This is a genomic window from Sphingobacterium allocomposti, from assembly GCF_008124885.1.
GTDB lineage: Bacteria > Bacteroidota > Bacteroidia > Sphingobacteriales > Sphingobacteriaceae > Sphingobacterium > Sphingobacterium allocomposti.
Genome location: NZ_VNHX01000007.1, coordinates 1 through 56,985 on the forward strand (window position 1 = coordinate 1; position 56,985 = coordinate 56,985).

A 56,985-nucleotide genomic window follows, 5' to 3' on the forward strand; every position below is an offset into this window, starting at 1 on the left:
CCGAAATTAAGGAGATTTTTTGGCCCAGTGACTTCCGAAATAATTGGGTATTATAGCCGAATTGAATGGCCCGTTGACCTCCGTTATAGACAGCTCGGAAGGGAGGAAGAACAAAGTACTCCGCCTTCGATTGTCGAAGGATTAGGGGATGTGAGAAACTAGATGTTAGTAGTGAGATGTGAGTATTGAGTAGTGGAGACGCAAAATCTTGCGTCTCCACTGCTATCAGCCATTAGCCATTCACTTCCAACTCCACTTCACGACTTTACAAATTAACGACTTTACAGCTAATAGCCATCGGCCATCGGCTATTAGCCTCTCACTTCACGACTTTACAAATCAACGACTTTACATCTTTACGAATCAACGGCTTTGCGGCAGATATTAAAGACGATTTAAAAGCGCCGCCTCGATGCAGCTCGTAAGCGCAGCCGTCTCTGTGCGTAAGCGGCTGTTCCCCAAGGAAACCGGCTGATAACCCAATGCCAGGGCCTGTCCAATTTCGCCTTCGGAAAAGTCGCCCTCTGGCCCAACTAAGATAAGATATCTACCACGGGGCGGACAAACGTCGTTTAAATACTGCTTGTCGCCGTCAGCGCAATGTGCGATAGCCTTCGTGGTGTATGCATCGTGTCCTATGCTTTGGAGAAACTGCCCGTAAGAGACCGCAGGATTTATTTTTGGGAGATAGGCTTTTAAGGATTGCTTCATGGCCGCAATCACGACCTTGTTCAGGCGTTCTATTTTCACTTCCTTACGTTCCGAATGTGCAGTGATAATCGGCGTGATCTCCTGCACGCCAACCTCTGTCGCCTTTTCCAGAAACCATTCGATCCGATCAATATTCTTCGTCGGCGCAACAGCAATATGCAGGTAATAAGCCGGCTTCTGATAGTGTTGTTCAACCTGACGTATAGCTAATGTGGTACGCTTAGGATGCGGATCAAGGATATCTGCAGTATACCAGCCGCCGACACCGTCAACCAGATAGACTGTGTCCCCAAGGTTCAGACGAAGCACACGGATAGCGTGTTTGCTTTCCTCTTCACTTAGGATAAAGCCCGTGTGATGAGGCGCTATCGTAGGCGTAAAAAATAAATGCATGTTATTCGGTGTCGATATCGTCGTGAGGTGTTTCAACCAGCTCCAGCTTCACGAACTCAATATTTTGTTGGGTTTTCTTCATAATGGTGAAAGAATACCCTTCAACTTCCTTGGTTTCTCCCACATCGGGAATTTTCTCGAAATAATGGCTCACCAGTCCGGCAATTGTATCGTAGTCCGAACTCTCCGGCAATTCCAGCGGCAGGTAACCGTTTGCATCGTGAACGCTCGCTCCGGCGTCGACCATATATTCCGTTTCTGAAATACGTTCAACCACCGGCGTCTCCTCGTCGTATTCATCCTGAATCTCACCAACAAGTTCTTCTACGATATCCTCTAATGTTACCATTCCCGCCGTTCCCCCAAACTCATCCAGCACGATCGCTATCTGGATGCGCTTCTGCTGGAACTCCGTCATTAGGTCGTTAATCTTTTTCGTTTCCGGAATGAAATATGGTTTCCGCATGATATTCTTCAGAACCACTTCCTTTCCTTTTACTATAATCGGCAAGATGTCTTTCGTATGAACAATACCAACTATCTGATCGATATTATCATCGTATATAGGAATACGGGAATAACCTTCCTCCGTCACCGTGTTAATAAAGTCTTCTGCCGTATCCGACATCTCGATCGCAACGATTTTTGTCCGCGGAACCATGATATTCTTGACGATCCGTTCGTTGAAGTCGAACACGTTCTTAATCAGTTCGTGTTCGGCGTTGTTCAATGCTCCACTTTCCTTCCCCTTCTCGAGCAGGTACTGAAGTTCTTCCGACGAGTGGCTGGATTCGTGTCCATGCACTTCGATTCCGATCAGGCGTAACAAGAAATTGGCGAAGCCATTCAGCACCCAGATGATCGGCTTGAAGATATAGTAAAAAAACTGCAATGGAGCCGCTATCCGCATGGTTGTCGCCACAGGACGCTGTATTGCGATCGATTTAGGTGCGAGCTCTCCAAATACAATATGCAGAAAGGTTATAATGCTGAATGCAAGTACATGTCCGAGGTTTTTAGCAATCTTCCCCGTCAGTTCGATATTAAAAACACCAAAAATCTTGTGAACGATCTCTGTCATAACAGCCTCTCCTACCCAACCGAGGGCAAGAGAAGCCAATGTGATGCCTAGTTGCGTCGCCGCTAAATAGCCGTCGAGGTGTTCTGTGATATTCTTGGCAATTTTGGCCACCTTACTTCCAGATTTCGCCTGCAGTTCAATCTGAGACGCACGGACTTTTACAATTGCAAATTCCGCCGCCACGAAAAAGCCGTTGGCTAAAACCAAAAATACTGTCCAAAAAACATCAATTGCCATGTCGACTATTTATTACCGAATTCGTTCTTATACAATTCGATACTTTCCAATATGATCTCCTGCGCCCGCTCGCGGCCGAAAGTTCCGTTCACGACAACACTCTTTTTCTCCAAGGCTTTGTAGCTTTCGAAGAACTGTACAACTTCCTTCATGATATGCGGAGCGAGTTGTTCTATGTCGTTGATATGGTTGTAGGTAGGATCGTTCTTAGCGACAGCGATAATTTTATCATCTTGCTCACCGCCATCAACCATGTGCATGACACCTATAACTTTTGCTTCTACCAAGGTCATCGGTAAAATATCCACAGAACAGATCACCAAAATATCCAAGGGGTCTTTATCGTCACAATATGTTTGCGGGATAAAGCCATAATTAGCAGGATATACGACCGATGAACTTAGGACACGGTCCAATAGCAGCAGTCCTGTTTCTTTATCAAGTTCGTATTTTCCCTTTGAACCGTTAGTGATCTCAATAATCGCGTTAACCGTATTCGGCACATCGCTCCCGGGAGCTACCTGGTGCCAAGGATGTTGTTTACTCATTAATTATTATTACTGTTTGTTTTGTTTTCTTTTTTAGTTTTAAGCCATCGCTTTAATAAAGCAAAGACAATCGGTAAGAACGCTATCACGATCAGACCGACGATAATATACTCTACATAGTCGATGATAGTCGGAAACTTCACGCCCAGAAAGTATCCTGTCAACGTCAACAAACTGGCCCATAAAAAGGCCCCAATAACGTTATAAATGACAAACTTTCTGAAGTTTAGTTTGACGACTCCGGCAAATATGGGTGCAAAGGTACGAATAATAGGGACAAACCGCCCGATAATTAGCGCAGTACCGCCATATTTCTGATAGAACTCTTCAGCCATAATGACATATTTACGCTTAAACAGCAGGGAGTCCTTCCGCTTAAAGAGGACGGGGCCCGTTCGATAGCCAAACCAATAGCCCGTAAAATTACCGAGGATGCCGGCGCCCAATATACCGAGGTACATTGTTGTGATGTCGACATCTATTTTTCCGAGTGCACAAAATAGTCCTGCTAAAAACAACAGATAGTCCCCTGGCAGGAAGAATCCGAAAAAAAGGCCTGTTTCTGCGAAGACAATCAGTACAACAATATAAAATCCGCCGTGACTTAGCAAATACTCGGGATCCATCAATTGTTGAAAGGACAGCCAAAAATCTTGCATACGTTCTATTTAATCAATCGCGTTCTGGATCTAAAACCCCCTGCTTGAAAATGCGCCGGATGTAGCGGCTTGTAGACATCTTCAGTCAAAACGCTCTCTTGCTTTTGTTTGCTTCCCTTGTTATCTACTATTTCGACGAATTGGTGACCTCTGAAATTGCCTCGCGGATGGCTTCCGAAATACCTACCATCTCGTCGTCGGCCAACGTAAGCTTCGGTCTGGCGAAGTTCATGTCATCTACGTTATTCAGCGGAATAAGATGAATATGTGCATGAGCAACTTCCAATCCTACTACCGCGACTCCTACCTTGCGGCAAGGGAACACTTTTCGTATGCCTTGCGCTACTATCTTCGCAAAAACCCACATTCCCATATACTCATCGTCGTTAATATCAAAGATGTAGTCGGTTTCTTTTTTCGGTATTACTAGCACATGCCCTTTTGTCAACGGGTGTACATCTAAAAAGGCTAAATAATCGTTACTCTCAGCTACTTTGTAGGCGGCGATTTCACCAGATACTATCTTTGAAAATATTGTGGACATATTTCTGTCTTATTAAGAATAACAAACTTAGATAAAATTGCCTTTATATGCAATTATAATCGTTTGGAATATCCCCGCCTTTTGATCTCCGCCACGGTGGATAGCAGATGGCAGATGGCTTTTAGCCGTAAAGTTGTTGATTTGTGAAGATGCAAAGTGAGTGGCTAATAGCCGATGGCAGATGGCTAATAGCAAATGGCAGATAGCAAACACATAAAGTTGTAAAGTCGTTGATTCGTAAAGATGTAAAGCCGTAGACTCATAAGCAACGATTGACCCCACAGGGGTCATATCCCGATAGAAGACCGTGCATCAATAGCACGACCCCGAGGGGGTCGAATAAAAAAAGCGTGGAATCCCCCGTTATCGCAAGGAGGGACGGCGAAGCGATCTTATAGCTAATGGCAGATGGCTGATAGCAGATGGCTAATAGCTATAAGCCGTAAAGTTGTTGATTCGTAAAGATGTAAAGGCCCCAACTCCTAGGATGAACCGAAAATTACCTCATACCTAGTTTCTAATTACTCAAATCTCACTACTCAAATCTAATTTCTCACTTCTCACTAACTACTCAATACTCACTTCTCACATCTCACTTCTCACATCTAGCTTCTCACATCTAGCTTCTAACTTCTAAAAGCTGCCAGTAGCTGCAGAAGAAAAACGGCTGCCATAAATAGCAGCCGTTTTTTGTATAGCGGAGATGATGTGCGGTTATGGCAATACCGCACATAACCTCACATATCGTTATCTACTGATCTCCAGGATTTCGAACTCGAGTACGCCTGCCGGCGCTTCGATCTGGGCCGTTTCTCCTACGGACTTTCCAAGAAGTCCCTGCGCGATTGGCGATTTAACGGAAATCTTGCCGGATTTAAGATCCGCCTCCGTTTCTGACACCAGCTGATACGTCATCACAGCGTTGTTCTTTTTATTCTTGATCTTCACATATGACAACGCCAAGACCTTAGACGTGTCCAACGAAGACTCGTCTATCAGCCGTGCACTGGATAAAACCTCCTCTAATTTGGCGATCTTGGCTTCATGCAGTCCCTGAGCCTCTTTAGCCGCATCATATTCCGCGTTTTCGGACAAATCTCCCTTGTCTCTTGCCTCTGCTATCGCCTTAGCAATATTAGCTCTACCTTCCGTTTTTAGATAGTGCAACTCCTGTTTCAGCTTATCTAATCCTTCTTGCGTGTAATAAGTTACTTCTGCCATATTTTTACTTAATTTATTTTCCTCAAACAATGAGCTCTTGAAACGTAATCAAGCTTGCCAGAACCCATCTATAATTTATTTTTCTTAGCACTGACTCCTGTAGGCCAAAAAAATCAAAAAAAAGACAAGACCACACCGTCCTCCAAAGGACAACATGGTCTTGCTCGTTGAATGCTAAGATAGCAATCAACTTTGATAAAACCAAATTTCTTCTACTTATTCTTCCTCGTCGGTATCAACGAATTTATACCCCAGTCCCCGCACAGTCTGCAGATAATGAGGCTTATCGGGATTTATCTCGATCTTCTTACGTAAACGTACCACATGCATATCCAGTGTGCGTGTGTTTACATTGGAACTGTATCCCCATACCACTTCCATCAGCTCTTCGCGCGTTATCTCTTTCCCGACATTCTGAAGAAAGTACAATAAGATTCTGTTTTCGAGGATCGTCAGCTCGATCTTTTTCCCATCCCGGATCAGCGAGTGTATATTTGGATGGTGCTCGGTATGCCCGAAGGTGTACACATCGTTGTTCTTCGGCAGGAAAAACCGAACCTTGTTCTCGATCATCGCTACCAGTACGTCCATGTTAAACGGCTTGGTAATATAGTCTGTTACACCATAGCTGTAAGCATCTATTTTGTCAACGTCCTGGGACTTAGCCGTCATCATGATGATGATGTTCTCAAAGCCGCCCTTCCGGACAGCCTCACAAACTTCAATGCCTTCTTTCCCCGGAAGCATCCAGTCTAACAGGACAACGGCAGGCTTCTGCTGTAAAATTATCTCTTCTGCTTCTAAGCCATTAGACGCCTGAACTACCTTATATCCTTCTGTTAGCAAACGATGTGCGACCAGAAAACGCAAATTTTCGTCATCTTCGACTACCGCAATGGTGATATCTTTACTCATAATACTGCTTAATTCTTTTTTGGACCAAGTGGAAGAAGCAATGTAAACGTCGTGCCCTGATTAACAACACTGTCCACTTTGATTTCTCCTCCCATAAAATCAACAATCTCTTTGCAAAATGCCAATCCCAAACCGATACTGCCTTGTTGATTAAATTGGTTCTTTACTCTATAAAACTTTTTAAAAATACTATTAAATTCCTTTTTATTTATACCGATTCCCTGATCTTTAAATTTTATAACAAAGTTCTTTTTGTTTTGTTGCACCTCGATATCCAGAAACTTACGCTGTGGTTCAGAATACTTATACGCGTTATCAATTAGGTTTTGGAATACACTTAACAATAACGTCGAGTCGACAATCATATTGTTTTGGACATCGATATGGTACGAAAAGTTTAAATCGGGATATTTGAGCTTGACCGCTTCAAAAATAGGCGCACAGAATTCCTCGACCACCACCTCTTCCTTGTTGGGTTTTATCGATTTATTTTCAATCTGGGCAAAGGATAAGAGTTTATTCATCAAGCTGTTCAGCTTATCCGCCTCCTGATCCAGAATTTTTCCGTACATCCGCTGTTCATCGACGGAAAGCTTTTCGGAACTCTGAATATTGTTTCCGGCGATCTTGATGACACTGACCGGCGTTTTAAATTCGTGTGTCAGGTTGTTGATAAAATCATACTGTAGCTGAAATAACCGGCTGTTAATCGTAATGTTCCGATAGATAAGATAGGCGATGAACATCAGAATCAGATAGACAACAGACAGGCCGAAACTCGTCGGAAGAAAGCGGCGATTGATCTCTTTATTGATAAACCCTTCCGAACTGGTGTACTGCAGCTTATAATCGGATAGCGCACCGGGCAGGGCGAGCTCCGTCTGCAAGTAAAACTGCTGATCCGTTACCTGGCCGGATACGATCGGAAGGATCTCCACCTTCTCGTACAAGTTGGAAGCCACGTTCTTTATTTTTATCTTCCCCGGATTAATCAGGAACAGAAACATGTCCTGATCGTACGATACTATAACGCTGTCCGCGGACGACATCATACGTTTGTACGCCAACAGATCAGAGATGCGCGGTATATTCATGTACGAAACCTTTCCGGCCGACATGGTATAAAATACTTTATAAATGTCGTTATCCGACATCCGTGTAGAGTCGTTCACGCGGTCGAGAAAGCCTACGAACTTTAAGACCATATTGTTGAAATCTTCCACGTACGCCCTTGTTTCGTTACTCTTCTTACGCTGTGCGACCAGTCGATTCTCTGCGTCCAGGGAAAAGGAGATGACACTCTTCGGATAGATTAGCAGGTGATTGTATTTTATTCCAGACTCGATCGAATCGGAATTCGTGACGGCAAGGTCGTAAAATAATACGCTTTCTACAAAGGCATTCTTGCGGATAACGTCGTTAACGTAGGCCGCGGCCTTGACGGAATCCAGATATCCCTGGTAATAGGAAATTTCCGGAATTTTATCATTGAAAAACTCATTGAACGGCTGCACCGACTGATCGAAGATCTCTACTTTTCTGTTGTTAAACTCCGTCTCAATAAAGTTGGCGATCATTGAACGCGCAGCTAGCATGGCGACAACGAACAACACCGTCACCAGAACCACGAAGGCGATCAGCAAACCAAAATTTTTGCGGTATTTTAACTGGTTATGCGCCATTTACTATTTGAGGTAGTCTTTTAAGAAAGCTTCAACTTCTTGATAATAGTATATTATATTTTCCTCACTCCGGAACCGTCTGCCTTCATCTTCCTTATATATATACCGGATGGGCACGTTATTGTTTTTCAGCTTCTGCACAAATTGATTGGCGTCTGTCAGTGAGCTAAACCTGTCGTTCCCTCCCTGCGCAAACAGCACCGGAATTTTTACCTTATCGGCATGAAATACCGGCGATATCGCCTTGAACATTTCGTACTCACGGCTTGGATCTCCAATAATATTATAAAATAGCCTGACATATTGCTGTTGATGCGGCGGAATCTCCTTAAAATAGGTAAATAGGTTCGTGTATCCCGACATCGATATGGCACATTTGTAAAACGACGAGTTGTATGTCGCCGCGTGTAACGCCGAATATCCGCCAAAACCGCTTCCCATGATCGCCACCCTGTTCTTGTCGACGATACCTTGGTGAATAAGCCATGTCACGCCATCGATGATATCCGACTGGATTTTCCCCCCCCACTCTTTGAATCCCGCCGCCCAGAACTTTTTTCCGTATCCTGAAGATCCGCGGTAGTTAGGCTGAAAAACAAGATAGCCCCGATTGGCTAAAAATTGAACTTCAGCATCAAAGTCTACGCTTTCCCTGCGGTTCGGGCCGTCATGAACCAAGACGACGACCGGCAACGACTCCCTGCGCCGGTTGGGTGGGTATGTCAGGTAGCCATGTAGCGTCAAGCCGTCCCTGCTCTGAAAGCTGATGGGCTCCTTTGGAGAAAGCACCGCATGTGTCAGTTTAGGATTCACCTCTGTCAGCAGACGCACCTCATTGGTAGCCGCATCATAGAAATAAATACCACCAGCATGCATGTCGGTATATACCTTGACAATCCAGCGGTTTAGGCTCGTGTCGGTATCCAGAATGTCAACCGTTTGTCCTTTAAACTGGGCAGACAGCTTCTCGAAACGTTTCTGAAAGACGGGGTCGAAAAAGTGTTTTTCCACTTTATCAAGCGTGTATTGGCTAAAAACCATCTGCTGTAGGTTATCCGAGTACCCCTCTGGCTCCAGGTCGACGTGTCTGTTGCTGTACAGCAAGCGTTCCTCCCGTCCTATTGCGATGTTATATTCTACAAGAGCCAGTTTATCCCGTCCCTGATTTGATAACGCATAAATAAGATCTAACGAGTCTTTTACAAATCCGAGTGGACGGATTTGCGTCTGATAGTCGGTAATACTAACCTGTTTAAAGGGCGCCGTTTCGTCGGGCCTGTATAGAATACTTTCCTGTACGCTATCGCTTGTTACCGCTAAGCGCACTTTGCCGTCGGGCGAAGCAAACCAACTAGATACGTTTCCCGGATTCTGGGTAACAAGCTGTAGCCCCCGGCCGTCTACGTAAACTTTATATAGGTCGAAGACCGTAGAGTCCCGGTCGTTCAGCGAAGCGAGCAGATAATCCCGGTGAAGTTTCTGCGGCGATACCCAGCGCAGACGGCCCTTTTTTGGAGGAAACAAAGCCGTAGATCGTTCCGACTGCACATCGATCGAGAATATACGGAGGCTATCTCCGGGAGAATGGCTATTTGCGTAGACAATGAGTGAATCTGATGCCCAAAAGAAGTACTGCACGTTCATGTCTGATTGATAAGTCAGTTGCTTTGAGCGGTCTTTATTGTGAAGATCGAGCACAAAAATATTCTTACAATGATCGTCGACCCCTAAGTAAGCAATCTTACTCCCATCCGGAGATAGCTTGAAATTACTCTTCTCGGGTTTTACAAAAAAGTCCTCTACGGGTATTAAGCCATTGGTACTTTGTTTGCTTCCGCACGAACTCACCGCAGCAAACAGACAGACAACAAACACCCAAAGCGAAAATCTAAACATATGCCAATCCTATTCCAATTTCAAATATTGCTAATTTTTACTAATAATTGCCATCTGCAACCTTATTTTTACACCGGGCCCCAGCTTCGGCGACTATCCCTTGGCTTCGACAGAGCCTGTACTGAGCCTGCCGAAGTGCTCAGCCTGACATTGTCGAAGGATAGACAATGGAAGGAGTAGTTGGTATGGAGAAGTGAGAAGATAGATGTTAGTAGGGAGATTTGAGTAATTAGAAACTAGGTATGAGGTAATTTTCGGTTCATCCTAGGAGTTCGGGCCTTTACATCTTTACGAATCAACAACTTTACAGCTAATAGTCATCAGCCATCTGCTATCTGCCATTAGCTATTAACTTAACGACTTTACAAATCAACGACTTTACGGCTAATAGCCATCTGCTATCAGCCATCTGCCATTAGCTATAAGATCGCTTCGCCGTGCCTCCTTGGGATGACGGGGGATTCCACGCTTTTTTTATTCGACCCCGTCGGGGTCGTGCTATTGATGCACGGCTTTCTATCGGGATATGACCCCTGTGGGGTCAATCGTCGTATTGGCCTACGACTTTGCATCTTCACAAATCAACGACTTTACATCTTTACGAATCGACGACTTTACGGCTAATAGCCATCTGCTATCAGCCATCTGCCATTAGCTATAAAATCGCTTCGCCGTGCCTCCTCCTCGCAATGACGCTTTTTTTGCGTAATATTGCACCATGATTTTATATAACATTTCGCTTATCGTAGAAGACAGCAGCCGCGAAGAACTACTAGCTTGGCTGAAGACCAATCTTCAACAGACTTCCTATGATATCCGTTTTTTAAAAATGTTGGATTCTCCGCATGAAGGGACAACGTATTGCCTTCAGTTTGTTGCCCCCGACGAGCGTGTGCTGCAGTCGTTCCAGGACAACATCCTCTCGAAAATACAGGCCTACATCGTGACGAACCATCCCGAAAAGGTTTTTATTTTCGACAGCAAAATGAAATACCTGGCGTTTACAGAAGGAGAGTAATTGGATCGATGACGGTATTGTCCGCCTTCGGCACCGCGCGGACGCAATCGCATCTGAGTCTCTTGCGTTGTCACAGAAGGACGCCTCACGGCCAAGCGCCGGATACTATTTATCAAAAGGAGAAGCCGGCTTGGCATGCGACTTCCGGTACTTTTTATACCACAGAATACCGATACCGACCGCTATCAGATATGGGATGGCCAATAAGAATAAAATCCCGTCGTTAAGCCCCTTCCCCTGGGTGTTCCCATTCGTCGTACTGTTTTCAGCATTTAGGGTGCACATCGCACACTGACCCGACACATCTGAAAAGACAAAAACCAAGATAAGCAATACGCCGATCGTCAAAAATGGAATCCATTTTGTATTCATATGACAAAAGTACCTAAAATTTCGTGGAGACGCAAGATCTTGCGTCTCCACAGCCATTAGCCATCTGCCATTAGCCATTCAAAATATATTCGACCCCGTCAGGGTCGTGTCATTGGGCACACGGTTTTCTATTGAAATATGACCTCTACGAGGTCAATCTTTTGCACTTAGAGCCACGGCTTTATATCTTCACGACTTTACAAATCAACAACTTTACGGCTTATAGCCATCTGCTATCTGCCATTAGCTATTAGCCTCTCGCTTTACGACTTTACAAATCAACGACTTTACATTTTAGAATCAACCCTATCAACCATCCTATAGCAACGAGTTAAATTTCTCCCAGAAGCCGTCAACTGGAAGACTGGCTTCAAGCAGCATCTTCTCCTCCTTAATTGGGTGAATAAAAGAGAGCGCCCTCGAATGAAGGCAAATAGAACGCCGCAGGCTTCCACGCGGATAGCCGTATTTATTATCACCGACAATGGGGCAGTTCATGTAGGCCAACTGGCAACGGATCTGGTGTGTACGTCCTGTTAGTGGCGTCACCCGAAGCAGGTAGTACCCCTCGAGCTCGCCGACCACCTCGTAATCCAGCTGCGCAAAGCTTCCCCCCTTCACCTCGCGGTCATAGGCTTTGGTAACCATCTTCTTACGGTCACGCAGCAACCAGTTCTTCAACGTGTCGGCAGGCTTTGGCGGACGGTTGCGCACCACCGCAAGATAGGTTTTCGAGACTTTCCGGTCGTGAAACAGCCGGTTCATCCGATCCAATCCTTTGCTTGTCTTGGCAAAGAGAATCATCCCGCTTACGGGGCGGTCCAACCGATGTATAACCCCTAGAAACGCACCGTTAGGCTTCTGGTACTTCGTGGCCAGATATGCTTTGACCATCTCCTCCAGCGACGTGTCGCCCGTGTCGTCGACCTGAACAATATCTCCCGCCCGCTTATTGATGGCTATATAATGGTTGTCCTCATAGATGACATCCTTGTCCGTTATTTTCATCGGATTAACTTATCGTGAAGTTGTTGATTTGTTTATCTGCTTATTGTAAAGCCGCAAACTCGATGAGCGGCGAAGTCGCGCTTAACGCCTTTACCCCCTTACACTTCCACAAATTTACATCTTCAAAGAATCTTTAGCGGCTTTTTCTTGTTCTTTCTGTTGTTTCCGGAAATATCCTCTAAACAGGAAGTTACTCTGTAGAGCCTTCATATTATCATCCAACTTCTCCGTACTTTGATTAAGGTTTCGAAGAATCTGTTTGATTTCGGCCGCCGCTTCGGGGTCGTTTGTTAACACACCAATCGCATTATCTTTATCGTTTAGGCGGCTTGTCGTTTCGTTTAAATTCGTCATTAAGGCAGACGCCGTTTGCGTAACCCCTTGTAGCTGCGCTGCCGACTCCCGTAAACTGGCAAAAACTGCCGTATCGGTCGTCAGGTCATGAATCAATCCCTGGCTGCTATTTAACTTCGCCATCAGCGCTGCAAGGTTTTCGGACGCCCTATTCGCATCTGCCATCACTTCGTTTAATGAATTTACAGAACTTTTCAAGGACATTGCAATCGTCGAGTCCGTCATCAAAGCACCAACGGTACCCTTTCCTTCGACCATCTGCTTAGAAAGAATAGCGAAGTTCTTGGTGATCTCTACCAAATTCTCGTTGTTTGTCTGCAGCGTCGCAAACATGGCATCGGTGTCGGTTCCGCCGACCGATTTAATCACAACACCGTCTTTAATCGGCGATGCGTTATCTGTCCCCCCGACAAGACTAACAATCGCATTACCGATCAGACCGTCCGATCCGAGTTTGGCGACAACATCTTCCCGTATAAACTGGCTAGACTTCTCTTCAATATGCATAACCACCTTGACGTCGTTGATACTCTGAAATTTAATTTCTTTGACAATACCAACCTTCACACCCGAAAACCACACGTTGTTCCCTACCTTCAAGCCCTTCACATCGTGAAAATACGTTGTTACCACAAGGTTCTTACTGAATTTATTCTGTTGGGTGCCCAGTACTAAGATACCGGCTACCAAAATTACCAGCCCTAGTAAAACAAATAACCCAACTGTAAGCGTACGCTTCCTTTCGTTTGTACTCATATACTTTTAAACAATAAAATTATAATCATAAAATGGTTTTACCCGTTCATCGTCCGTATCAAATATTTCACTAAATGATCCCTGCCGTTCAAATTTTCCGTCCAATAACATGACCATACGGTCGCCCACCATCTTGGCGCAGGCCAGATCGTGTGTAATGATGATGGAAGATGTGTTATAACGTTCCTGCACCTCGTTGATCAAAGAATTTATATCCAGACAGGTGATGGGGTCAAGCCCTGCGGTGGGCTCGTCATACAGCATGATATCGGGTCTCAGGATCAGTGTCCGCGCTATACCGATACGCTTCCGTTGTCCTCCCGACAGTTCTGACGGCATCTGGTTAATTGCCCGTAGCAGACCGACGCCATCCAGCACTTCTTCGACCTCTTTGTCGATCTCTGCACGTGTTAAGTTCCGCTTGTTTCGCACCAGCGGAAACTCGAGGTTCTCCCGCACAGTCATACTATCGTAAAGCGCACTGTTTTGGAACGAGAAACCTATCCGCTGCCGCAACGCACGAAGCTCCCGGTCGTCCAGTCGGTTCACCGCCTCGCCCAGCACCATCAGGTCTCCCTTGTCCGGCTTAAGCAGTCCCGAAATCAGCTTAATCAGGACGGACTTCCCTGTTCCCGATCGCCCTAGCACCACCAGATTCTCACCGTTGTATAGCTTCAAATCGACGTCCCGAAGGACATGTAGATCGCCAAAGGACTTACTGACCTTATCTACATGGATGACAACATCATCGTAATTAATCTGTACTTTTCCTTTTTCCATATCCGCCTAACTGATTAGAGACAACAGTTGCACAATAAGCAATTCTTCTATAAACACGAGGAACATGGACGATACCACAGCACTGTTTGCGGCTTTACCGACGCCTTCGGTCCCTTTCGAGGAGTAATAACCTACATAAGAACTGGCAAATCCGATCGTAAAGCCGAAAACCACGGCTCTCAGGACCATTGCGAAAATATCTTTGATTTCTATTGCATTGAACACCTGCGTAAAAAACGCAAGAAAACTGAGGTCATCCTTGGCCGTGATGCTCAGATAACCGCCGAGGAGCCCTATGCCCGCAACATAAAAACACAAAACCGGAATCATGAATGTGGTAGCGACGATCCTTGTAGAGACCAGAAATTTAGTAGGGTTCGTTCCCGAGACCTCCATTGCATCAATTTGTTCGGTGACGTTCATCGAGCTCAGCTCTGCGCCGATCTGCGAACCCACCTTTCCGGAAGCGATCAGCGCGGTAACCAAAGGCGCTAAAGCGCGGACAATGGCTATGGAGATTAACGCCGGGAGCCACGAGGTGGCCCCAAACTCCTCCAGCGAGGGGCGCGACTGCTTCGTGAATACAAAACCCACAATAAACCCTGTTAAACTTATTAATGGGAAGGATTTCCAGCCGATTTCGTAACATTGACGAATAATCTCTTTGAATTCATAAGGTGGAGATACCGCTTCTCGCAAAAAGCTCATCATAAACCGATGGATTCTTGCGAACTCGATAAGTAGTTTTTCTATTTTACTTCCCATTCAAGTATGAAGTTAAAGCTGATGTCATGTTGATGTCTCTTCAAAAGATACCCGACAAAGGTACAAACTTTTATGTTTCTGTCTAAACCGGAGCATGCTAATAATTAGTAAACGAAATTATTTACCGTTTGTTTACAACTTTATGCAGGCGATTAAACCTTGAACAGCCGCATTGGTCTTACCTATAAAGAACACAAGTCTGCGCGGCGCTGCCACACAGGCTCGATGTATAGAACAGGAAGTTTCACCTAAAACAGAAGATCATGAAATCGGCGAAAACATCGACACTACTTATCGCTTTACTGGCGTTCATCTTTAGTGCAATCCCCTATAAAAATACTGCTGCACAGCCTTATGGTTCCGTGTCGTTCGACCTATTCTACGAAGAACTTTCGCCGTATGGTTATTGGGATAGAGATCCCTCTTATGGCGATATATGGTATCCCAATGTGGGCCGTGACTTCCGCCCTTATGGAACAAACGGCTACTGGACGATGACGGAGTATGGAAATACCTGGGTCTCGAACTACGACTGGGGATGGGCTCCATTCCATTACGGGCGGTGGATATATACGCCCGCCAACAGATGGGCATGGATTCCCGGATACGAGTGGGGACCTGCATGGGTGGAGTGGAGAAGCGGAGCCGACTACTATGGCTGGGCACCTATGCAGCCCAGTGTACGGGTTTCGGTTTCTGTTGGTCTTCCATTAAACTTTTGGGTGTTCATACCCGCCCGTCGCATCTATGACCGCTCCATACACAGACATTGGAGGTACGGCGACAGGGTAATTTATAATCGTACAACGATCATAAATAACACGTATATAGTCAACAACAACCGCTACTATGGCGGCCCCGGACGTCGCGACATTGAACGCCACCTGGGCAGACGTGTCGATGTACGGACCATCCGCACGGCGGACCGCCCCGGCAGATCACGTGTAGACAGCCGTTCGGTATCCATTTACCGGCCCGACCGTTCCAATAGCGGATCGGTGAGCAGGAATAACGCACGCCGTACGGAAGATGTCCGTGGCTCAAGAGGCAATAGCAATACGCCGCAGACACGACGTAATGAGCGCTATATCGGCGACAACCCGGCACGTGGTAACGGCAATAGCAATCAAGGCCGTGTAGCCCGCGGCAATACACCGGAGGTTCGCAGCAGCGAGCGTACTACAGGCCGAAACCGTTCCAATGAGCGCCCTGCGGCGCGCGAAGCGAGATCGTCCGAGACCCGCGCCAACCGGAATACCGGATCGGCCGCACAGCCGCAGGTGCAGCGGGCGGAGCGCAGCCGTGGATCCCAGCAAGTGGACCGCAGCCGCGGTACGACCGAGCGCCCGAGGACGGAAAGGAGGCAACCGACGCCTAACCGTAATGAAAGCCGCTCCAGAAATCAGGAAAGCGGACGTGCCGCGAACCAGCGGGTATATCAGGCAGCCAGCCAACGTAGCAGCACACCGGCGCAGGTCAGCAGACAACACAGTGGCCGCTCTGAAAGCAGCCGCGGAAATGTATCCCGGAACCAAAACAGAGAGCAAGGGAACCGCGAGCGAGGAGGCGGCAGAACAAGATAACATTCTATTTTTTAATTGAAACATGTGGAGCGGTTAGCGAAAGGCTAGCCGCTCCTTTTTTAAGTCTCAGGCCTTCAGGCAGTTTCTTGGACGACGAACTTATTCGGGTGTCCAGCAATCTCCGGGATTCTTGGATTCCCCTGTGCGCCGACGCCCTATCCCCATAACTTCGCCAACCCTCCCATCGTGCCCTGCGGCTACTCAAAGAATACCCTTCCATACAGATTAATACAGTCTACGGTGGTGGCTACAGATTAGCCAAAAAAACGAAATCTTGAGGTTACAACCCTAAAAAATTATAATATTTTGTGTGTACAACCCCAAAATATTATAATTGTATTATGATAGAACGAGAACTAAATAGCACTATTCAACAAGATTGGGATAACCGAAAAGCTATCGTACTTACAGTCGCTCGTCAAGTGGGTAAGACAACTTTAATAACCCAATTGGTGGAAAATAAAAATGTCCTTTATCTAAATGGCGATGACCCACAAACTCGTTTGACTTTTGATAAATGCTGATTTTAATTTTCTTAAAAATGCGGTAGCAGATCATGAAGTGATTGTCATTGACGGAGCACAGCGTATTGAAAATATCGGTATCACCGTTAAGATGCTTATTGATGCCAAATTGGGCAAACAAATCATACTCACACGTCCCAGCACGCTGGAATTAGGCGACAGTCTCAACGAACCACTTACAGGCAGAAAATGGGAACATCAAATGTTTCCGTTGAGCTGGAAAGAAATTAGGGGACATTACGGCTTCCTAAACAGGCTGGAAGAATTTTTAATTTATGGAATGTATCCCGAAGTAGTTACCGGAAGCCGTAAACAAAAAATTTTATTACAGCTTTCCGGTAGTTATCTCTATAAAGACATTTTGGAATTAGTAAATATCAAAAAGCCCGATCTATTATTGAAACTATTAAACGCTTTGGCCTTACAGGTTGGAAGCGAAGTTTCGTACAACGAGCTTTCAAAAATCCTTGGAGTAGACAGAATCACGGTGGTTAACTACATTGATTTACTTGAAAAAGCATTTGTCATCTTCCGTTTGTATCCATTTTCTACTAACCAACGGAATGAAATCACTTCAAAACCAAAGGTGTATTTTTATGACAACGGCATCCGAAATGCAATTATAGGTCAATTTAATCCACTGAAAAACAGACAGAATATAGGCTGTTTGTTTGAAAACTTTATTATTAGTGAAAAGATAAAACCTCTTTCATACGACGGTTTTTATGGAAAATTTCATTTTTGGAGAAATACACAACAGGCGGAAATAGATTTTCTGGAAATCGTTGAAAACGAAATTTCAATTTATGAAATAAAATACAGCCCACAGAAGAAGGTTATATTTACCAAATCATTTACGGAAAAATATCATCCGGTACAACAAATTACGATCAACAAAGCTAATTTTTGGGGTAATTCCTTAACTTCACCTAATTTTGTATAATTTACGTAAAAGGCTAACATGGCAACATTTACCTCCATCCTCGATAACGACTTCTACAAGTTCACCATGCAGTTTGCCGTAAGCAAACTCTTTCCGAAAGCGCAAGCCCGCTATCAGTTCATCAACCGGGGCAACCACCACTTTCCGGACGGGTTTGATAGCCTACTGAGAGCAGCCATCGGCGAAATGGCGCAACTTAAATTGACGAAAGCCGAAAAAGCATTCCTTCAAAAGAAATGCCCATATATCGAACCTACCTACCTTGACTTCCTGGAGGGCTACCGATATGATCCGGATGAGGTGCTGATACAGCAAACAGACGGAGAACTGTCGGTGAGCGTTGAAGGTTACTGGTACCGTACCATACTTTGGGAAGTACCTATTATGTCGCTGATATGTGAGCTCTACTACAAAGCAAATAAGCAGGAGAGGGTCTCCAACGCGGAGGTCTGCAAAATTGTGGAAGACAAAATGGTGAAATATGATAAGCTCAATATCACTATTGCCGACTTTGGCACACGCAGGAGGCATTCATATGAAGTCCACGACCTCGTGATACGGACCTTAAAAAACCACCCCTCCCGTACCTTCATCGGCACATCGAATGTACATTTGGCCATGAAGTACGAGACAACCCCTATCGGGACGCATGCACACGAATGGTTCATGTTTCACGCCGCGAAGTACGGGTATAAGATGGCCAATCTCCTCGGGCTGGAACACTGGTCAGACGTATATCGCGGAGATCTCGGTATAGCGCTATCCGACACTTATACGACAGACGTATTCTTCAAACAATTCGATAAGAAGCTCACGAAGCTGTTCGATGGCGTCCGGCACGATAGCGGCGACCCCATTACGTTTGCGCAGATGACAATTGATCATTATCGCAGACTGGGTATAGATCCTCGAGCAAAAACAATCATTTTCTCGGATGGCCTCGACTATGAGAAGGTGGAACATATAGCGAAATTCTGTGATGGAAAAATCGGCTATTCGTTCGGCATCGGAACGGATTTTACCAACGATGTCGGCTTGCCACGTATGAATATCGTCTTAAAGATGGTTGAAACAAAACCGGATGACGGCGACTGGACGGCTGTGATCAAGCTTTCCGACGAACCCGGCAAACACACAGGGCAGGCAGAGGAAATAGCCATCGCCAAACAAATATTAAAAATCAACGACTAGTTATGGAGCGCGACGTCTATGGAGAAGCTTTGTATGATTATCACGTGCTTCGGGAACTGAAAGATCCTTTACGGCTGCACAGCAGCTACGGCGATATCGAAGAGATGCCGGTCGACATTTTTTTTAGGGATGAAACCGATTTTCCGGAGCTGGAGCATATTGCGCTGGCCCTCTGCGACGGCCATGTACTTGATGTAGGAGCCGGCGTAGGTAGCCATGCGCTGTACCTGCAGGAGAAGGGGTTCCGCGTCGACGCCCTCGAAATATCGGCGTCCGCCTGCAGCATCATGGAACGGCGTGGCGTACACCATATTATCAGGGACGATTTTTTCGCATTGCAGACCGCCGGTTATGACACGTTGCTCTTCCTAATGAATGGAATCGGTCTGGCCGGAACTACCGCCGGGCTACGGCAGCTGCTCCGACATAGCAAAAACCTGCTTTCCGACAGAGGACAACTCCTTTTTGATTCTTCCGACATCTCCTATCTGTATGAAGAATACCGCATTCCTCTCCCCGACCATTATTTTGGAGAAATCCGGTTTCAATATGAATACAAGGGAAACTTCGGAAAACCTTTTCAATGGTTATACATCGATCAGCAGGAGCTGATCAAGATCGCCAACGAAGAGGGCTGGGTTGTACAGATCCTTTTTGAGGATGACAACGACCAGTACTTAGTCAGAATGGAGCCCCGGAAGGCCTAAGCAAGCATGTACACACGTGTGTACATGGCAGCGGGACGCTGCGACGATCATGTACAAGACAAGTCATCGTGTAACGTCTTGCCGAACGGAACGATGAGGCAATCGCTGTGATTTCGGTTGCAACACCATTCTTCGTATGAAGCGGTTCACTAAGGAGCTTACACTAAAAAGGAGTCTGGATTCCTATTTATAGGCCGATCCGCACAGACCGCTTCGCTAACTCTAGAGGAAGGATGCATTACCAGGTTAAGCAGCTGTGGTAAAGTTGCTGTTACCTAGCAAAAAAATTAAAAACGAAGCCCCGTAAAGTTTGCAGCTTTACGGGGCATTATATAATAACAGCTTTATGATAACAGCTTGTTAATTAATCGATCCATTCAAATCCTGTATAAGGCACTAAAACAGCCGGAATGCGGATGCCGCGCTCGCTCTGGTTGTTCTCCAGAATCGACGCCACAATCCTTGGAAGTGCCAGCGCTGAACCGTTTAGCGTGTGTGCCAGCTGCATTTTACCGCTCTCATTTTTGAACCGCACTTTCAGTCGATTAGCTTGGTAGGTCTCAAAGTTGGATACCGACGACACTTCCAGCCAGCGTTGCTGTGCTGCACTATACACCTCCATATCGTACGTCAGTGCGGATGTAAAACTCATGTCGCCTCCGCACAGGCGTAACACGCGGTAGGGCAGTTCTAACTTTTGCAGCAATTTCTGAATGTAGGCACTCATCTCCTCCAATACCTCATACGACTTATCGGGATGGACTATCTGTACCGTTTCGACCTTGTCGAACTGGTGTAGCCTATTAAGACCGCGCACATGTGCGCCGTAGGAACCGGCCTCCCGGCGAAAGCATGGGGTATACGCGCAATGTTTGATCGGGAATTGCTCTTCTTTGACGATGGTGTCGCGATACAAGTTGGTGACGGGCACTTCTGCTGTCGGGATCAGGTATAGGTCGTCCCCGCCGACGTGATACATCTGTCCCTCTTTATCAGGCAGCTGACCTGTTGCAAAAGCCGACGCTTCGTTCACAAGTATGGGCACCTGTACTTCGCTATAACCCGCTTCGACGGCTTCATCCAGAAAGAAGTTAATCAACGCACGCTGTAAACGCGCACCCTTCCCTTTGTAGACCGGAAACCCTGCCCCTGTTACCTTCACTCCCAGTTCTAAATCGACAATATCATATTTATTCAGCAGCTCCCAGTGCGACAGCGCTCCTTCCGCTAACGTAGGGACTGCGCCGTGCTCTAATACAACTTCGTTATCGTCCGCTGAGCTGCCTACCGGAACCGACGAATGTGGCAGGTTGGGTAACTGCACAATTTTATCCTGCAAAGTCCGCTCAATCTCCGCCAACTTTTCTGTCAGCTCTTTCACCTGCTCTTTATATCCGGCGGATTTAGATTTCACCATGTCAGCTTCATCTTTCTTTCCTTGACGCATCAAATCGCCAATCTGTTTGGCAGCGGCATTGGCCTCTGCAGCAATAGCGTCCGACTCGTTCTGAATTTTACGGCGCGACTCATCCAGGTGAATCACCTCATCCACCAGCGCCACGTCTTTAAAATTCTTAACTGCCAACCGCTCGATTACTGCATCCCTGTTCTCACGGATATAATTTATCTGTAACATATATGAACGAATAATTAGAAGGACAAAGATAAGAAGTGTAATCGATATAGCCCATTTTAATAAACAATACAATACTATGACAATTTTAATATAATATTGCCACTTAATTGTTTAAAACATTGACATTTTAATATATATTTGGGATATCATTAGAAAATTAACAATTACTTGATGTATACATGATCGTGAGTTTATATACCATACCTACATTCGTAATGTAAAATTAAAAATAGAATCATATGCTAAAGGATTTAGAAATTTTGGAACAGGACATCTACACCGACCTCATTGAGTTTGCGTACGATGGTGATGATTTTGTTAGTTTTGAAGACTAACGGTTGGGCGTGCTTCGTTAGGTTACAAGCGCAGACATAGACCACACCTGGGCTAACGTACCTAAAGTAGCTCTCCCAACATAATCATTTTCCAGACAACCTCCGCCTCTCCTCCGCCCCTACTACATCTCAGCCTTTCCTAATTTTGTCTTCAACGCATCGGTAGTACTCACGACTATTTCTTACCTTTGATTATGCTTTACTTGGTACCAACCCCTATCGGCAACCTGGAGGATATGACGCTCCGGGCAATACGCATCCTCAAAGAAGCGGATGTGATCCTCGCTGAGGATACGCGGACAAGTGCTCCCTTATTGAAACACTTTGGTATTGAAAAGCGAGTCTTAGCACATCATCAGCATAACGAACACAAGGCCGTGGCCGAAATCATCAGGTTTCTAAAGGAAGGACAGCAGGTTGCCCTGATCTCCGACGCTGGGACCCCGGCTATATCCGATCCCGGATTTCTCCTGGTCAGGGAGGTAATAAAGGCGGGGCTTGAAGTTCAGTGTCTCCCCGGACCGACAGCCTTTGTCCCGGCGCTGGTCAATTCGGGACTTCCGAACGACCGCTTTTGCTTTGAAGGCTTTCTCCCCGTAAAAAAAGGCCGGCAAACCCGGCTGAAGCAACTTGCTTCAGAGACGCGCACGATGGTCTTCTATGAATCGCCCCACCGTATACAAAAGACGTTGGACGACTTTATCCTATACTTCGGTGAAGACAGGGAAGCTTCGATATCGCGGGAACTAAGTAAAATGTACGAGGAAACGGTAAGAGGAACCCTGACAACATTAAAATTACATTTCGAAAACCATCCGGTAAAAGGAGAATTCGTATTTTGTGTTGCAGGAAAATCATAAGCCGGCATTGGCGATCCGCTACTGGTTTCGGACAACGGATCACGACAACGAACAAGAAAAAACGAAATAATGAGTATTGATAAATTTCTTCAAGATGGACAGGACGCCAAAGTGGTGGAAAAGATCCATGATAAGATTGTTGACATGTTGACCGGAGGCGAATTTATACAGTACATCTCCGTCCAAAAAAAGCCAGCAGTGACGCTGTTGCCCGACAGTATAACGGTTAGCAACAAACGTATATTTTTATGTGAATTTACAAAGCTCGGTTTCGCGACAAACTTCGAGATATTCTCCTGGAGCGACATTAAAGACATTGCTTTCAAGGAAGAGATTTTTGGCTGTAAGGTAACCGTGATTCCGGCTGCGGGGGAAAACCTGACTATCGATTACATTCCGAAGGTACAGGCGCGGAAGCTCTACCAGCTGATTAAACAGGCGTTGGAGCAGCCTCCTACACCGTTGGCCAAGACCTCCGGCGCGCAGCCTTCCGAAACAGCAACACGCCCCGCGACGGTTGAACATGTTGCCGCCGCTCCGGAGCGCCCCCGAACCATTCCTCCTACCGGGCCGATGCCCGCCGTACCTACAACACCAGAGAAAGAGTACAGCCCGTCCGTTCCCGCTCCGGCTGACACGCAGGCCGCTGCTAATAGGGACGCCGAGGAGGACGAACTCACCCAAAAACTACGTAAACTGAAAACACTCTACGACCGACAGCTTATTACACAGGCTGAATATGAAAACAAAAAGTCCGAATTATTATCCCAACTCTAAATATTAGGTGAAACAGAACTACGCTTTAGCGCTTGGCAGCGCCTTTCTATTATGGTTAGCCTGGCCACCGGTTCCGTACAGCAGCCCTCTCCTTTTTGTCGGCTTTGTACCGCTTCTGGTTGCTATCGAAAATATTATCCGGGGCACCTATACCCGTAAAGGCCGGAAGATATTCTGGATCAGTTTCTTCACTGGCTTTCTTTGGAATACGGCTTCTATTTATTGGGTGTATAACTCCATGAATGCGTATCTTTCGGGATATGTGGCCCTCCTGATTTCGCTGATACCTTTTGGTCTGGCCCCGCTGTTGATGGCGGCAGTCTTCCGGCTATACTACCAAATGAGAAAGAAAACAAACCTCATATTCAGCTTCGGAGGCCTCCTGTCGTTCTGGGTAGGTTATGAATTTCTTCATCAGTGGTGGGATCTCGCTTTTCCGTGGATGACGTTGGGCAATGGGTTCGCCAACTTCCATCAGCTGGTACAATGGTATTCTTATACGGGCGTGTTTGGCGGAACGATGTGGGTGTGGACGATCAACCTTCTTTTATTCGTACTGATCTGGCAAAAAAAGGAGAAGATCAACGTTTACAGCAATACCGGAATAGGCCTTACGGCGCTGTCCTTGCTCGTTATTCCGATAAGCGTTTCGCTACTTCTGTATAGCAACTATGAAGAACACAAGAACCCTTCCCAGATTGTTGTGGTACAGCCCAATATAGATCCATATGTAAAATTTGGGTCTATGCCGCCAGAAGCACAACTGGAAAGTTTAATCCAGCTTTCGGAAAAAGTTGCCAAACCAAACACTGAATTTTTCATATGGCCGGAAACTGCGATTTCGGCGGAAAGGGGCATAGACGAAAACGAATTCAGAAGTTACCCTGCTTATGAACGTATCCTACAGTTTTTAGAAAATTATAAAAACGGCAACGTATTGTCCGGAATTGAAAGCTATCAGCTGTACAGCGACCCTAAAACACCGACGGCCCGCGAGGTCTCCGCAGGCGTATTCTGGGATCCATTTAATGCTGCCGTGCTGGTTGACCGCTCCAGCAAGCTGCAATTTTACCATAAGTCCAAGCTTGTTCCCGGCGTAGAGCAACTTCCGTTCGGCCGGGCACTCTCATTTATGAAGCCCCTCTTCGCTCATTTCGGCGGCTCTACAGGTGGATACGGGAGCCAGCCAGAGCCTTCCGTTTTTTACGCACAGAGCGGCATTGGCGCTGCGCCGGTTATTTGCTATGAGTCTATCTGGGGAAATTATGTAGCGGAATACATCAAACAGGGCGCACAGTTTATCGCCGTTGTCACGAATGACGGCTGGTGGGGCGACACATCGGGCAAAGACCAACATCTGCAGTATGCGAAACTCCGCGCTATCGAGAACAGGCGTTGGGTTGCCCGCTCGGCCAACACGGGTATTTCCGCTTTCATCAATCAGCGCGGAGACATCGTCCAACAGACAGCATGGTGGGAGCCGACGGCAATAACGCAGGAAATCAATCTAAACGAAGACCTCACTTTTTACACACGATATGGGGATATTATATTATACCTTTCCCTATTGGGGGGCGTAGTTTCGGTGTATTTAATGGTAGGCCGGAAGAAGACGCGGAAACAGGATCTAATATCTCACATCTAATATCTCACATCTAATATCTCACATCTAATATCTATTTTTGCAGCATGCAAGTATATTTCGATAACGCCGCGACCACACCGCTGGATCCTGAAGTGATTAATGTAATGACGGAAACCATGCATGAGCACTTCGGCAACCCGTCGTCCATCCATGCGCATGGACGACAGGTGAAAACGATCGTCGAAAAGGCAAGAAAGACTGTCGCAGGATTATTAAAAGCGTCTCCTTCGGAGATTTTTTTCACTTCCGGAGGGACAGAGGCAGACAACATGGCTATTGTCCGGTCGGTTATCGACCTGGGAATAACCTACGCCGTTACCTCTCCTTTGGAGCACCACGCCGTGCTGCACACGCTGGAGGCGCAGGAAAAACAAGGCCACATCAAACTCTCATTCGTCCGTATAGACGAAAAAGGAAATATTGACCTGGATCATCTCCGCGAGCTCCTTGCGCAGGGGCCACGTGCATTCGTTTCCTTAATGCACGCCAACAACGAGATCGGCAACCTGACGGACATAAAACGGGTTTCGGAAATTTGCCAGGAATACGACGCCGTATTCCATTCGGATACTGTGCAGACCATGGGCCATTATATTCACGATCTTTCGGAACTAAAGATAGACTTCATTACAGGGGCTGCACATAAATTCCACGGGCCGAAGGGTGTCGGCTTTTTATATGTTAATAGCCGGAACAAAATACAGCCATTGATTTATGGAGGAGCTCAGGAACGCAATATGCGGGGAGGTACAGAGAATGTTTACGGCATTGTCGGACTAGCCAAAGCATTGGAACTGTGCTACCGGGAGATGGACACCCATCAGCAACATATACAAGGACTTAAAGACTATATGCGGACAGCGTTACAAGACGCCATTCCCGACGTACAGTTTAACGGAAACATAGAAGCGGCCAACTCGCTCTATACGGTACTAAACGTATCCCTGCCCTGTACGGAGATTGCTGATATGTTGCTATTCAGCCTTGACATTGCAGGCGTGTCAGCTTCCGGCGGAAGCGCGTGCAGTTCCGGTTCGGAAATAGGCAGTCACGTCTTGCGCGCGATTGGAAACGGGTCGCAGCGTCCTTCAGTGCGGTTTTCGTTCAGCAAGTACAACACCAAAGAAGAGGTAGACTTCGTTGTAAGAACGCTGAAAGAACTTTGCGACAATCATAAGTAGCGACGGGTTTAGGTTTTAAGACAGCGACGGAAGCTCCCCTGCCATGGAGCCGTCGCACTTTTTAGCATTCGCAGAGCGCTGCGGGCACGTAATAGCTGCGTGTTGTACCAGCTCCTCGCAGTGGTACCGCCCTCAACGGCTTTTCACAGCCTGAGTAATCTTTTTCCCGGTTCGGAAGAACCGTCTCTTGACGGTTTATTCGGAAATATGCAGTATGTAACGCTGGGCCAGGTCTCCGGTAATTTCGTTTCCTGATAGATCGAGCTGCCTCAGCCGACTGGATTCCACTTTGTACTTATAGTCGAGGCCGTCCAATGAAAGCTCTCCATCTTCTAATGCCCAGGTTCCTGTTTTTGAGAATGCTTCAGGACTCTTTCCGACGTACACATACTCTAACGTATAAGTCCGGTTGCTACCCAATGTCAGCACCGTGGCGATCGCGTCACAATCCGTGCACGGCAGGTTTCCCCGGTACGTGCCCAACAGCCGCGCCTCGGTGACCGCTCCAAACTTGTTGCTTTCGATACTCGCGTTTGTACGTGTGTTTATACAGCCAATTACGAGAAAAAGCCCCACGAACAGTCCGGATATGTATACAACGAAACGCATCTTTTACGATTTTGTAACTTATCATCAAAAAAGATACCACAAACCGCCGAACGCTGCCAAACCGGTATTTTACCCATCCCAATCCTCGTCGTCATCTCCCCGCAAAAGGTTATATGCGCCTAGTAACTCGCTATACGCATGCCGGTTACGCAGCTTTTGGGCAACTTCCATACCTTGCCGATAAATCGCCGAGGCCTGCTCTTTATCGCCTCCGCCCTCTACGAATTTAGCGTAGTGATAATACGTGCCGACGTAGTCCGGGTGTTCCGCCACCAACTGTTGGAATCCGGCCAGCGCCTTAGCAGCGTCCCCGGCCTTTTTATATTCCATCGTCAAAGCGAATTTCAAGAATGGGTCGCCCGGACTCTCTTCCAAAAACTTTAAAAGATCCTGAATCCTGTTTGTCATTGTAATACCTTTTTGTACGCGCAAAACTACAAAATGCTGGACAGAGTAAGGCAGCCGACCAACAATCTAGCGCCACATCCTGCGCTGACGGCCAAAAGCGAACGGACGAATACTATGCTAGCATAGAAAATGACAATAGCCTGACCTTTAGAAAAATCCACGTTCGCCCTATGGTTTTGCTAAAAATTTACAGCGAAACCACCGATGCTCTAACGATTCCACCAGAAACAGCTGGATATTTTAAAAAAATATCAAAAAATATAAACAACAAAATAACATCCGCTCTCCGCTAGCCATCTTGCATTTTCGTCGGAAAAACAATAGGTTTGTGTGAAAGGCTTGGCAGAAGTGCAACCGGAAAAATGTGCCAGCTGTAGCCGAACGTAGTATACTGGAATAGTAAAACTAAAAAGTTCCGTTCCGATGAAATACTGCTGTTTCTGAAAGCAAACACACATGAATAACACGAACACATATGAAAATACTTGTATGTATAAGTAATGTCCCCGATACGACATCGAAAATAACGTTTACCGATAATAATACGGCATTCAACGCGGCCGGCGTCCAATACATCATTAACCCCTACGACGAAATAGCACTATCGAAAGCCGTGGAGCTCGCCGAGGGCGGAAAAGGGACAGTGACGGTCATTCATGTCGGCGAAGCCTCGTCGGAGCCGACGATCCGCAAAGCGTTGGCTATCGGCGCCGACGAGGCCGTTCGGGTAGACGCTGTTCCGAGAGACGCTTGGTTCGTAGCCAACCAGATTGCCCAATACGTCAAATCGCAGCAGTTTGATATGATCTTAACGGGACGGGAATCTATCGATTACAACGGATCAAAAGTACAGGGCTATCTGGCCGAACTGCTCCGGTTACCGTCGGTTTCCATCGCTAAAAAGATCACCGTCGAAGGGGATACTGCAGTAATCGAGCGCGAAATTGAGGGAGGAAAAGAGGTTGTCAGTGCTACGCTGCCGGTGGTCGTCGGTACTGCGGAAGGCGTTGCCGAACCTAAGATTCCAAATATGCGCGGGATTATGGCCGCAAGAACAAAACCGTTAACTGTTATCCAACCTGTAGAAGTGGACAGCCTATCGCGGATATCCGCTTATGAAACGCCTACTCCCCGCGGTGCAGTAAAATTGATAGACAAGGACGACATCAGCCAACTGGTAGCATTGCTACATACCGAGGCTAAAGTTATATAACAACAGAGCATATTATGTCAGTTTTAGTATACATCGAAAATATAGACGGCCATTTTAAAAAGTCCGGACTGGAGACTTTATCCTACGCGAAAGCGGTAGCGGATCAGACCGGACAGCCGGTAGCTGCCTTAAGCATAGGGAATGTAGACCGTGACACCCTCGAGACGATCGGAACTTACGGCATTCCGAAGGTTATCCGTGTCGATAAGGAACAGCTTAAACAATTTGTAAACCAAGCATATGCTACTGTGATCGCGGACGTTGCGAAGCATGTCGGCGCGCAGACGGTTGTCCTATCCAACTCTTTTAGCGGCAAGGCGCTTGCGCCGCGCGTGGCAGCCAAACTGCATGCGGCGCTCGCCGACGGTGCATCATCGCTCCCAGCCATAGAGGGGGATGTCTGGCAGATCAGGAAGACGGTCTTCTCAAGTAAGGCTATTGCCGTCGAAGAGCTAACGGCACGTACAAAAGTCATCGCGCTAATGCCGAACACGGTAGAACCCTCGGAGGCGCCCACGGCCGTACAAATCGAAGACTATGAACCGAATATAGAAGATACGGACTTCTCTACTATCGTAAAGGATATTGTTCGGGCAACCGACAAGGTAGCCTTGCCGGACGCCGAGATCGTGGTGTCTGCCGGCCGCGGCCTGAAGGGTCCCGAAAACTGGAAAATAGTAGAGGAATTGGCCGAAGTGCTGGGCGCTGCAACAGCCTGCTCTAAACCGGTGTCTGATGCGGGATGGCGCCCACACGCCGAACATGTTGGACAAACCGGCCTCGCGATAAGCCCAAAACTCTATATTGCCATCGGCATCTCCGGAGCTATCCAGCACCTTGCCGGCGTCAGTTCATCCAAGACGATTGTGGTCATCAACAAAGACCCCGAGGCGCCTTTTTTTAAGGTGGCAGACTACGGCATCGTGGGCGACGCTTTTGAGATTGTGCCCAAACTAACGGAGGCACTTAAAGCTTATAAAAACCACTAAACAACATATTGAAACAAAGCAATTGGCCAGGCACTCTTCTCACAGACGCCTGGCCATATTGTATAAGCCGCTGGCTTCGGATTAACGGATATGCGCAGGTATATTCTGTATATGTAGCCATCCAAAACGATATTTGATCAGTAATGCTTTTATTTTGTCCCGAATATTTACATCTTTGTAGTACTGTAAGGCTTTAAGAATGAAGAAAATCAAATTAGATATAGTTGGGTTATCGTATAGTCAAACGCAATCTGGAGCATACGCCTTGGTACTTGGTGAAATTGGAGGCAACCGCCGCCTGCCTATTATCATCGGCGGTTTCGAAGCACAGGCCATCGCGGTGGAGATTGAAAAAATGCAACCGAGCCGCCCGCTTACACACGATCTCTTCAAAACTTTTGCCAATAGCTTTCAGATAAATATACAAGAGGTATTAATTTACAACCTTGTTGACGGGATCTTTTTCGCGAAGCTGATCTGCTCGAATGGAGAAAAGACGATCGAGCTGGATTCAAGGACATCGGATGCTGTGGCGCTGGCCGTCCGCTTCGGGGCACCTGTATATACGTATGACTTTATCATGGACGCTGCAGGCATCATTATTGAAAGCAACGACTTTGCGTTTTTGGAAAACATCGAAAACCTTCCTCCAAAAGAGAATACCCTGCGTAAAGAACCCGTTCAGGAAGACGAACCGAAATCGCCATATGCACATTTGAGCGACGAACAGCTGGAAGCCAGCCTTCAGAAGGCTATCGATGCCGAGCAGTACGAGACAGCCGCCAAGATCCGTGACGAGATCGAACGACGAAAAGCATAATTATCCTAATTACAACATTTTATGTCAATAAAATTACGGTTGACCGTTATGAGCTTCCTTCAATTTTTCGTTTGGGGTGCTTGGTTGATTACAATAGCGAATTACTGGTTCGGAACGAAACAATGGGATGGGACACAGTTCGGCGCCATCTTCGCCACCATGGGTATAGCCTCTTTATTTATGCCCACATTGATCGGGATTATAGCAGACCGGTGGGTGAATGCCGAAAAATTGTATAGCTTACTTCACCTCCTTTATGCCGCGACATTATTTTATCTACCTCAAGTAAACGATCCACAGCTTTTCTTCTACGTCATCCTCGCGGCGATGTGTTTTTACATGCCCACGTTGGCGCTATCCAACTCGATATCTTACACCGCTCTTACCCTTGGTCAGTATGACCTTGTTAAGGCGTTCCCTCCCATCCGTGTATGGGGAACCATAGGTTTCATTGCCGCTATGTGGCTGGTGAATCTCTCGGGCAATAAAGCGACGGGATACCAATTTTATATCGCCGGTGCGGCGGCCTTCGCCTTAAGCGTCTTTGCACTTACACTTCCCAAATGTCCTCCGAGAAACATCAACCGCGAGGGGCAATCGCTGATCCAGACCTTCGGACTTGAAGCGTTTAAGTTGTTCGGAAACTACAAGATGGCGCTGTTCTTCGTGTTCTCCATGTTCCTGGGCGGTGCGCTTCAGCTCACCAATGCCTATGGAGACGTCTTCCTCGACGAATTCAAGTTCTATCCCGCCTATGTAGATTCGTTTGTTGTAAGGCTATCTACCATCATCATGTCCATCTCGCAGATATCGGAGACCCTCTTTATCTTGGCGATTCCATTTTTCTTAAAACGCTTCGGCATAAAGAAAGTTATGCTGATCTCCATGCTGGCATGGGTACTGCGGTTCGGACTGTTCGCTTATGGCGACCCCGCCGGCGGGCTCTGGATGATTATCTTATCCTGCATTGTATATGGAATGGCGTTCGACTTCTTCAACATATCAGGATCTCTTTTTGTCGAGACATCGACCGATTCGCACATACGGAGCTCGGCTCAGGGGCTTTTTATGATGATGACCAATGGTTTCGGCGCGGTCTTAGGTAGCTTGATCTCCGGATGGGTCATAGACCACTATTTTACACTGCACTTCAGCAATGTCCACAGCTTGGCAGATTTCCTGCAGACGGATGCCGAAAACAGTTTTCTCCTGAAATTTGTTCAGGAGCGCGGTGTCGACGTCCTGCAGAACGGCACGCTAAGCGCCGAGGTACTGCTCAAAGACTGGCACCACATATGGCTTGCCTTTGCGGGCTATACACTCGTCATAGCGCTCTTATTCGCCGTACTTTTTAAACACAAGCACGAACGGCCGGCCGCCGCTGCATACAGCGACAGCCGTCACTAAGAATAGGCTGTTCTGCACGTGCAGTTGTCACGGCCAAAAGAAGGCTGCGACAACCGCACGCCGTTTCCTTATTTCGGCATGACAGCCTGTTGTTTCCCCGCCGCTACCGCTACAGACGCACCTCCGGCTAAGCGGCCATGCCTTTTTATTATACTAAGATGACGCCCCCTTTATTGCGCAACAGGTCTAATTTGGCTATGTTTGTCCGTTAATATGGAAAAAGACATTATTAACATCACAACTACCGAAACCAGCCGGCTATATGCGTGGACATTGACAGAAATACAAACGGTTGGCCTCTCTGGCCAGGCCGTCCATTGGGCAACCACTGCTATACTGCTTCTCGTCAGTCTAATAATACTTATTGTTGTCGACTTCTTAATCCGTAAGATCCTGAAAGCCTTGTTTATTAAGCTGATAAAGCGATCCACCACCCTATGGGACGACTTTCTGCTGAACAACAAAGTTTTAGATTATGGCAGCCACCTTGTGCCCTTACTGCTAGCACAGCAGATCTTGCCTGCTGTATTTCAGGGATTTCCATCCTTTACAAATTTTCTGATCAAGTTTCTCGCGGTAGGAATGGTACTCGCCGTCGTAAGATTGTTCAATGGACTGCTAAAGACCGTCCGTGATATCTTAAAAACGTCCAAGGCTTTTATCGACAAGCCGCTGGACAGCTATCTGCAGGTCGCGCAGATCTTCTTATACTTTGTCGGCGGAACTATCCTGTTTTCCGTTGTTACAGGCAACTCGCCCTGGTCCTTCCTGGTTTCACTGGGAGCAGCCTCTGCGATCCTGATGTTGGTATTTAAAGATACCATTCTAGGATTCGTGGCCAGTATACAGGTGTCGGCCAACGACTCCGTCCGTGTTGGCGACTGGATAGAAATGCCTAAGTATGGCGCCGACGGCAATGTGATCCAGATGAATCTGAATAACGTCAGAATCCAGAATTTCGACAAAACCATCGTCACCATCCCCACGCACACGCTTCTGAGCGATTCATTTAAAAATTACCGGGGTATGCAACAGTCCGGCGGCCGCCGGATAAAGCGGGCGATCCATATCAAAATCTCGTCGATCCGTTACCTAACGGAAAAAGAAATCGCCAAATTAAAACGGATACAATTACTGGCCCCCTACATCGAAGAACGGCAACGGGAAATCGACGAATATAACGCGCGTACAAACGCCGACCAGACCGTATTCGTCAATGGCCGCAGAATGACCAACGTCGGACTTTTCCGTGCATACGTAACGCGCTACGCAGAACAGCACCCTGACATACACAAAGGGATGACCCTGATGGTGAGGCATCTGGCACCAAATGAACATGGTCTGCCGCTAGAACTGTATATGTTCACGAATAATACCGACTGGGCCTACTTCGAAAACGTCATGGCAAACATATTCGATCACCTTTTCGCGGCTATAAAATATTTCGACCTGGAGGTATTCGAGCTCCCATCGTCCGATGACCTGCGGCTGTATCTGAAAACAGTGGGACAGGAAAACCTGGAAAATGAGACGGCGTAAATCGGTAGAAGCGCAGCAACCAGCAGAATACTAATACTCCGCTATGGAACAGAACTTCACCGCGCTGCGCGCCATAGATCAAACAGATGTAAACAAAAAAGGTTGCCTGACAGCAACCTTTTTCTTATTTGTGAAAACAAATTTTGTCTCAGCGTATTTCGCAACAGGCCTAAACATTAACCATAACACTATGAACAAAAATTACTCTATGACAAAGGTGAAGTTTTCATATTAATCCAATATTAGCTTGACATTAAAAGAAAACATATTCCAATTTAGGGAGTCACCGTGATTTCTTTCTGTGCCGTATGCTGGCGTCCGAAAATATCCGTGGCCTCCACCTCGATCACATATTTACCTTCTTTGAGGCGCGGAAGTTTCAATTTCCATAAGTGCGTAGACGGCACCGCATCGGATGGCCGGCGACCGGCAAGCAGCTCCGTTGCGCCGTCAAACTTCAGCACCTCGCTCATATACGCCGGATCTCCTTCTTCTACTCTTTCCATCGTTTTCCACTCGGAGTTGTTGATGCGGTAACGAACGGTATTGTCTGTCGCTCCAATGAAAAAGTTTGCGTATACCGGATAACGCCTGACGTACTTTGAAGAAACGATAGATGGTCCGAAAAGGCCGATGGTGTAGCTTTCTTCTTTTCCAACAACTTTATAGTCGAACGTGTACGTGTTGTTATCAATCGTCAATATGGCGTAACCTTTTGGTGTTCCGTCACGCATGGTCGATACCGGCACGCCAGCTTCGTTCAGCACGCCCGAATACCAGTCGCCGGAAGTCGTTCCAACGTTGTACTCGTGGTGTGGCTTCTGCCCTTTCCATCCATGCGCAGCGGTGTAATAATTCTGCTGCTGAAAATGCGTGTGTGCCGACAGCGACAACGTATGCGGATAGTCCGCCAGCAGGTCAAATAGCCGCTGTCTGTCCTCCATCCGGAAAGAAGCGTTGTTTTCCGGATTTAACGGGATGTGGAACGCCAATACAATTAACTTGTCCTTCGGTACGAACCGTAGGTTATTTTCGATGAAGTCCAGTTGCTCTTTTCTGAAGCCTCCCTGATAGCCTTTGCCCGTAGTCGGATGAGGATATAGTACGTCGTCCAAGACCAGAAAGTGCGCATTTCCAACGTTAAACGCATAATTCGCCGGACCGAACATCTTCTCGAATCCCTCGTCGGAAAGCGAGTCGCTCTCGACGTCGTAATTCATATCGTGGTTACCGATTACGTTATACCAAGGCAAACCCATCTGCCCGATTGTCTGTTTATATTCAGGATGCAGGCTGAGGTTGTCTCCTACAAGGTCGCCTAGACTGATCCCGAACAGCGGTCCTTTACGGAGCTTGGCTTCGTCCACAACTCCCTTTTTGAAAAACGATATTTCATCAGGTGTGTAGGCCTGAGGATCGCCAAAGATAAAAGCAGAAAATGTGGATGGCTCATTGACAGCTGTCAGCGGAAAGTCTATAGACTTCGGTAGCTTTCCTGTCGGCGAAGCTCCCGCATATTTCAGTGCTGGCGCGCCTTGAGGCTTATGGATATAGTAAAACTTCGGATGGTTGTCCTGATCTACCGGAACGGAATATCCCGCAGGTTTAATGACAAAGATGATATTGTCGTCCTTGACCGGAAGCGTGTAGCCGCCCTTCTCGTCAGTCTGAACCACCTCCACGCCGTTGCTTACGCTGACGCCCTGCAGCCCGACTTCCTTTTTGTCCCGGATGCCATTACCATTCGCGTCAATAAATACAACGCCTCTCGCCATTTCTTGCGCCAACGTTGTCCCAGAAAGAGCACATGCAATCAGTGCCCAGCAGATTTTTTTCATTCGTATAATTATCTATGAGTGTTTAAATTTCAATTGTATAGATGAGCTTGTTACACTCCGTTTGTTTTTCAATGGTAATGAAGCTTGCATAAATCATCCGTGTCTGCTTTCTATGGCATTCATGAACGTACTATGCTCCGTTACTTATCGCTTTTTATCTGGCGATTATACAGGTCTCTGTGGCCGGCTGGCGGCCACCCACCTGGTTCCGTTGCCGCAAACTTAACCTTAAGAGTTAAAGATAATATAAACTAAATATTAACTTCCTGTTACGATAAAAAAATACCCCCGGTTATAACACCGGGGGTATAGTCAAAACGATTGTGGGAAATCTTATCGGGCATCGGCCACGTTAATGATATCCAGTACTTTTTCTATTGTCGTTTTCGCGGCATCTTTCATTTTCTGGTTGCCGGGATAGTCAGCATCTAACGTTACCTTTTTACCCTTCTCCTTATACTTGTATTCTAAGATGTAACGTGGAACACTGTGTCCCTCCGAAGCGTCTTCTCTAGGCGTTGTCATATCATTATCCACGTTCCAGAATCCCATTTCCATTGCTTTCCGGTGCAGATACAGCAAATCGTCATCGGTCAGCTTCAGCTTCTTTTTCACCACCTCATTGTTTTTATTGAGGTACTGATACTCCTGCGTCGCGGAATTATAGCTATTCAGCATCGAATCGGGCAGACCGTACTGTATCTTCACATATTCGAAATCTGCGAATCTATACGGCGCATTCTTGATCATATTCGAATAGTAGAACACACAATAGATTAAAAAAGATCCAATTATACACAGCCCTAAAAATATCGCTTTAGTCCTCTTTGTCATGGTGATTTAAATATGTGACAAAAATAAACATTCAGGCCGAACTACGACGCCGGCTCCGAAGAGATTTAAACAAATTATGTAATTTAAATGTTAGATTTTGGGCGTTCCACAGCGCACAAAGTATTTGTAGTACCAGCTATCACGGATGTCCGAAATAATGACGCCCCGCCGTGTCGACACATGAACGAATTTATTATTGTGAAGGTAGACGCCCACGTGATCAATGGTTCTTCCTCCAAAGGAGAAAAACACCAGGTCGCCCTCGGTTAAATCTTTCTCGTACAGACGCTTTACCTGTTCGCCCATGTCGCGGGAGCTTCGTGCTAGATTCTTGCCATACACCTCCCGATATAATATCCCCACGAAGCCGGAGCAGTCTATGCCCGATTTTTCCGATCCTCCTAAGCGATGCGGACTTCCCATCCAGCTGTCTATAAAATTATAGAGCGCCCTATTCTTCAGGTCGCGCGCCGACACGCCCAGGATAGCCGCATAGTTATCCAGCTTTGTTCCGTCAAACGTCTTGCCCCGGGCGTCGCTCGCGTCGGTCAGCACCGCGCCCTTAGCTGCCGTTCCTGACGTCGTACGTCCGCCATAAGAGCCCTTCCGCCTCGCTCCGCACGAAGAGAAAACTAAAATGGCTACAAGAAAAGTAAATAATGCAAGACAGAACCTGTTTGACAAATAGATCATACAGCAAACTTAGATAAATTGCCTTTTAAATGCAATACAACCGCGCTGTACAAAAAGCAATTTATCGATCTCTCCCCTGCCATCAAGCGCTTCTTTTTATGGAGGAAAAAGTACTCAGGGACATGCATTCGTGACGAGTTTGCAGGACAATTTTCGTAACTTGCGCGAAATTTTCCACATGGACAAAATTAAAGGAGCGGTAGCTGTTTTCCTCGGTGCCGCAAGTTTTGGAATCCTGTCGACCTTTGTAAAGAAAGCCTATGCGCAGGGATTTGACCTCGGAGAGGTTACAGGCGTACAGGCTCTCTTTGGGATGTTACTTCTCTGGTTGCTCTTATTGGGCATCTTTTTGTTTCATCGGGCATATTTTCGCACCTCCGTGCCTAAAAGTTCCAAGTGGAAAATGTTGTTCAGCGGCATTTCTACAGGAGCCGTTAGCCTCCTCTATTATAAATGTGTTCAATTGGTCCCCGCTTCGCTGGCTATTGTGCTGTTGATGCAATACATATGGATCGGCCAGTTGATCGAGATTATCTTCTTTAAGCAGCGGCCGACGGTGAAACATATCGGGGGTATTGCAGTGATCCTGGGCGCCACGATGCTGGCTACGGGACTATTTGAGCAGGAACTCGCAAAAATCGATCCTATCGGCATCTTATACGGCCTGCTGGCGGCTACCGCATATGCCCTGTTCATCATGGTTAACGGGCGGGTAGGCAACGACTATCCCCCTTTGCAGAAAAGCGCCTTCATGGTCTCCGGCGCCTGTCTGTTCATTTTTATTCTTCTTCAGCCATTCTCTGTTTTTGAACTTGACACGCTGCAGACACTTTGGCCATACGGGCTGCTCCTATCGGTGTTCGGCACGGTCCTACCACCTGTGCTTTTTGCCTATGGGATGCCGAAAACGGGCGTGTCGCTCGGAGGTATTTTGAGCGCGGTGGAACTTCCGGTAGCCGTATGCATGTCGTATGTCGTACTTCAGGAAGATGTTTCGGCTTTACAATTTATCGGGGTGGCATGCATATTGGCCGTTGTGATACTGCTCAACATCGGCAGGAGCGAAAGACCGGCGGCACCACCGACGGAAAGTTAGTTGCGGATGACGTCCTGTAGCTGATGCCATAAACAGCTAGTGCGTCAATAGCTCGGGAAGCTCCTCAACATCAACGTCGCCCTGACTACTGATGGAAGTAAACCTTACATGCACAATTTCATTGACCAATAACGGGTCGTATAATGCACGCACCTTTACATAGTTTTTGGAAAAACCATGCATATACCCGTCCTTGACATCACTTTCAAACAACACTTCGCCAACCTTGCCGAGCTGCTTCTCGTAAAAGGCGCGACGCTTCTTTTCCGACAGGATGTGCAGCATTTTACTGCGGTCGCTACGCTGTGCTCCCGGCACCGCCCCCTCCATTTGCGCCGCTATCGTATTTTCCCGCTCAGAATACGTGAAAACATGCAGGTAGGAGATGTCCATTTCATTTAAAAATTGGTAGGTATCTAAGAAATCTTCTCTGGTTTCCCCGGGGAAGCCCACGATGACGTCGACACCGATACAACAATCGGGCATAAGCGATTTAATCTTCGCTACCCGTTCTGCATACAGCTCCCGCTTGTAGCGACGCCGCATCTTGGCCAGCGTTTTATTGCTTCCGGACTGCAGCGGCATATGAAAATGCGGGACAAACCGTTTCGACTGCGCCACAAACTCGATGATCTCGTTTGCCAATAAGTTAGGTTCTATCGACGAAATACGGATACGGTCTATACCATCGATCTCGTCGAGGGCTTTGACCAGATCCAGAAAGCGGTCCTGCCTTTTACCATCGCGGATACCGAAGTCACCGATGTTTACACCGGTAAGGACGATTTCTTTTACGCCCGACGCCGCGATCTCCTCTGCCTGCCGGACAATATCTTCTATTTTACCCGATCGGCTGGCGCCCCGGGCCAACGGGATCGTGCAAAATGTACACGAATAGTCGCAGCCATCCTGGACCTTCAGGAAGGTTCTCGTGCGGTCTCCGATGGAGTAGGCCGACACGAATTGGTTCGTCTCGTCTATCGGAGCATTATGAACAACAGCCTTCCCACGCTTCGTCAAATCGTTGATATGTTCGATGATGTTAAACTTTTCCGCCGCTCCCAGCACCATGTCTACCCCTGGTATATCCGCGATCTCCTGAGGCTTCAATTGTGCGTAACATCCTACAATCGTTATATAGGCATCCGGAGAGTGCTTCAACGCTTCTTTTACCACCTTACGGCACTTCTTGTCCGCATGATCCGTCACCGAGCATGTATTGATAACATATACATCTGCAGCACTGTTAAAGGCCACGGTATCATACCCGGCATCTTTGAAAATCCGGCCAATCGATGACGTTTCTGAATAATTCAGCTTACATCCCAACGTATAGAAAGCTACTCTTTTGTTCATGATAATGTTGCAAAAATACATAAAAAGTCCCAATATGTCAGTTGTTGAAAAATTGTGATATTGTAATGATCTAAAAAGGCTATCTTCGTACGCACACTTTTGACTTCCCGCTATGAAACAATATTTGGATTTACTACGGCATGTTTATGAAAACGGCGTAGACAAAACAGACCGTACAGGAACAGGAACGCGGAGCGTCTTTGGGTATCAAATGCGATTTAATCTTCAGGAAGGCTTTCCGCTGGTGACAACAAAGAAGCTGCATCTTCGCTCGATTATCCACGAACTTATCTGGTTTTTAAAGGGCGACACCAATATCAAATATCTAAAAGACAACGGTGTCAGCATTTGGGATGAGTGGGCAGACGAACAGGGGAATCTGGGCCCCGTTTACGGGGCACAGTGGCGCTCATGGCCTTCACCGGACGGGCGGCATATCGACCAGATCACCCAGGTAATCGAGCAATTAAAGAAGTCGCCCGACTCGAGACGGATCATCGTGTCTGCCTGGAACGTCGCCGAAATAGAACATATGGCCCTCCCCCCGTGTCACGCCTTCTTCCAATTCTACGTAGCGCCGGCGGAACCAGACAAGGGACGTCCTAAAGCGAGGCTGTCGTGCCAGCTCTACCAGAGAAGCGCCGACATCTTTCTCGGTGTTCCGTTTAATATTGCTTCCTATGCACTTCTGACTATGATGGTCGCACAGGTCTGCGACATGGAAGCCGGCGATTTCGTGCACACGCTCGGCGATGCCCATATTTATAGTAATCATTTTGAACAAACGGAGCTTCAGCTTACACGGGAGCCAAAACCACTGCCGACGATGAAGATCAATCCGGACGTAAAAGATATCTTTGCGTTTAAGTTTGAGGATTTCGAGCTTGAGAATTATCAGTTTCATCCGCACATTAAAGCGCCGGTAGCCGTGTAAAACTACCGCCAAACATAGAAATTCTGATATGAGCACCCTAAAAATAACGATTATTGTTGCAGCCTCGGAAAACAACGCTATAGGCAAAAACAACCAGATGCTATGGCATCTTCCGGACGACTTTAAATACTTTAAGCAGCAGACCATCGGACACTCCGTAATAATGGGCCGTAAAACGTATGAATCGATTGGCAAACCCCTGCCGGAAAGACGAAATATCGTCGTAACCAGAGACCAGGAATGGACCGCCGGGGACGTTGATGTTGCTAACTCGATATCGGAAATTCTGACCTATTGCCGCGACGAGCGGGAGATCTTTATCATAGGTGGAGCTGACATTTACAAACAGACCTTACCCCTCGCTCAGAAAGTTCTTCTGACACGTGTACATACGCAGATCGATGGAGACGCATACTTTCCCGAACTTGCCGCGGATACGTGGAAGCTTGTCGACAAAAAGGAACATCCAAAAGACGAACGGCACGCGTACGACTTCACCTTCGAAGTCTGGGAACGGACAGCCTAGGCCGAAGATCCGGGCTGGCAGTACCTCTCCGGCGTTCCGGTACGAGCGGGAAATACGGCGGATCATCTATTTAGACGTAAGCTTATCATCGGGCGACTGCACGTATTCCTCATCGGATCGCGCCTGATCTACAGAAATGCGCCATAACTCCGGCGAGCAATAGCTTCGCCGATACCAGGTTCAAACGATGCAAGATCATAGGCTTGCCTTAGTAATGTTCTGCAGGATCCGGAAACCTCTCTCGGTGTTTTTATTCCGCTACTACTAAGGATATTCTGACAAGTCGTTGTTACCGCTCCGCAAGATATCGGCAGCGACTAAGATACAATGGAGTTATGGCATGACCTCCGTAGCAATACGGGAAATACACTATCCACTCTACTACCGTTCTTTTCCGGGCGAAATCCTCGTAGCTTCAACAAAATAAATATGATGAAAAAAGCTACATTAATTCTTATGGCCGGCCTGCTATTATTGGCCTTGTTTTCCTGCAGGCAGGACGAACATCAGGAGCCGGAGAAACTAGCCTTTCCTTTTATGAAGGTGGGCAATCAATGGAACTATAGGATGATAACCGAAGCCGGGGAGACGGAGATCAGCTACCGGATTGCAGACAAAACGAAGGAAAACTATTTCAGGGTGCTGCTGAATTTTGTAGGTTCAGAGCTGCCGGCCGTGGATCATTTTTGGTACGCCGATCAACAGACTTTTACGATGGCAACGGATTGGCCGGACAGTAACCTCAGCTTTACCATGTTGGTCAAGGATGCCAAAGTTGGAGACCGTTGGGAATACTTTGTCCCAGCCCCCCTGGACCCTGAGAATGACGATCTTTCAGGAGCTATAACTTACGAAGTAACAGCGGCAAACACCTCCGTATCGGCTATTGGAAGAACGTTTACGGATGTTTATAAAGTGCGGCATACAGCTTCCTCGCATCCGCAATTCTATTCGGACTATTTCATCAGCCTTTCATCGGGCGTCATAAAAATGGAAGGAATGGGATATGTGCGGATCGATGGTGACGAGATTGAATATTTCCCCTTAGCATGGCAATTAAAATCGAAGAACTTTTAATAAAGGGCTTTCTATTAATTTCAGAACGCCGGCCGGACGGATCGCTATGTGGTTAGATTCCGGCCTATTGGATTTAGATAATTAGCAGCCCGCCATCCGGTGATAGGTCAGACAAGGTATCTGTTCCAATCCGTAGCATCTCTACGGATTGGAAAATAAAAAGGTGTCTTAGTCCCACCAACTCCTAGCCCCTCGGCGGGGGTGCCATCGGCAGGTACCTGGGGGAGTATGGACGCTTCCCGTGCTATCTTATTGCGTAGACGAGCTCAACGCGGCCTCAATCAATTCGGCATAGAAGTCGCTTTCCTTCATGCCAAAAGCGCGCACCTGCTGGGGGATAAAGCTCTGCGGCGTCTGTCCCGGAATGGTGTTGATCTCGATAAAATAAAACCGATCCGTTTCTGCTTCCAGGAAGAAGTCGACGCGGACCATGCCACGACAATTCAATCGGATATAGATCTCCCGGATAATCCGCGAGGCGCGGTCCTTTTGTTCGTCGGTTAGATCTGCCGGTGTTATTTCTTCCGTTAGCCCCGGAATGTACTTCGCCTCAAAATCGAAAAATTCTCTTGTCGTCCGCACTTCTGTCGCGGGTAACACAACAAGTTCACCGGCGCTATCGCGGAAGATGCCCTGCGAAAACTCACGGCCCGTTACAAACTCTTCGACGAGCACCTGCCTTCCGGTATTGGCAGCGTCGAAGGCTTTGTCCAACGCTTCCTGCAACGCGGCGTCTTCCTTCACTTTCGACATGCCAATGCTGCTTCCACCGGCGTTAGGCTTAACGAAATATGGAAGCGAGAGTCGCTCTGTGATCAAAGAAACAGCGTCGCGCCGGTGGCTCTCAAATAAAAGGACGGAGTTAGCAACGTGCAGGTCCGGAATATCGGCCAAAATAGATTTGGTGTAACCTTTGTTCATCGTTAAAGCAGATGTCAGCGCCCCACAGGAAGTATAGGGTAAACCAATCATATCAAAATAGCCCTGTAGTCTGCCGTCTTCCCCCGGCGTGCCGTGCAGGATAATAAACGCAACATCAAACTTGACCACATGACCGTCAATCGTTAACGAGAAGTCCTCCCGGTTAATAGGTATCTTGATGCCCTGTTCGCTAACATGGAACCAGGAATCTAATGCGATCGTTACCGGATATACGTCATATTTGGCCTTATCCAGCTGCGAATAGACGAAGTCCGAACTTTTAAAGGAAATTTCCGCTTCGCCGGTATAACCTCCTGTGACTAATGCTACTTTGGTTTTCATATGTAAATATTTATCATCTCTGCATCCGTTGTTCTCACGATGCTTCATCTTTGTCGTTTACCGTGCACGTCGAACATCCATGCTGTTGTCGTTGTACTGTGTTACATGGATATTTCGTATGCATATTTATCTTTTTTAAGTATGGAATACACGTGTGCGTTGTATCTATTTTTGATTGCTTCGTGCGTTCATTTCATTCGGTCTAGGAAACATGCATATTCATATGTAAATTAATTTGTGTCCCCGACTGCGGCGGCTGTCCGTCTTGTCCGGCATCAGCAGGCATACACAGCTGGTTCGGGAAACACCTATTCATAAATAATGTTAAGGTCAGCAAATATAATTTGCGTTCCACGGAAAAACGAATAATTTTGCCTATTATATCAAACTTACATAAATTCACTTCGGCGTGCAATAGGATGTCGCGTGAAAATGAATGTTGTAGGTGCTTGCAGGTAGCCCGTAAGGTCGGTTCACCGTCGCAATCAAGGTATCTTTTTGCGGAGGAAAAAATAACAATTTAGTGTAGTGTTGGCCAAAAGTGGCTTCAATATTGCTTTTTAATCTCAAAAAATACATGTCAAAACTGTTATTGTATCTGAGGACAGATACTTTTAGAAAAAACTTAATCGCGGCCTTAATTGTCGTCGCTGTATTATTTTTAGGTATCTATTTCGGTCTCAAGGTGTATACGAAACATGGTGTAGCAATTGAAGTTCCGCAGGTGAAAGGAATGCACATCAGCCAAGCTATCGAAGTTCTGGAAAATGCTGACTTGGAGTACTTCGTCGACTCCATATACCAGATGGACGTGCAGCCCGGCTTGGTGATTGAACAGGATCCAGACCCCAAGTCCTCCGTAAAAACCGGGCGGACAATATATCTGACCATCATCACACAGGTCCCTCCGGAGGTAGCCTTTCCAAATATAATCGATAAGACGCTTATTGAGGCATCGGCAATTTTGCGCAATCAATCGCTGAAGGTGGGCGACACGGTATATATTGCAGATATCGCCCGCGACGTGGTGCTGGATGTCAAGTTTGCGGGGCAGCCCCTAAAGGCGGGACGCATGGTGCCAAAAGGATCTAAGATTACCTTGGTCTTGGGCAACGGCAAAGGAGCGAACGAAGTTGAGATGCCTAATTTAATCGGCTTATCACTAGACGAAGCCAGATTTGCCCTGAGCGGCGTTGGCCTAAACTTAGGAAATGTCACTTACACAAGTTCCGTTCTGGACTCGTTGGCGGCCAAGGTTGTAAGCCAACAGCCTGATACTACGGCCGGCATTGTCAGTATTGGCACTGCGGTCGACTTAACATTATCCAACTAGATTTTATGACAAATACGAAAAGAGCTTTCCCAAAAGCACTTAAAATCGTCCTTATCCTGGTGCTTATCGCCGGGGCTGCGGTAGCATGGATAGGCTACCAGACTTTTTTGGCTCCCAGCGTAACGGAGGAACAGGAATACTTGTATGTGAACACCGGCGACCGCTATGAAGATGTTCTGGCGAAAATCAAGAGCCAGAAAATTGTGAAAAACGTGCGCTTTTTTGACTACGCTGCCCAAGCTATGGACTACCCCACGCTTGTGAAGCCGGGGAGGTACAAACTGACGTCAGGTATGTCCAACCGCCGTTTAATAGGCAATTTACGGGGAGGCTACCAAGAACCCGTGAAATTCCGGTTTGAAAACATCCGGCTGAAAGAAAATTTCGCAGCACTATTAGGAGAGAACTTTGAAGCCGATTCCACAGCGTTTGTAGAGATCCTTAACAACGGGGAAGTAGCCGAACACTATGGCTTTACAAAAGAAAACTTCTTTACGATGTTCATCCCGAATACCTACGAAATTTACTGGAATACGGCGCCGGACAAAATCGTGGCCCGCTTTCATGATGAATACAACAAGTTCTGGTCGACGGGCCGTCGCGAAAAAGCGTCAAACCTGCAGCTATCGCCGCAGGAAGTCAGCATATTGGCTTCCATCGTTAAGGGAGAAGCCTTGCATAAGGATGAAATGCCGCTCATAGCAGGCTTGTATCTCAACCGTCTAAAAAAGGGTATGCTGTTGCAGGCCGATCCTACGGTAATTTTTGCAAATAACGACTTCACCATCCGCCGGGTACTTAACCGTCACCTGACAATTGACAACCCTTATAACACTTATCGTTATAAAGGGCTGCCGCCCGGCCCGATTATGCTGCCCAGTATCGCCTCCATCGACGCCGTTCTCGACCATACAGAACACGACTTCATCTATATGTGTGCGAAGGACGACTTCTCCGGTTATCATAATTTTGCGAAAACCCAGGCAGAACATCTTATAAATGCGAGAAAATTTCAGCGCGCGCTCGACGCCCGGAATATCAAAAGATAAACCTGGACGGCGCCACAGGGGACAAAAGGCGCTGAACAAGCCGGCTCAGCGCTTCAACCACTCCCCTCGCCGCTCTTTAAACGTTTAACAACTACTTTCAACCCTCACCATGTTTGCACACGAAACTACATTAAGAATACGATATGCGGAGACTGATCAGATGGGTTACGTGTATTACGGTAACTATGCCGCATTTTACGAAGTCGCCAGAACGGAAATGCTTCGCAGTACAGGTATCTCCTACAAAGAATTAGAAGAAATCGGCGTCATGCTGCCTGTTACCGATCTCACCTGTAAATATTATCAGCCCGCCCGGTACGACGACCTCATCACCATTAAAACATATATCCGGGAGAAGCCGACAGTACGCATAAAGTTTGAGTACGAGATTTACAATGAGGACGGACTGTTGCTCAATACAGGGTATACGCAGCTCGTATTCGTCGACATGGAAAAGAACAGGCCCTGCCGTGCGCCCCAGATTTTTCAGGAAAGGATGGAACGCTATTTTGGCACATAAATGCAAAAGATACATCATTCACTTCTGCGTCTGAAACTGTATGACGGATTTATTGAGTGGACCAAGACAGCCGTTATCCCCGGCTTCGGATCACTTCCGCTCTATACGGTTCTCACGTTCTTTTTTCAGGAGATTGCGCGGGAATCCATTCTAAATAAGGCATCTTCGCTCGCATACAACTTTATGCTGGCCATTTTCCCCGGCATCCTCTTCCTGTTTACGTTAATCCCTTATATTCCGGTAGATAGCTTTCAGGAAAAGCTTCTGGAGATCATCGAAGTGGCACTCCCGCATAACGCCTACGAATTTCTGCAGACCACGTTGGTCGACATTGTTAAAAACCAAAACTCCGGATTGCTTTCCATCGGTTTCTTATTGGCCACCTTCTTCGCAACAAATGGCATGACAACACTCATGATGGCTTTCAACAAAGCGTCCCTATCAAAAGAGAAAAGGTCTTGGGCAAAAAGGCGGGCTGTGGCCATCGTGCTAACGGTGGCGATTGTTCTGGCGCTGGCCGTAGGTATCGGTATCTTTACAGGTACCGGATTTATCATCAACTACCTCAAAAAACAGATAGAATATGACCTGTCGTGGTTTTGGAGGTTTGTGCTTACACTTTCACGCTGGATCGTACTGTTCGGCATCTATTTTATTACGGTCAGCATTCTCTACAAGTTTGGTCCCAGCGACTCAAGAAAGTGGAAGTTTTTAAACGCGGGAGCTAGCCTGGCTACGATCCTCGCCATCCTTACGTTTTCGGGGTTTACATTTTACATTGACCATTTCGGCGCCTATAACAAGTTATATGGTTCTATCGGAACACTGATTGTTGTTATGATCTGGATGTATCTAAACTCGCTGATCCTTTTAATCGGCTTCGAACTGAACGCCGCCATTGCCCTGTCCAAACAAAGTATTAAAATTGTAAAACCCAAGGTATACAACTCGTTCAAAAAGTAGAAGGACGGCTATGTGTCTGCGGTTCCGGCGGCTTTTTTTACAAATTCCTACAGTGCATCACGCTCTGGATCAGCGGATACTTTTCTAAAAGTTTTTTTAACTTAATCTCTTGTATATAAAAGTTTTTCGTATTTTTGCAGTCCCTACAATGTAGGGAAAAGGAGAAAAATTAATTAATGGCAAAAAAACAAGAAGCAGAAAAAGAGTTAGCGGCGAAAAACGCAGAGCTACAGGGTGTTGACACTAAAGTAGTGAAAGACACTGAAAAAATCGAGTCTGAAGCAGATTCAAAATTAATCGACGAAATCAAGTCTAACACCTGGAGTACACCTGAAGGTGACTTCGATTGGGAGCTTGATGAAAAAGCTTTTGGTAACTACAGCGACGCTGAGCGCACCAAATTAGAAGAGCAATACGCAGGAACATTCAATCAGATCAACCAAGGTGAGATTATTGAAGGTACTGTCGTATCGATCAACAACAAAGATGTTGTTTTGAACGTAGGCTTCAAATCAGACGGTCTTGTAGCATTATCTGAGTTCCGCGACTTACCTGACTTGAAAGTTGGTGATAAAGTAGACGTATTTGTAGAATCGCAAGAGGATGCAAATGGTCAGTTAGTTTTATCACGTAAACGCGCTAAAACTCAAAAATCATGGGAAGCGATCAACGAAGCTTTGGAAAACGATGCGATCATCGACGGTTTCGTTAAGTCTCGTACAAAAGGAGGTTTGATTGTCGACATCAGAGGTGTAGAAGCCTTCTTACCTGGTTCCCAGATCGATATTAAGCCTATTCGTGATTATGATATATACGTGGGCAAAACGATGGAATTCAAAGTGGTTAAAATCAACCACGAGTTCAAAAACGTTGTGGTTTCTCACAAGGTATTGATTGAAGACGATTTAGAAAACCAAAAATCCGAGATCGTTGCTAAACTAGAAAAAGGTCAGGTATTAGAAGGTACCGTTAAAAACATCACTGATTTCGGTGTGTTCATCGACTTAGGTGGCGTAGACGGATTACTTCACATTACCGACATTTCCTGGGGCCGTATCGAGCACCCGAAAGAGGTGTTGTCATTAGACCAAACAATCAACGTTGTTGTATTAGACTTCGACGATGAGAAAAAACGTATCGCATTAGGTCTAAAACAATTGTCAGAGCATCCTTGGGAGTCGTTAGACAAAGAACTAGCTGTTGGTTCTAAAGTAAAAGGTAAAATCGTTACAGTAGCTGACTACGGTGCATTCCTTGAAATTATCCCTGGCGTAGAAGGATTAATCCACGTGTCTGAAATGTCTTGGTCTCAAAACCTACGTTCACCACAGGAATTCTTGAAAGTAGGTGATGAAATCGAAGCGGAAATCCTAACGTTAGACCGCGACGATCGTAAGATGAGCTTAGGTATTAAGCAATTGACACCGGATCCTTGGAAGAACATCACAGAGCGTTACCCTGTTGGATCTAAACAATCTGCTGTCGTGAAAAACATGACAAACTTCGGTGTATTCGTAGAATTAGAAGACGGAATCGACGGTTTGATCCACATCTCTGATCTCTCTTGGTCTAAGAAAATCAACCACCCTAACGAATTTACCAAAGTTGGTGAGCGGTTAGATGTTGTTGTTCTTGAACTTGACGAAGAAAACCGCAAGCTTTCTTTAGGCCACAAACAGCTGGAAGAAAACCCTTGGGATACTTTCGAAACAATTTTCACAGAAGGATCTATCCACGAAGGTACAGTGATCAAAGTGGGAGATAAAGGAGATATCGTTGCTTTACAATACGGTGTTGAAGGATTCTGTCCGAACAAACACTCTGTCAAAGAAGACGGTACAGCCTTGAAAGTTGACGAAGTTGCTGAGTTTAAAATCATCGAATTCAACAAAGAAAACAAACGCTTAGTAATCTCTCATTCCCGTATTTGGGAAGACCAGAAAGCTGAAGCACGTATTGAAGAATTCAATGCTCGTAAAAAAGAAGCAAAAGCAGCTAATTCAGCAGTGAAAAAAGTAAAAGACTCTGTAGAAAAATCTACTTTAGGAGATCTAGACGTTCTAGCTCAATTGAAAGAGCAAATGGAAGGCGACGAAAAGAAGTCTAAATAATTAAGGACCTCTTCTAAATACTTTTGAATCCCCGGCCGTGGCCGGGGATTTTTTATTGACGGAAAACTGACTTTCTGATCAAAAAAGTAAACACTTAAATGGCTAACATTGTAGCTTCATAGTTGTGTTTACACGTTACTGGATCTTATGGCTACTCTTCGATATGTTTCTTTTCTTATCCTACTGATATTTTCCCTGTTGTTCGGATCATGCAAACGCAACTTCCAATACGCCGTATTGGAAGTAAAACCTCTCGCAACAGATCTGAATAATAAAGCGATTGCGCATATCAATAAGCTGACCCCCAAAGATACTTTTTCCTTCCTCGTGATATCCGACACACAAATAGCCTACGATGAACTGGAAGCTTTTGTCAAACATGCAAACTCGGAACACCAAGACAGCATCGCCTTTGTCCTTCATGGCGGCGATTTTACCGATTACGGTGCAAATTTTGAATATAATCTGTATTATGACGACATCCGGAAGCTAAAGTTTCCAGTCGTAGGTACAATTGGCAACCACGACATGCTCGGTAACGGAAGGGAAATCTTCCGCCGCTACTTCGGGCCGGAGGATTTCACGTTTGCATTTGGTAATACAGCGTTTATCGTTTTCAATTCTAACTCGCGGGAAGTCGCTTTCGACGGCACGGTTCCAAACATAGACTGGCTGAAGCAATGCAGCGAGCTTGCCGGTCAAAAGAAAAATGTGATCTACTTATCTCACATTGCTCCGATTTCATTTGATTTCGACCAGCGCAAAACGAAAGAGCTGACAGCGCTGCTTGCCGCAACACCCAATACCCGTCTGTCCATCCATGGTCACTCCCATTCCTTCGAATATACAGAACTATTTGAAGACGGCGTCCCTTACCTGGTCGCGCCGACCCTATTAAAACGCTCTTATGTAAAAGTAACTGTTGCCGACACAGCCATAATCGTTAAAGAACTCTTTTATTAGTATGCGACTGTGTTTTGCCGTTTTCCTTACACTCTTCTATACGGCCGGTACCGCACAGCAGCCGTCCCTATGGAAGACCGTCATGCAGAAGGCCACTCCCCATACGGTGAAGCTGCAATACGCCGGAAACATCGGGATGTTTGCAGCAGGTATCGGCTATAGCACGTCTCCCCAGAAGTGGAAAGCAGACTTATTTTACGGTGTAGTGCCTGCCCGTTATGCCGTTGATCCGATACAATCCCTTACAATAAAAGGAAAATTCGCTCCCCTCCACCGTAGGTATAACGATGACGTTGAAATAAACTGGTTTAACACGGGCTTACTGTTCAACTACTCGTTTGGCGACGAATACTTCCTGGGATTACCCGCTTACTACGACAAAGGGTACTACTATTTTTCCACGGCACTAAATATAGGGCTGTTTATAGGCAGCGAGATCCGGTACAAAAAATGGGGATTCTATTACGAACTGGGGACAACCGAAAAACGGGTAATCAACTACGTGAAGAATACCCGGTCCATTAACTTAAACGAATTGTGGAACATCGGGCTTGGCGCCGTATTCCATATCAAACCTAGATAAAAATACCTCGCATTCCGAATCCCATCATATAAAAACTGCCATGAGTAGTCTTTTCATCTGGCGGTAAATTGCGTAAGCATACAAAAGGTGTTTCTTCGTGCCCCGTTTACTCCCGTTCTATTTCGCTCTCCTCAGCGATTGAAGAACTAGTTTATAGAAAACAACCGTCAGTCTATAATCTCTTCTCTACTTTAGTTTAGTTTCCGGCAGTGGGACATAACCGTCATCATGAATTACAGGAGGAAAACGGCGGTGTTGCCAATCCTCCTTTGCCCGCTCTATAGTCGCTTTGTCGGTGGCCACGAAGTTCCAATAAATATAACGTTCCTCGGGGAAAGGTTCTCCACCGAAGATATAAACGGTCGTATCCGGCCTCATCGTGAATGAACATAGATGCGCATCCTTTGTAATTAAAATTTGCTTATGCCCATACATATGTCCCTGATTCTCGATCTCGCCCTCCAGTATGTACAGCCCGCTTTCGCCGAATAGCTCAGCACCTATATCGATCACAGCTTCTGCCGAAGATTTTATTTCAATCATATACAGCGGCGAATACGTGGGGACCCCAGACTGCCGTCCGAACGCCTGTCCGGCTATCAACTTATAGGAGACGCTTTCTTCTGTCCACGCGGGTATGTCTTTCTCCTCTACGTGAAAGAACTCCGGCTCCATAAATTCCAGTTCCTTGGGCAGCGCTACCCAGATCTGCAATCCATGCAGAAACTTGTCCTGATCCCGCAGATATACCGGCGTACGCTCAGAATGGGCTACGCCTTTTCCTGCCGTCATCCAGTTAACCGCTCCGGGCTTGATCTCAATCTCGGTGCCTATGCTATCCCGGTGCATAATGGCGCCGTCAAATAGGTAGGTAAGCGTAGATAAGCCGATATGAGGATGTGGAGGGACATCGAGGTTTTCATAATCGGCCAAACATGCCGGTCCCATATGGTCAATAAAAACAAAAGGCCCTATCGAACGTTTTTGCCGAAATGGCAGCAGGCGGCCAACCAAAAAGTTGCCGATGTCTGCCGCTTTTTCTTCCTGTATGAAATCAATATTTGACATAGCGAATTCTATTAAGCCTACTACAAGTTACAAAAAAGATCCCAACCTGATTTCGGTTGGGATCTTTTTTTCCGAAGTTTCGATCTTTTCGTTGCCCGAACGTGTCCGACATACGGCGACGGTCAGCAGGCCGGATATTTCCGTAAACGACGGACTCCCTTTGCTCAACGTAAGCCGCTGGGGTTACGCATCGATCTTCGCGTAGCGGGCATTCTTCTCAATAAATTCCCTACGTGGCGCCACTTCATCGCCCATCAGCATCGAGAAGATACGGTCGCACTCTGCAGCGTTCTGGATGGTTACCTGACGCAACGTACGATGCTCAGGATCCATCGTTGTCTGCCAAAGCTGTTCCGCATTCATCTCTCCAAGACCCTTGTAACGCTGTACGCTCACCGAGTCCTCCTTGCCACCGCCTTTTAGTCTTTGTATAGCCGCGAGACGCTGGTCTTCATTCCATGCATATTCAAACTCCTTGCCTTTCTTTACCTGATAAAGCGGAGGCGTAGCGATATATACATAGCCTTTTTCAATAAGCTCTTTCATATAACGGAAATAGAATGTCAGGATCAGGGTCGCTATGTGGGAACCGTCGACATCAGCATCCGTCATGATAATAATTTTGTGGTAGCGGAGTTTCTCCAGATTAAGCGCTTTCGAGTCTTCTGCCGTACCAACACTCACGCCGAGTGCGGTAAACATATTTTTGATTTCCTCATTTTCGTAAATCTTGTGCTCCATAGCCTTTTCCACGTTGAGGATTTTACCTCTCAAAGGCATAATCGCCTGGAAACGGCGGTCGCGCCCCTGTTTAGCGGTTCCACCCGCAGAGTCTCCCTCGACAAAGAAAATCTCACATTTTTCCGGATCGTTGTCGGAGCAGTCTGCCAGCTTTCCGGGAAGTCCCGACCCGCCCATGACGGTCTTCCGCTGCACAAGCTCTCTTGCCTTGCGTGCCGCAGCACGCGCCTGCGCGGCAATAATAACCTTCTGTACGATCGCTTTTGCTTCGCGCGGGTTTTCTTCGAGGTAAACGCCCAAAATCTCGCCGACAGCGATGTCCACCGCTCCCATTACTTCGTTGTTTCCCAGCTTAGTCTTAGTCTGCCCCTCAAATTGAGGCTCCGCCACTTTCACCGATACAACCGCCGTCAGCCCTTCACGGAAATCGTCGCCCGTAATATCCACCTTTAGGTTTTTAAGCAGGCCCGATTTGTCTGCATAAGCTTTCAGCGTACGCGTCAAACCACGTCTGAACCCGGCAACATGTGTTCCGCCCTCAATTGTATTGATATTATTTACATAGGAGTGTACATTCTCCGAGTAGGTGTCGTTGTATTGCAATGCAAGCTCAACAGGAATTCCCTGCTTAATCCCTTCCACGTAGATAGGATCCGGAATTAACGGCTGACGGGTGCCGTCCAAGAATTTGACAAATTCCTGCAGCCCGCCTTCTGAATAATATTCATCAGACTTAAACGTACCGTCTTCGTTCATTTCGCGCTCGTCCGTCAGCGTTAGCCGCACGCCTTTATTTAAAAATGCCAGTTCGCGCAGACGGTTCGCCAGTGTATCGTAATTATAGACCGTAGTCATGGTAAAGATCTCCGGATCGGGATGGAATGTCACGATCGTACCTGTAATATCGCTTTCTCCAATCTCTTTAACATTGTATAGCGGCTTACCTTTCTCATACTCCTGCTGAAAAATCTTTCCCTCGCGGTGCACGACCGCAGAAAGGTGTGTCGAGAGCGCATTCACACAGGATACCCCAACGCCATGAAGCCCCCCGGATACTTTGTAGGTATCCTTATCAAACTTACCCCCCGCGTGCAGAACCGTCATGACCAGCTCTAACGCAGACTTATTTTCTTTCTTATTAATTCCTGTCGGAATTCCCCGTCCGTTATCTTTTACGGAGATTGAATTATCTTCGTGAATGGTGACTACAATATCGTTACAGTAACCGGCAACAGCTTCGTCAATCGAGTTATCAACAACCTCATATACTAAGTGATGCAAACCCTTTACACCGGTGTCACCAATGTACATGGAAGGCCTCTTACGTACAGCTTCTAACCCTTCCAACACTTGGATATTATCAGCCGAATACGTCGATGTATTCTTCTTTTCTTCGCTCATGAAATTAAATTAAAATGAGTATTGTTTAACATTCAAAAATACGATTTTTTTCGCTAAAAATCAAATAAGAGTTGCCCCTAACGACAGGAAAACTGTTCGCCGGATTTACCGTAAAACGCATTTTTTCGACAGAATTACGCAAGAACTACGAAATTTAATTTTTTTATATTAGGTTTGTTCTTTAAATAGATAAACTAGAAAACTATAGAAGAATGAATAAACTGTTTCCAACATTATCGAAAGTGTCTTTAGGGCTGGTATTAGCTGTCGCTGCTGTCTCTTGTAATCAGAACGCCAAGACAGCGGGAAATAATACCGCCTCCAGCGATTCGACATTAGCCTCCACCGCCTCTGCCCAAAAGGAAGAAAAGATTGTATACGTCAATTCCGACACGCTGTCTGAAAAATACGAATACTTTAAAGACATCAGAGCAAAGCTAGAGGCCAAGGTAAAGAAGGCACAAAGCGACCTGCAATCGAAAGGTCAGGCGTTTCAGCGTGAGGTGGCCGAATACCAACAGAAAGCTGCCACGATGAGTGCTTCCGAGCGGCAGGCAACGGAAGAAAAACTTGCCCGCAAGCAGGATGAGTTAGGACGACTGGATCAAAACGCTTCCGCTTCTATAGCGCAGGATGAATCGACAGAGTTTAATAACGTCTATAACACCATTACTGAATACCTGAAGAAACATGCCGAAGAAAACGGATATACTTTGGTATTAACGTACTCGAAGTCGAACCCTACAGTTCTTTATGTAGACAAGAAACTCGATATTACGGCACAGGTCATCGACGCACTGAATAAAGAATATAAAGAAAAGAAGGCTAAGGAGAAAAAGTAAAGCATCTCCGGGCAATCCATGCATTTCCAACAGCATGGCGTAGCCGTCAATACACATAAGAGAACACAAGGACGAGGCAATCTATCGTATCATACCGTAGGTTGCTTCGTCTTTTTTGCATCAGAGACCGGAGAAATACCAATCCCGCCGGCATACTGTTTGATCAATGCTAAGAACGTTTTTTGGGCGTGGTGGCCACAAAATCTTTTAGATAATACGGCTCAAAATAAGCAATATCCTCGAAACGCTGTTCCGTAAACCGCCGAAATGCCGGCGCCGCCATGAAAGACGCGGAATTCCGAAACAACGGATCTACGGTTACGCGAGGAGAATCCTCGAAAAGCACTTTGAACTTATCCGCCCCGCTCCCAAACAATACATAATGCTTACCGTCCGAAAAAGAGTGTTCATCGATAATCTCCGCAGCGGTTTCTCCGAGGGGGCTTCCATGATGGTCATAGGTTGCCATATACACCTCCATACGGCGGGCATCGATCATCGGCACCAGGATGGGATTTTCTTTTGGGATATTCCGGCTCCCTATATAACCATAAACCATGGCTTCTAAGGTGTTAATCGCAATGAGGGGTATCTCCAGACCATAGCAGAGACCTTTTGCTGCTGACACACCTATACGCAGCCCTGTGTAGGAACCGGGGCCCATACTCACCGCCACAGCACTAAGCGCATTCAGCGTCACGCCGGCATCAGCCGTTACTTTGCCGATAAAAGACGTGAGATGGCTGGCATGTACATTTGGTTCGTCGGCTTCAACCGCTCCCAGAACAATACCATTTTTACTCAGTGCGACAGAACATGTAGGCGTCGCAGTTTCAATATGTAGAATATAACAATCTTTCATAATTATTAAGGAACCGGATCATGTCCGTGCCCGCCCCAAGGGTGGCATCGCAATATACGTCGGATGGCCATCAGCCCTCCCTTAAATGGACCGTATTTCAGGATAGCCTCCTTACCGTATTGCGAACACGACGGCGTATACCGGCAGTTGGCCCCCAAAAAAGGCGAAATAAAAATCTGATAAAACCGGATGACCAACACAAACAGCGTCTGAAGAGGCCATTTAACGATCTTTTCCCAAATAAATTTTAGTAGTCTCATTCATCAACTTCTCCAAAGCGCCAGCCATGCCCCGATGTAACTGCTGGTACGGAATATTTCTGTCCTTACCTACATATTGGAAGGCTACCAACAAATGTAAAGAATGTTCCTGAAGAAAACGGCCGAGCCCCGACTTTTGTAAACGATAGGCTTCTCTTACACGCCGTTTGATATAATTCCTGTCGACAGCTTTCCTGAACTTTCTTTTAGAAACCGAAATTATAGATTGAACAGGCACCCGGGAGGTTGGCTCTGGAGCGATCGACAAAAAGACAACGCGGTAGGGATATATGACAAAAGAAGAACCGTTATGAAAAAGACTATCAATAAGCCTTTTGCTACATAACCGTTCTTCCTTTGAAAATGTATAATTGTTCATGGTGACCAAAAAGCCGGCTCAACAGCTTGAAGGAGTCACCGGCAACAGATACTATCCTTTGTGACGATATTCGTCTGATACAGTAAGACGTTTTCTTCCTTTAGCTCTACGAGACGCTAATACTCTTCTACCGTTAGCTGAACTCATACGCTCTCTAAAGCCGTGCTTATTTCTTCTTTTTCTCTGCGAAGGCTGAAATGTTCTTTTCATGACGCTATTATGCTTGTTTAATATTTTTAATCAATCTGTCCCCTATAAAGGGAATGCAAAAATACAGTTTCCTTAAAAAATAAACAAGTATTCTTTTAAAATTATAATAAAAAATGCTTGTTTGCCTACAGCGCTCCTCTGAGCAGAATAGACAAACAAGCAATCTCGAGCACAAAACCCGTTACTTACTCCGTAAGATATCCCGGATTTCCGCTAGCAATACTTCTTCCTTCGACGGTGCAGCAGGCGCTTCGGGCGCAGCCTCCTCCTTCCGTTTCAAAGAATTAATACCTTTGATAACAAGGAATATACAGAATGCGATAATCAAGAATTGAATGATAACATTGATAAAGTTACCGTAGTTGATAGCTACTTCCGCTGTCCCCGCTGCTTCGTTAGCTTCGGTCAAGACGTATCTCATGTTGGAAAAGTCAATACCTCCGGTCAGGTAGCCAATCGGCGGCATGATAACGTCATCCACCAATGAAGTTACAATCTTTCCAAACGCTCCGCCGATAACCACACCGACGGCTAAATCGACCACGCTCCCGCGCATCGCGAATTCTTTAAATTCTTTTAGAAAACCCATAATTCACTATTTAAAACAATCACTACAAAAATGACAATTAAACCTAAATATATTATTTTTTTTACAAAAAACAGATAAAACGATTTTTTCCATAGGTCGTCACGTCGGACCATCCGGTCCCCGTATTTGTACGGATAACAATATTTTCGTTGAATTGTTTATGACATTTCTTTGATCGACTTTTTTT

The 56,985-nt window shown here is 46.5% G+C and carries 57 protein-coding genes; 28 read left to right on the forward strand and 29 right to left on the reverse strand.

The genetic code is table 11. The annotated features are described in order from the left end of the window. Positions 1-384 precede the first annotated feature (384 nt). From BC792_RS06735 to BC792_RS06775, 9 genes are all read right to left on the reverse strand, one after another. Positions 385-1,104: a 16S rRNA (uracil(1498)-N(3))-methyltransferase gene (locus BC792_RS06735; protein WP_148908228.1), complete on the reverse strand. Its 720-nt coding sequence runs from the start codon at positions 1,102-1,104 to the stop codon at positions 385-387. Between the two features lies 1 nt (position 1,105). After that, positions 1,106-2,422, reverse strand: coding sequence for a hemolysin family protein (locus BC792_RS06740; protein ID WP_148908229.1), 1,317 nt, complete (start codon positions 2,420-2,422; stop codon positions 1,106-1,108). A 5-nt stretch (positions 2,423-2,427) separates the two neighbouring features. Further along, positions 2,428-2,970 (reverse strand): inorganic diphosphatase, encoded by a 543-nt coding sequence (locus BC792_RS06745; protein ID WP_148908230.1) that lies wholly within the window; start codon positions 2,968-2,970, stop codon positions 2,428-2,430. Then, positions 2,970-3,629, reverse strand: a complete 660-nt coding sequence (locus BC792_RS06750; protein WP_148908231.1) for a DedA family protein — start codon at positions 3,627-3,629, stop codon at positions 2,970-2,972. The genes BC792_RS06745 and BC792_RS06750 overlap by 1 nt, the downstream gene beginning before the upstream one ends. 127 nt (positions 3,630-3,756) lie before the next feature. Continuing rightward, complete coding sequence (locus BC792_RS06755) at positions 3,757-4,173, reverse strand: HIT family protein (protein ID WP_148908232.1); 417 nt, start codon at positions 4,171-4,173, stop codon at positions 3,757-3,759. Between the two features lie 747 nt (positions 4,174-4,920). Next, positions 4,921-5,394, reverse strand: a complete 474-nt coding sequence (gene greA / locus BC792_RS06760; RefSeq protein ID WP_148908233.1) for a transcription elongation factor GreA — start codon at positions 5,392-5,394, stop codon at positions 4,921-4,923. A gap of 216 nt (positions 5,395-5,610) precedes the next feature. Next, a complete protein-coding gene (locus tag BC792_RS06765) occupies positions 5,611-6,309 on the reverse strand; it encodes a response regulator transcription factor (protein WP_148908234.1) in 699 nt (232 codons plus the stop codon). Between the two features lie 8 nt (positions 6,310-6,317). After that, on the reverse strand, positions 6,318-7,991 hold the full coding sequence (locus BC792_RS06770; RefSeq protein ID WP_148908235.1) for a sensor histidine kinase: 1,674 nt from the start codon (positions 7,989-7,991) through the stop codon (positions 6,318-6,320). Between the two features lie 3 nt (positions 7,992-7,994). Then, positions 7,995-9,887 carry a S9 family peptidase gene (locus BC792_RS06775; protein WP_148908236.1) on the reverse strand — a complete coding sequence of 631 codons (1,893 nt, stop codon included), beginning with the start codon at positions 9,885-9,887 and terminating at the stop codon, positions 7,995-7,997. A gap of 718 nt (positions 9,888-10,605) precedes the next feature. Here BC792_RS06775 and BC792_RS06780 point away from each other — a divergent pair. After that, entirely contained in the window at positions 10,606-10,905 is a 300-nt protein-coding gene (locus tag BC792_RS06780) for a DUF4286 family protein (protein ID WP_148908237.1), read from the forward strand. Between the two features lie 105 nt (positions 10,906-11,010). Here the strand turns inward: BC792_RS06780 and BC792_RS06785 are convergent, their stop codons facing one another. The 5 genes from BC792_RS06785 to BC792_RS06805 form a co-directional block, all read right to left on the reverse strand. Further along, positions 11,011-11,277, reverse strand: coding sequence for a hypothetical protein (locus BC792_RS06785; RefSeq protein ID WP_148908238.1), 267 nt, complete (start codon positions 11,275-11,277; stop codon positions 11,011-11,013). Positions 11,278-11,595: 318 nt separating this feature from the next. Then, positions 11,596-12,285 (reverse strand): RluA family pseudouridine synthase, encoded by a 690-nt coding sequence (locus BC792_RS06790; protein WP_148908239.1) that lies wholly within the window; start codon positions 12,283-12,285, stop codon positions 11,596-11,598. A 114-nt stretch (positions 12,286-12,399) separates the two neighbouring features. Next, positions 12,400-13,395, reverse strand: coding sequence for an MlaD family protein (locus tag BC792_RS06795; protein ID WP_148908240.1), 996 nt, complete (start codon positions 13,393-13,395; stop codon positions 12,400-12,402). Between the two features lie 6 nt (positions 13,396-13,401). After that, positions 13,402-14,175 (reverse strand): ABC transporter ATP-binding protein, encoded by a 774-nt coding sequence (locus tag BC792_RS06800; RefSeq protein ID WP_148908241.1) that lies wholly within the window; start codon positions 14,173-14,175, stop codon positions 13,402-13,404. A 6-nt stretch (positions 14,176-14,181) separates the two neighbouring features. Continuing rightward, on the reverse strand, positions 14,182-14,940 hold the full coding sequence (locus BC792_RS06805) for an MlaE family ABC transporter permease (RefSeq protein ID WP_148908242.1): 759 nt from the start codon (positions 14,938-14,940) through the stop codon (positions 14,182-14,184). 263 nt (positions 14,941-15,203) lie between these two features. On the opposite strand from BC792_RS06805, the gene BC792_RS06810 reads away from it, so the two are divergent. From BC792_RS06810 to BC792_RS06830, 5 genes are all read left to right on the forward strand, one after another. Beyond that, entirely contained in the window at positions 15,204-16,523 is a 1,320-nt protein-coding gene (locus BC792_RS06810; protein WP_148908243.1) for a DUF6600 domain-containing protein, read from the forward strand. A gap of 341 nt (positions 16,524-16,864) precedes the next feature. Beyond that, on the forward strand, positions 16,865-17,047 hold the full coding sequence (locus tag BC792_RS18690) for an AAA family ATPase (RefSeq protein WP_148908244.1): 183 nt from the start codon (positions 16,865-16,867) through the stop codon (positions 17,045-17,047). Further along, entirely contained in the window at positions 17,034-17,990 is a 957-nt protein-coding gene (locus BC792_RS06820) for an ATP-binding protein (protein WP_148908245.1), read from the forward strand. Before BC792_RS18690 ends, BC792_RS06820 begins: the two co-directional genes overlap by 14 nt. An 18-nt stretch (positions 17,991-18,008) precedes the next feature. Beyond that, positions 18,009-19,181 (forward strand): nicotinate phosphoribosyltransferase, encoded by a 1,173-nt coding sequence (gene pncB / locus BC792_RS06825; protein WP_148908246.1) that lies wholly within the window; start codon positions 18,009-18,011, stop codon positions 19,179-19,181. 2 nt (positions 19,182-19,183) lie between these two features. Beyond that, positions 19,184-19,888, forward strand: a complete 705-nt coding sequence (locus BC792_RS06830) for a class I SAM-dependent methyltransferase (RefSeq protein WP_148908247.1) — start codon at positions 19,184-19,186, stop codon at positions 19,886-19,888. A gap of 364 nt (positions 19,889-20,252) precedes the next feature. On the opposite strand, the gene serS is transcribed toward BC792_RS06830, so the two are convergent. Beyond that, positions 20,253-21,524: a serine--tRNA ligase gene (gene serS, locus BC792_RS06835; RefSeq protein ID WP_148908248.1), complete on the reverse strand. Its 1,272-nt coding sequence runs from the start codon at positions 21,522-21,524 to the stop codon at positions 20,253-20,255. A gap of 529 nt (positions 21,525-22,053) precedes the next feature. Between serS and rsmI the strand changes: the two genes are divergently transcribed. The 4 genes from rsmI (at position 22,054) to BC792_RS06855 (ending at position 26,322) form a co-directional block, all read left to right on the forward strand. Further along, positions 22,054-22,719: a 16S rRNA (cytidine(1402)-2'-O)-methyltransferase gene (gene rsmI / locus BC792_RS06840; RefSeq protein WP_148908249.1), complete on the forward strand. Its 666-nt coding sequence runs from the start codon at positions 22,054-22,056 to the stop codon at positions 22,717-22,719. 69 nt (positions 22,720-22,788) lie between these two features. After that, positions 22,789-23,496: a PH domain-containing protein gene (locus tag BC792_RS06845; protein WP_148908250.1), complete on the forward strand. Its 708-nt coding sequence runs from the start codon at positions 22,789-22,791 to the stop codon at positions 23,494-23,496. 7 nt (positions 23,497-23,503) lie between these two features. Beyond that, positions 23,504-25,141: an apolipoprotein N-acyltransferase gene (gene lnt, locus BC792_RS06850; RefSeq protein WP_148908251.1), complete on the forward strand. Its 1,638-nt coding sequence runs from the start codon at positions 23,504-23,506 to the stop codon at positions 25,139-25,141. A 44-nt stretch (positions 25,142-25,185) separates the two neighbouring features. Continuing rightward, a complete protein-coding gene (locus tag BC792_RS06855) occupies positions 25,186-26,322 on the forward strand; it encodes a cysteine desulfurase family protein (protein ID WP_148908252.1) in 1,137 nt (378 codons plus the stop codon). 195 nt (positions 26,323-26,517) lie between these two features. Here the strand turns inward: BC792_RS06855 and BC792_RS06860 are convergent, their stop codons facing one another. Then, the gene (locus BC792_RS06860; RefSeq protein ID WP_148908253.1) at positions 26,518-26,931 is read right to left on the reverse strand and encodes a copper resistance protein NlpE; all 414 of its coding nucleotides are present in this window, start codon (positions 26,929-26,931) and stop codon (positions 26,518-26,520) included. A gap of 69 nt (positions 26,932-27,000) precedes the next feature. Continuing rightward, positions 27,001-27,339 (reverse strand): tetratricopeptide repeat protein, encoded by a 339-nt coding sequence (locus BC792_RS06865; RefSeq protein ID WP_148908254.1) that lies wholly within the window; start codon positions 27,337-27,339, stop codon positions 27,001-27,003. Between the two features lie 475 nt (positions 27,340-27,814). On the opposite strand from BC792_RS06865, the gene BC792_RS06870 reads away from it, so the two are divergent. From BC792_RS06870 to BC792_RS06890, 5 genes are all read left to right on the forward strand, one after another. Next, positions 27,815-28,552, forward strand: coding sequence for an electron transfer flavoprotein subunit beta/FixA family protein (locus BC792_RS06870; protein ID WP_148908255.1), 738 nt, complete (start codon positions 27,815-27,817; stop codon positions 28,550-28,552). Positions 28,553-28,566: 14 nt separating this feature from the next. Next, complete coding sequence (locus BC792_RS06875) at positions 28,567-29,541, forward strand: electron transfer flavoprotein subunit alpha/FixB family protein (RefSeq protein ID WP_148908256.1); 975 nt, start codon at positions 28,567-28,569, stop codon at positions 29,539-29,541. Positions 29,542-29,740: 199 nt separating this feature from the next. Further along, a complete protein-coding gene (locus BC792_RS06880) occupies positions 29,741-30,361 on the forward strand; it encodes a bifunctional nuclease family protein (RefSeq protein ID WP_148908257.1) in 621 nt (206 codons plus the stop codon). 21 nt (positions 30,362-30,382) lie between these two features. Then, entirely contained in the window at positions 30,383-31,768 is a 1,386-nt protein-coding gene (locus BC792_RS06885; RefSeq protein ID WP_148908258.1) for a nucleoside permease, read from the forward strand. A 213-nt stretch (positions 31,769-31,981) separates the two neighbouring features. Then, positions 31,982-33,307, forward strand: a complete 1,326-nt coding sequence (locus BC792_RS06890) for a mechanosensitive ion channel family protein (protein ID WP_148908259.1) — start codon at positions 31,982-31,984, stop codon at positions 33,305-33,307. A 275-nt stretch (positions 33,308-33,582) separates the two neighbouring features. Here the strand turns inward: BC792_RS06890 and BC792_RS06895 are convergent, their stop codons facing one another. From BC792_RS06895 to BC792_RS06905, 3 genes are all read right to left on the reverse strand, one after another. Then, positions 33,583-35,145: a calcineurin-like phosphoesterase C-terminal domain-containing protein gene (locus tag BC792_RS06895; RefSeq protein ID WP_148908260.1), complete on the reverse strand. Its 1,563-nt coding sequence runs from the start codon at positions 35,143-35,145 to the stop codon at positions 33,583-33,585. Positions 35,146-35,478: 333 nt separating this feature from the next. Further along, positions 35,479-35,895, reverse strand: a complete 417-nt coding sequence (locus BC792_RS06900) for a hypothetical protein (RefSeq protein ID WP_148908261.1) — start codon at positions 35,893-35,895, stop codon at positions 35,479-35,481. A 174-nt stretch (positions 35,896-36,069) separates the two neighbouring features. Continuing rightward, positions 36,070-36,672, reverse strand: coding sequence for a C40 family peptidase (locus BC792_RS06905; RefSeq protein WP_148908262.1), 603 nt, complete (start codon positions 36,670-36,672; stop codon positions 36,070-36,072). A gap of 178 nt (positions 36,673-36,850) precedes the next feature. Here BC792_RS06905 and BC792_RS06910 point away from each other — a divergent pair, with 178 nt between their 5' ends. After that, positions 36,851-37,768 carry an EamA family transporter gene (locus BC792_RS06910; protein ID WP_148908263.1) on the forward strand — a complete coding sequence of 306 codons (918 nt, stop codon included), beginning with the start codon at positions 36,851-36,853 and terminating at the stop codon, positions 37,766-37,768. A 36-nt stretch (positions 37,769-37,804) separates the two neighbouring features. On the opposite strand, the gene mtaB is transcribed toward BC792_RS06910, so the two are convergent. Next, the gene (mtaB, locus tag BC792_RS06915) at positions 37,805-39,124 is read right to left on the reverse strand and encodes a tRNA (N(6)-L-threonylcarbamoyladenosine(37)-C(2))-methylthiotransferase MtaB (RefSeq protein WP_211357489.1); all 1,320 of its coding nucleotides are present in this window, start codon (positions 39,122-39,124) and stop codon (positions 37,805-37,807) included. Positions 39,125-39,236: 112 nt separating this feature from the next. Here mtaB and BC792_RS06920 point away from each other — a divergent pair, with 112 nt between their 5' ends. The 3 genes from BC792_RS06920 to BC792_RS06930 all read left to right on the forward strand — a co-directional run bounded on the left by BC792_RS06920 (position 39,237) and on the right by BC792_RS06930 (position 41,661). Then, on the forward strand, positions 39,237-40,058 hold the full coding sequence (locus tag BC792_RS06920) for a thymidylate synthase (RefSeq protein ID WP_148908265.1): 822 nt from the start codon (positions 39,237-39,239) through the stop codon (positions 40,056-40,058). 28 nt (positions 40,059-40,086) lie between these two features. Next, positions 40,087-40,584: a dihydrofolate reductase gene (locus tag BC792_RS06925; protein WP_148908266.1), complete on the forward strand. Its 498-nt coding sequence runs from the start codon at positions 40,087-40,089 to the stop codon at positions 40,582-40,584. A 429-nt stretch (positions 40,585-41,013) separates the two neighbouring features. Beyond that, on the forward strand, positions 41,014-41,661 hold the full coding sequence (locus tag BC792_RS06930; RefSeq protein WP_148908267.1) for a hypothetical protein: 648 nt from the start codon (positions 41,014-41,016) through the stop codon (positions 41,659-41,661). Between the two features lie 249 nt (positions 41,662-41,910). On the opposite strand, the gene BC792_RS06935 is transcribed toward BC792_RS06930, so the two are convergent. Then, a complete protein-coding gene (locus BC792_RS06935; protein WP_148908268.1) occupies positions 41,911-42,924 on the reverse strand; it encodes a D-alanine--D-alanine ligase in 1,014 nt (337 codons plus the stop codon). A 577-nt stretch (positions 42,925-43,501) separates the two neighbouring features. Between BC792_RS06935 and BC792_RS06940 the strand changes: the two genes are divergently transcribed. The 7 genes from BC792_RS06940 to BC792_RS06970 all read left to right on the forward strand — a co-directional run bounded on the left by BC792_RS06940 (position 43,502) and on the right by BC792_RS06970 (position 50,446). Beyond that, the gene (locus BC792_RS06940) at positions 43,502-44,257 is read left to right on the forward strand and encodes a PASTA domain-containing protein (protein ID WP_148908269.1); all 756 of its coding nucleotides are present in this window, start codon (positions 43,502-43,504) and stop codon (positions 44,255-44,257) included. Positions 44,258-44,262: 5 nt separating this feature from the next. Beyond that, complete coding sequence (gene mltG / locus BC792_RS06945; RefSeq protein ID WP_148908270.1) at positions 44,263-45,306, forward strand: endolytic transglycosylase MltG; 1,044 nt, start codon at positions 44,263-44,265, stop codon at positions 45,304-45,306. 109 nt (positions 45,307-45,415) lie between these two features. Then, positions 45,416-45,826 (forward strand): acyl-CoA thioesterase, encoded by a 411-nt coding sequence (locus BC792_RS06950; RefSeq protein WP_148908271.1) that lies wholly within the window; start codon positions 45,416-45,418, stop codon positions 45,824-45,826. Next, positions 45,827-46,789: a YihY/virulence factor BrkB family protein gene (locus BC792_RS06955; RefSeq protein ID WP_148908272.1), complete on the forward strand. Its 963-nt coding sequence runs from the start codon at positions 45,827-45,829 to the stop codon at positions 46,787-46,789. It abuts the gene before it with no gap. A gap of 176 nt (positions 46,790-46,965) precedes the next feature. After that, positions 46,966-48,900, forward strand: coding sequence for a 30S ribosomal protein S1 (gene rpsA / locus BC792_RS06960; protein WP_148908273.1), 1,935 nt, complete (start codon positions 46,966-46,968; stop codon positions 48,898-48,900). Between the two features lie 147 nt (positions 48,901-49,047). Beyond that, positions 49,048-49,863: a metallophosphoesterase family protein gene (locus BC792_RS06965; protein ID WP_148908274.1), complete on the forward strand. Its 816-nt coding sequence runs from the start codon at positions 49,048-49,050 to the stop codon at positions 49,861-49,863. 1 nt (position 49,864) lies between these two features. Then, the gene (locus tag BC792_RS06970; protein WP_148908275.1) at positions 49,865-50,446 is read left to right on the forward strand and encodes a hypothetical protein; all 582 of its coding nucleotides are present in this window, start codon (positions 49,865-49,867) and stop codon (positions 50,444-50,446) included. A 186-nt stretch (positions 50,447-50,632) separates the two neighbouring features. On the opposite strand, the gene BC792_RS06975 is transcribed toward BC792_RS06970, so the two are convergent. Then, a complete protein-coding gene (locus tag BC792_RS06975) occupies positions 50,633-51,514 on the reverse strand; it encodes a pirin family protein (protein ID WP_148908276.1) in 882 nt (293 codons plus the stop codon). Between BC792_RS06975 and BC792_RS18480 the strand changes: the two genes are divergently transcribed. Beyond that, on the forward strand, positions 51,495-51,719 hold the full coding sequence (locus tag BC792_RS18480; protein ID WP_148908277.1) for a hypothetical protein: 225 nt from the start codon (positions 51,495-51,497) through the stop codon (positions 51,717-51,719). The genes BC792_RS06975 and BC792_RS18480 overlap by 20 nt on opposite strands. Here BC792_RS18480 and gyrB read toward each other — a convergent pair. Then, entirely contained in the window at positions 51,698-53,656 is a 1,959-nt protein-coding gene (gyrB, locus tag BC792_RS06985; RefSeq protein ID WP_148908278.1) for a DNA topoisomerase (ATP-hydrolyzing) subunit B, read from the reverse strand. The two genes, BC792_RS18480 and gyrB, sit on opposite strands and share 22 nt — an antisense overlap. 212 nt (positions 53,657-53,868) lie before the next feature. Here gyrB and BC792_RS06990 point away from each other — a divergent pair, with 212 nt between their 5' ends. Beyond that, entirely contained in the window at positions 53,869-54,498 is a 630-nt protein-coding gene (locus tag BC792_RS06990) for an OmpH/Skp family outer membrane protein (RefSeq protein ID WP_148908279.1), read from the forward strand. Between the two features lie 169 nt (positions 54,499-54,667). Here the strand turns inward: BC792_RS06990 and tsaB are convergent, their stop codons facing one another. The 5 genes from tsaB to mscL form a co-directional block, all read right to left on the reverse strand. Continuing rightward, complete coding sequence (gene tsaB, locus BC792_RS06995; protein WP_148908280.1) at positions 54,668-55,360, reverse strand: tRNA (adenosine(37)-N6)-threonylcarbamoyltransferase complex dimerization subunit type 1 TsaB; 693 nt, start codon at positions 55,358-55,360, stop codon at positions 54,668-54,670. A gap of 5 nt (positions 55,361-55,365) precedes the next feature. Beyond that, positions 55,366-55,620 carry a membrane protein insertion efficiency factor YidD gene (gene yidD / locus BC792_RS07000; protein WP_148908281.1) on the reverse strand — a complete coding sequence of 85 codons (255 nt, stop codon included), beginning with the start codon at positions 55,618-55,620 and terminating at the stop codon, positions 55,366-55,368. Beyond that, a complete protein-coding gene (locus tag BC792_RS07005) occupies positions 55,583-55,999 on the reverse strand; it encodes a ribonuclease P protein component (RefSeq protein ID WP_148908282.1) in 417 nt (138 codons plus the stop codon). Before BC792_RS07005 ends, yidD begins: the two co-directional genes overlap by 38 nt. Positions 56,000-56,050: 51 nt before the next feature. Then, complete coding sequence (gene rpmH / locus BC792_RS07010) at positions 56,051-56,209, reverse strand: 50S ribosomal protein L34 (RefSeq protein ID WP_075991291.1); 159 nt, start codon at positions 56,207-56,209, stop codon at positions 56,051-56,053. A gap of 181 nt (positions 56,210-56,390) precedes the next feature. Beyond that, positions 56,391-56,798 carry a large-conductance mechanosensitive channel protein MscL gene (gene mscL, locus BC792_RS07015; RefSeq protein WP_148908283.1) on the reverse strand — a complete coding sequence of 136 codons (408 nt, stop codon included), beginning with the start codon at positions 56,796-56,798 and terminating at the stop codon, positions 56,391-56,393. Between the last annotated feature and the right edge of the window lie 187 nt (positions 56,799-56,985).

What these genes read in the sequence shown, in the direction of transcription:
- BC792_RS06735 (WP_148908228.1), bottom strand. Translation starts at nt 1,104, where the DNA reads ATGCATTTATTTTTTACGCCTACGATAGCGCCTCATCACACGGGCTTT.
- BC792_RS06740 (WP_148908229.1), bottom strand. Translation starts at nt 2,422, where the DNA reads ATGGCAATTGATGTTTTTTGGACAGTATTTTTGGTTTTAGCCAACGGC.
- BC792_RS06745 (WP_148908230.1), bottom strand. Translation starts at nt 2,970, where the DNA reads ATGAGTAAACAACATCCTTGGCACCAGGTAGCTCCCGGGAGCGATGTG.
- BC792_RS06750 (WP_148908231.1), bottom strand. Translation starts at nt 3,629, where the DNA reads ATGCAAGATTTTTGGCTGTCCTTTCAACAATTGATGGATCCCGAGTAT.
- BC792_RS06755 (WP_148908232.1), bottom strand. Translation starts at nt 4,173, where the DNA reads ATGTCCACAATATTTTCAAAGATAGTATCTGGTGAAATCGCCGCCTAC.
- greA (WP_148908233.1), bottom strand. Translation starts at nt 5,394, where the DNA reads ATGGCAGAAGTAACTTATTACACGCAAGAAGGATTAGATAAGCTGAAA.
- BC792_RS06765 (WP_148908234.1), bottom strand. Translation starts at nt 6,309, where the DNA reads ATGAGTAAAGATATCACCATTGCGGTAGTCGAAGATGACGAAAATTTG.
- BC792_RS06770 (WP_148908235.1), bottom strand. Translation starts at nt 7,991, where the DNA reads ATGGCGCATAACCAGTTAAAATACCGCAAAAATTTTGGTTTGCTGATC.
- BC792_RS06775 (WP_148908236.1), bottom strand. Translation starts at nt 9,887, where the DNA reads ATGTTTAGATTTTCGCTTTGGGTGTTTGTTGTCTGTCTGTTTGCTGCG.
- BC792_RS06780 (WP_148908237.1), top strand. Translation starts at nt 10,606, where the DNA reads ATGATTTTATATAACATTTCGCTTATCGTAGAAGACAGCAGCCGCGAA.
- BC792_RS06785 (WP_148908238.1), bottom strand. Translation starts at nt 11,277, where the DNA reads ATGAATACAAAATGGATTCCATTTTTGACGATCGGCGTATTGCTTATC.
- BC792_RS06790 (WP_148908239.1), bottom strand. Translation starts at nt 12,285, where the DNA reads ATGAAAATAACGGACAAGGATGTCATCTATGAGGACAACCATTATATA.
- BC792_RS06795 (WP_148908240.1), bottom strand. Translation starts at nt 13,395, where the DNA reads ATGAGTACAAACGAAAGGAAGCGTACGCTTACAGTTGGGTTATTTGTT.
- BC792_RS06800 (WP_148908241.1), bottom strand. Translation starts at nt 14,175, where the DNA reads ATGGAAAAAGGAAAAGTACAGATTAATTACGATGATGTTGTCATCCAT.
- BC792_RS06805 (WP_148908242.1), bottom strand. Translation starts at nt 14,940, where the DNA reads ATGGGAAGTAAAATAGAAAAACTACTTATCGAGTTCGCAAGAATCCAT.
- BC792_RS06810 (WP_148908243.1), top strand. Translation starts at nt 15,204, where the DNA reads ATGAAATCGGCGAAAACATCGACACTACTTATCGCTTTACTGGCGTTC.
- BC792_RS18690 (WP_148908244.1), top strand. Translation starts at nt 16,865, where the DNA reads ATGATAGAACGAGAACTAAATAGCACTATTCAACAAGATTGGGATAAC.
- pncB (WP_148908246.1), top strand. Translation starts at nt 18,009, where the DNA reads ATGGCAACATTTACCTCCATCCTCGATAACGACTTCTACAAGTTCACC.
- BC792_RS06830 (WP_148908247.1), top strand. Translation starts at nt 19,184, where the DNA reads ATGGAGCGCGACGTCTATGGAGAAGCTTTGTATGATTATCACGTGCTT.
- serS (WP_148908248.1), bottom strand. Translation starts at nt 21,524, where the DNA reads ATGTTACAGATAAATTATATCCGTGAGAACAGGGATGCAGTAATCGAG.
- rsmI (WP_148908249.1), top strand. Translation starts at nt 22,054, where the DNA reads ATGCTTTACTTGGTACCAACCCCTATCGGCAACCTGGAGGATATGACG.
- BC792_RS06845 (WP_148908250.1), top strand. Translation starts at nt 22,789, where the DNA reads ATGAGTATTGATAAATTTCTTCAAGATGGACAGGACGCCAAAGTGGTG.
- BC792_RS06855 (WP_148908252.1), top strand. Translation starts at nt 25,186, where the DNA reads ATGCAAGTATATTTCGATAACGCCGCGACCACACCGCTGGATCCTGAA.
- BC792_RS06860 (WP_148908253.1), bottom strand. Translation starts at nt 26,931, where the DNA reads ATGCGTTTCGTTGTATACATATCCGGACTGTTCGTGGGGCTTTTTCTC.
- BC792_RS06865 (WP_148908254.1), bottom strand. Translation starts at nt 27,339, where the DNA reads ATGACAAACAGGATTCAGGATCTTTTAAAGTTTTTGGAAGAGAGTCCG.
- BC792_RS06870 (WP_148908255.1), top strand. Translation starts at nt 27,815, where the DNA reads ATGAAAATACTTGTATGTATAAGTAATGTCCCCGATACGACATCGAAA.
- BC792_RS06875 (WP_148908256.1), top strand. Translation starts at nt 28,567, where the DNA reads ATGTCAGTTTTAGTATACATCGAAAATATAGACGGCCATTTTAAAAAG.
- BC792_RS06880 (WP_148908257.1), top strand. Translation starts at nt 29,741, where the DNA reads ATGAAGAAAATCAAATTAGATATAGTTGGGTTATCGTATAGTCAAACG.
- BC792_RS06885 (WP_148908258.1), top strand. Translation starts at nt 30,383, where the DNA reads ATGTCAATAAAATTACGGTTGACCGTTATGAGCTTCCTTCAATTTTTC.
- BC792_RS06890 (WP_148908259.1), top strand. Translation starts at nt 31,982, where the DNA reads ATGGAAAAAGACATTATTAACATCACAACTACCGAAACCAGCCGGCTA.
- BC792_RS06895 (WP_148908260.1), bottom strand. Translation starts at nt 35,145, where the DNA reads ATGAAAAAAATCTGCTGGGCACTGATTGCATGTGCTCTTTCTGGGACA.
- BC792_RS06900 (WP_148908261.1), bottom strand. Translation starts at nt 35,895, where the DNA reads ATGATCAAGAATGCGCCGTATAGATTCGCAGATTTCGAATATGTGAAG.
- BC792_RS06905 (WP_148908262.1), bottom strand. Translation starts at nt 36,672, where the DNA reads ATGATCTATTTGTCAAACAGGTTCTGTCTTGCATTATTTACTTTTCTT.
- BC792_RS06910 (WP_148908263.1), top strand. Translation starts at nt 36,851, where the DNA reads ATGGACAAAATTAAAGGAGCGGTAGCTGTTTTCCTCGGTGCCGCAAGT.
- mtaB (WP_211357489.1), bottom strand. Translation starts at nt 39,124, where the DNA reads ATGAACAAAAGAGTAGCTTTCTATACGTTGGGATGTAAGCTGAATTAT.
- BC792_RS06920 (WP_148908265.1), top strand. Translation starts at nt 39,237, where the DNA reads ATGAAACAATATTTGGATTTACTACGGCATGTTTATGAAAACGGCGTA.
- BC792_RS06925 (WP_148908266.1), top strand. Translation starts at nt 40,087, where the DNA reads ATGAGCACCCTAAAAATAACGATTATTGTTGCAGCCTCGGAAAACAAC.
- BC792_RS06930 (WP_148908267.1), top strand. Translation starts at nt 41,014, where the DNA reads ATGATGAAAAAAGCTACATTAATTCTTATGGCCGGCCTGCTATTATTG.
- BC792_RS06935 (WP_148908268.1), bottom strand. Translation starts at nt 42,924, where the DNA reads ATGAAAACCAAAGTAGCATTAGTCACAGGAGGTTATACCGGCGAAGCG.
- BC792_RS06940 (WP_148908269.1), top strand. Translation starts at nt 43,502, where the DNA reads ATGTCAAAACTGTTATTGTATCTGAGGACAGATACTTTTAGAAAAAAC.
- mltG (WP_148908270.1), top strand. Translation starts at nt 44,263, where the DNA reads ATGACAAATACGAAAAGAGCTTTCCCAAAAGCACTTAAAATCGTCCTT.
- BC792_RS06950 (WP_148908271.1), top strand. Translation starts at nt 45,416, where the DNA reads ATGTTTGCACACGAAACTACATTAAGAATACGATATGCGGAGACTGAT.
- BC792_RS06955 (WP_148908272.1), top strand. Translation starts at nt 45,827, where the DNA reads ATGCAAAAGATACATCATTCACTTCTGCGTCTGAAACTGTATGACGGA.
- rpsA (WP_148908273.1), top strand. Translation starts at nt 46,966, where the DNA reads ATGGCAAAAAAACAAGAAGCAGAAAAAGAGTTAGCGGCGAAAAACGCA.
- BC792_RS06965 (WP_148908274.1), top strand. Translation starts at nt 49,048, where the DNA reads ATGGCTACTCTTCGATATGTTTCTTTTCTTATCCTACTGATATTTTCC.
- BC792_RS06970 (WP_148908275.1), top strand. Translation starts at nt 49,865, where the DNA reads ATGCGACTGTGTTTTGCCGTTTTCCTTACACTCTTCTATACGGCCGGT.
- BC792_RS18480 (WP_148908277.1), top strand. Translation starts at nt 51,495, where the DNA reads ATGAAATCAATATTTGACATAGCGAATTCTATTAAGCCTACTACAAGT.
- BC792_RS06975 (WP_148908276.1), bottom strand. Translation starts at nt 51,514, where the DNA reads ATGTCAAATATTGATTTCATACAGGAAGAAAAAGCGGCAGACATCGGC.
- gyrB (WP_148908278.1), bottom strand. Translation starts at nt 53,656, where the DNA reads ATGAGCGAAGAAAAGAAGAATACATCGACGTATTCGGCTGATAATATC.
- BC792_RS06990 (WP_148908279.1), top strand. Translation starts at nt 53,869, where the DNA reads ATGAATAAACTGTTTCCAACATTATCGAAAGTGTCTTTAGGGCTGGTA.
- tsaB (WP_148908280.1), bottom strand. Translation starts at nt 55,360, where the DNA reads ATGAAAGATTGTTATATTCTACATATTGAAACTGCGACGCCTACATGT.
- yidD (WP_148908281.1), bottom strand. Translation starts at nt 55,620, where the DNA reads ATGAGACTACTAAAATTTATTTGGGAAAAGATCGTTAAATGGCCTCTT.
- BC792_RS07005 (WP_148908282.1), bottom strand. Translation starts at nt 55,999, where the DNA reads ATGAACAATTATACATTTTCAAAGGAAGAACGGTTATGTAGCAAAAGG.
- rpmH (WP_075991291.1), bottom strand. Translation starts at nt 56,209, where the DNA reads ATGAAAAGAACATTTCAGCCTTCGCAGAGAAAAAGAAGAAATAAGCAC.
- mscL (WP_148908283.1), bottom strand. Translation starts at nt 56,798, where the DNA reads ATGGGTTTTCTAAAAGAATTTAAAGAATTCGCGATGCGCGGGAGCGTG.